At 31.5% G+C, this 56,206-nt stretch carries 44 protein-coding genes, 2 tRNA genes, 1 rRNA gene and 2 other annotated features; of the genes, 43 read left to right on the top strand and 4 right to left on the bottom strand.

Going from position 1 to position 56,206, the window contains the following annotated elements:
• Positions 1–157: 157 nt before the first annotated feature.
• From JNO63_RS05690 to JNO63_RS05610, 17 genes are all read left to right on the top strand, one after another.
• The gene (locus JNO63_RS05690) at positions 158–1,318 is read left to right on the top strand and encodes an ABC transporter substrate-binding protein (protein WP_203127531.1); all 1,161 of its coding nucleotides are present in this window, start codon (positions 158–160) and stop codon (positions 1,316–1,318) included.
• Positions 1,319–1,331: 13 nt separating this feature from the next.
• The gene (locus JNO63_RS05685) at positions 1,332–2,360 is read left to right on the top strand and encodes an ABC transporter permease (RefSeq protein ID WP_203127530.1); all 1,029 of its coding nucleotides are present in this window, start codon (positions 1,332–1,334) and stop codon (positions 2,358–2,360) included.
• Entirely contained in the window at positions 2,360–3,100 is a 741-nt protein-coding gene (locus JNO63_RS05680) for an ABC transporter ATP-binding protein (RefSeq protein ID WP_203127529.1), read from the top strand. The genes JNO63_RS05685 and JNO63_RS05680 overlap by 1 nt, the downstream gene beginning before the upstream one ends.
• A gap of 58 nt (positions 3,101–3,158) precedes the next feature.
• Positions 3,159–3,389 (top strand) — a binding site (T-box leader).
• Positions 3,390–3,463: 74 nt separating this feature from the next.
• Positions 3,464–4,705, top strand: a complete 1,242-nt coding sequence (locus JNO63_RS05675) for an argininosuccinate synthase (RefSeq protein ID WP_203127528.1) — start codon at positions 3,464–3,466, stop codon at positions 4,703–4,705.
• Positions 4,692–6,077, top strand: coding sequence for an argininosuccinate lyase (gene argH / locus JNO63_RS05670; RefSeq protein WP_308669842.1), 1,386 nt, complete (start codon positions 4,692–4,694; stop codon positions 6,075–6,077). The genes JNO63_RS05675 and argH overlap by 14 nt, the downstream gene beginning before the upstream one ends.
• 12 nt (positions 6,078–6,089) lie before the next feature.
• Positions 6,090–7,565 (top strand): ABC transporter substrate-binding protein/permease, encoded by a 1,476-nt coding sequence (locus JNO63_RS05665; protein ID WP_203127527.1) that lies wholly within the window; start codon positions 6,090–6,092, stop codon positions 7,563–7,565.
• Positions 7,558–8,283: an amino acid ABC transporter ATP-binding protein gene (locus JNO63_RS05660; protein ID WP_203127526.1), complete on the top strand. Its 726-nt coding sequence runs from the start codon at positions 7,558–7,560 to the stop codon at positions 8,281–8,283. Before JNO63_RS05665 ends, JNO63_RS05660 begins: the two co-directional genes overlap by 8 nt.
• 57 nt (positions 8,284–8,340) lie before the next feature.
• Positions 8,341–8,430 (top strand) — tRNA-Leu (locus tag JNO63_RS05655).
• A 93-nt stretch (positions 8,431–8,523) separates the two neighbouring features.
• Positions 8,524–9,354 carry a 4-(cytidine 5'-diphospho)-2-C-methyl-D-erythritol kinase gene (gene ispE, locus JNO63_RS05650; RefSeq protein WP_203127525.1) on the top strand — a complete coding sequence of 277 codons (831 nt, stop codon included), beginning with the start codon at positions 8,524–8,526 and terminating at the stop codon, positions 9,352–9,354.
• Positions 9,351–10,097, top strand: coding sequence for a glutamate racemase (murI, locus tag JNO63_RS05645; RefSeq protein WP_203127524.1), 747 nt, complete (start codon positions 9,351–9,353; stop codon positions 10,095–10,097). The genes ispE and murI overlap by 4 nt, the downstream gene beginning before the upstream one ends.
• A gap of 1 nt (position 10,098) precedes the next feature.
• Positions 10,099–11,007 (top strand): Ppx/GppA phosphatase family protein, encoded by a 909-nt coding sequence (locus JNO63_RS05640; protein ID WP_203127523.1) that lies wholly within the window; start codon positions 10,099–10,101, stop codon positions 11,005–11,007.
• Positions 11,008–11,014: 7 nt separating this feature from the next.
• Positions 11,015–13,207, top strand: a complete 2,193-nt coding sequence (locus JNO63_RS05635; RefSeq protein ID WP_203127522.1) for an RNA degradosome polyphosphate kinase — start codon at positions 11,015–11,017, stop codon at positions 13,205–13,207.
• Between the two features lie 236 nt (positions 13,208–13,443).
• Positions 13,444–14,451 (top strand): M15 family metallopeptidase, encoded by a 1,008-nt coding sequence (locus JNO63_RS05630; RefSeq protein ID WP_203127521.1) that lies wholly within the window; start codon positions 13,444–13,446, stop codon positions 14,449–14,451.
• A gap of 80 nt (positions 14,452–14,531) precedes the next feature.
• Complete coding sequence (locus JNO63_RS05625; RefSeq protein ID WP_238390484.1) at positions 14,532–14,903, top strand: RidA family protein; 372 nt, start codon at positions 14,532–14,534, stop codon at positions 14,901–14,903.
• A 189-nt stretch (positions 14,904–15,092) separates the two neighbouring features.
• On the top strand, positions 15,093–16,289 hold the full coding sequence (locus JNO63_RS05620; RefSeq protein WP_203127520.1) for an amidohydrolase: 1,197 nt from the start codon (positions 15,093–15,095) through the stop codon (positions 16,287–16,289).
• A 47-nt stretch (positions 16,290–16,336) separates the two neighbouring features.
• Entirely contained in the window at positions 16,337–16,789 is a 453-nt protein-coding gene (locus JNO63_RS05615; protein WP_203127519.1) for a redoxin domain-containing protein, read from the top strand.
• A 93-nt stretch (positions 16,790–16,882) separates the two neighbouring features.
• Entirely contained in the window at positions 16,883–18,250 is a 1,368-nt protein-coding gene (locus tag JNO63_RS05610; protein ID WP_238390483.1) for an aldehyde dehydrogenase family protein, read from the top strand.
• Positions 18,251–18,291: 41 nt separating this feature from the next.
• On the opposite strand, the gene JNO63_RS05605 is transcribed toward JNO63_RS05610, so the two are convergent.
• Complete coding sequence (locus JNO63_RS05605) at positions 18,292–19,512, bottom strand: FprA family A-type flavoprotein (protein ID WP_203127518.1); 1,221 nt, start codon at positions 19,510–19,512, stop codon at positions 18,292–18,294.
• 146 nt (positions 19,513–19,658) lie between these two features.
• Here JNO63_RS05605 and nadE point away from each other — a divergent pair, with 146 nt between their 5' ends.
• From nadE to JNO63_RS05580, 5 genes are all read left to right on the top strand, one after another.
• Positions 19,659–21,473, top strand: a complete 1,815-nt coding sequence (nadE, locus tag JNO63_RS05600; RefSeq protein WP_203127517.1) for an NAD(+) synthase — start codon at positions 19,659–19,661, stop codon at positions 21,471–21,473.
• Positions 21,460–22,260, top strand: a complete 801-nt coding sequence (locus JNO63_RS05595; RefSeq protein ID WP_203127516.1) for a metallophosphoesterase — start codon at positions 21,460–21,462, stop codon at positions 22,258–22,260. Before nadE ends, JNO63_RS05595 begins: the two co-directional genes overlap by 14 nt.
• Positions 22,246–22,319, top strand: a tRNA-Arg gene (locus tag JNO63_RS05590). The genes JNO63_RS05595 and JNO63_RS05590 overlap by 15 nt, the downstream gene beginning before the upstream one ends.
• A 375-nt stretch (positions 22,320–22,694) precedes the next feature.
• Positions 22,695–23,558 (top strand): SDR family oxidoreductase, encoded by an 864-nt coding sequence (locus JNO63_RS05585; RefSeq protein ID WP_203127515.1) that lies wholly within the window; start codon positions 22,695–22,697, stop codon positions 23,556–23,558.
• Positions 23,542–24,804: a dicarboxylate/amino acid:cation symporter gene (locus JNO63_RS05580; RefSeq protein ID WP_203127514.1), complete on the top strand. Its 1,263-nt coding sequence runs from the start codon at positions 23,542–23,544 to the stop codon at positions 24,802–24,804. Before JNO63_RS05585 ends, JNO63_RS05580 begins: the two co-directional genes overlap by 17 nt.
• 30 nt (positions 24,805–24,834) lie before the next feature.
• Here the strand turns inward: JNO63_RS05580 and JNO63_RS05575 are convergent, their stop codons facing one another.
• Positions 24,835–25,248, bottom strand: coding sequence for a Fur family transcriptional regulator (locus tag JNO63_RS05575; RefSeq protein ID WP_203127513.1), 414 nt, complete (start codon positions 25,246–25,248; stop codon positions 24,835–24,837).
• A gap of 98 nt (positions 25,249–25,346) precedes the next feature.
• Here JNO63_RS05575 and JNO63_RS05570 point away from each other — a divergent pair, with 98 nt between their 5' ends.
• From JNO63_RS05570 to JNO63_RS05530, 9 genes are all read left to right on the top strand, one after another.
• A complete protein-coding gene (locus JNO63_RS05570) occupies positions 25,347–26,498 on the top strand; it encodes a metal ABC transporter solute-binding protein, Zn/Mn family (RefSeq protein WP_203127512.1) in 1,152 nt (383 codons plus the stop codon).
• A 1-nt stretch (position 26,499) separates the two neighbouring features.
• The gene (locus JNO63_RS05565; RefSeq protein WP_203127511.1) at positions 26,500–27,165 is read left to right on the top strand and encodes a metal ABC transporter ATP-binding protein; all 666 of its coding nucleotides are present in this window, start codon (positions 26,500–26,502) and stop codon (positions 27,163–27,165) included.
• Positions 27,158–27,964: a metal ABC transporter permease gene (locus JNO63_RS05560; RefSeq protein ID WP_203127510.1), complete on the top strand. Its 807-nt coding sequence runs from the start codon at positions 27,158–27,160 to the stop codon at positions 27,962–27,964. The genes JNO63_RS05565 and JNO63_RS05560 overlap by 8 nt, the downstream gene beginning before the upstream one ends.
• Before the next feature lie 47 nt (positions 27,965–28,011).
• A complete protein-coding gene (yaaA, locus tag JNO63_RS05555; RefSeq protein ID WP_203127509.1) occupies positions 28,012–28,734 on the top strand; it encodes a peroxide stress protein YaaA in 723 nt (240 codons plus the stop codon).
• Complete coding sequence (locus tag JNO63_RS05550; protein ID WP_203127508.1) at positions 28,731–29,831, top strand: exonuclease SbcCD subunit D; 1,101 nt, start codon at positions 28,731–28,733, stop codon at positions 29,829–29,831. The genes yaaA and JNO63_RS05550 overlap by 4 nt, the downstream gene beginning before the upstream one ends.
• Positions 29,828–32,884: an SbcC/MukB-like Walker B domain-containing protein gene (locus tag JNO63_RS05545; protein WP_203127507.1), complete on the top strand. Its 3,057-nt coding sequence runs from the start codon at positions 29,828–29,830 to the stop codon at positions 32,882–32,884. The genes JNO63_RS05550 and JNO63_RS05545 overlap by 4 nt, the downstream gene beginning before the upstream one ends.
• Positions 32,881–36,249: a PD-(D/E)XK nuclease family protein gene (locus JNO63_RS05540; RefSeq protein WP_203127506.1), complete on the top strand. Its 3,369-nt coding sequence runs from the start codon at positions 32,881–32,883 to the stop codon at positions 36,247–36,249. Before JNO63_RS05545 ends, JNO63_RS05540 begins: the two co-directional genes overlap by 4 nt.
• Complete coding sequence (locus tag JNO63_RS05535; RefSeq protein ID WP_203127505.1) at positions 36,242–39,619, top strand: UvrD-helicase domain-containing protein; 3,378 nt, start codon at positions 36,242–36,244, stop codon at positions 39,617–39,619. The genes JNO63_RS05540 and JNO63_RS05535 overlap by 8 nt, the downstream gene beginning before the upstream one ends.
• A gap of 79 nt (positions 39,620–39,698) precedes the next feature.
• A complete protein-coding gene (locus tag JNO63_RS05530; protein ID WP_203127504.1) occupies positions 39,699–40,172 on the top strand; it encodes a GyrI-like domain-containing protein in 474 nt (157 codons plus the stop codon).
• 57 nt (positions 40,173–40,229) lie between these two features.
• Here JNO63_RS05530 and ymfI read toward each other — a convergent pair whose 3' ends face one another.
• Complete coding sequence (gene ymfI / locus JNO63_RS05525; RefSeq protein WP_203127503.1) at positions 40,230–40,958, bottom strand: elongation factor P 5-aminopentanone reductase; 729 nt, start codon at positions 40,956–40,958, stop codon at positions 40,230–40,232.
• Positions 40,959–41,009: 51 nt separating this feature from the next.
• Between ymfI and JNO63_RS05520 the strand changes: the two genes are divergently transcribed.
• Together JNO63_RS05520 and brnQ are read left to right on the top strand one after the other, a co-directional pair.
• On the top strand, positions 41,010–41,846 hold the full coding sequence (locus JNO63_RS05520) for an aldo/keto reductase (protein ID WP_203127502.1): 837 nt from the start codon (positions 41,010–41,012) through the stop codon (positions 41,844–41,846).
• A 140-nt stretch (positions 41,847–41,986) separates the two neighbouring features.
• Positions 41,987–42,215 (top strand) — a binding site (T-box leader).
• Between the two features lie 62 nt (positions 42,216–42,277).
• Positions 42,278–43,612, top strand: a complete 1,335-nt coding sequence (brnQ, locus tag JNO63_RS05515; protein WP_203127501.1) for a branched-chain amino acid transport system II carrier protein — start codon at positions 42,278–42,280, stop codon at positions 43,610–43,612.
• A 93-nt stretch (positions 43,613–43,705) separates the two neighbouring features.
• Here brnQ and JNO63_RS05510 read toward each other — a convergent pair whose 3' ends face one another.
• Positions 43,706–45,994 carry a metallophosphoesterase family protein gene (locus tag JNO63_RS05510; RefSeq protein WP_203127500.1) on the bottom strand — a complete coding sequence of 763 codons (2,289 nt, stop codon included), beginning with the start codon at positions 45,992–45,994 and terminating at the stop codon, positions 43,706–43,708.
• Positions 45,995–46,180: 186 nt separating this feature from the next.
• Between JNO63_RS05510 and JNO63_RS05505 the strand changes: the two genes are divergently transcribed.
• The 10 genes from JNO63_RS05505 to JNO63_RS05460 form a co-directional block, all read left to right on the top strand.
• Positions 46,181–47,950, top strand: coding sequence for an ABC transporter ATP-binding protein (locus tag JNO63_RS05505; RefSeq protein WP_203127499.1), 1,770 nt, complete (start codon positions 46,181–46,183; stop codon positions 47,948–47,950).
• Between the two features lie 82 nt (positions 47,951–48,032).
• On the top strand, positions 48,033–48,809 hold the full coding sequence (locus tag JNO63_RS05500) for a J domain-containing protein (protein WP_238390482.1): 777 nt from the start codon (positions 48,033–48,035) through the stop codon (positions 48,807–48,809).
• Positions 48,810–48,834: 25 nt separating this feature from the next.
• Complete coding sequence (locus JNO63_RS05495; RefSeq protein ID WP_203127498.1) at positions 48,835–49,614, top strand: threonine/serine ThrE exporter family protein; 780 nt, start codon at positions 48,835–48,837, stop codon at positions 49,612–49,614.
• Positions 49,615–50,085: a threonine/serine exporter family protein gene (locus tag JNO63_RS05490; protein ID WP_203127497.1), complete on the top strand. Its 471-nt coding sequence runs from the start codon at positions 49,615–49,617 to the stop codon at positions 50,083–50,085.
• Positions 50,082–50,567 carry a peptide-methionine (S)-S-oxide reductase MsrA gene (gene msrA, locus JNO63_RS05485; RefSeq protein ID WP_203127496.1) on the top strand — a complete coding sequence of 162 codons (486 nt, stop codon included), beginning with the start codon at positions 50,082–50,084 and terminating at the stop codon, positions 50,565–50,567. The genes JNO63_RS05490 and msrA overlap by 4 nt, the downstream gene beginning before the upstream one ends.
• 65 nt (positions 50,568–50,632) lie before the next feature.
• Positions 50,633–51,790 (top strand): ABC transporter substrate-binding protein, encoded by a 1,158-nt coding sequence (locus JNO63_RS05480; protein ID WP_203127495.1) that lies wholly within the window; start codon positions 50,633–50,635, stop codon positions 51,788–51,790.
• 45 nt (positions 51,791–51,835) lie between these two features.
• Positions 51,836–53,479 (top strand): ABC transporter permease, encoded by a 1,644-nt coding sequence (locus JNO63_RS05475; protein WP_203127494.1) that lies wholly within the window; start codon positions 51,836–51,838, stop codon positions 53,477–53,479.
• A complete protein-coding gene (locus JNO63_RS05470) occupies positions 53,463–54,392 on the top strand; it encodes an ABC transporter ATP-binding protein (protein ID WP_203127493.1) in 930 nt (309 codons plus the stop codon). Before JNO63_RS05475 ends, JNO63_RS05470 begins: the two co-directional genes overlap by 17 nt.
• The gene (locus JNO63_RS05465) at positions 54,389–55,594 is read left to right on the top strand and encodes a glycosyltransferase family 4 protein (RefSeq protein WP_203127492.1); all 1,206 of its coding nucleotides are present in this window, start codon (positions 54,389–54,391) and stop codon (positions 55,592–55,594) included. Before JNO63_RS05470 ends, JNO63_RS05465 begins: the two co-directional genes overlap by 4 nt.
• Before the next feature lie 340 nt (positions 55,595–55,934).
• Positions 55,935–56,206: ribosomal RNA gene (locus tag JNO63_RS05460) — 16S ribosomal RNA — on the top strand; the annotation flags it as partial.

Genomic DNA, 56,206 nt, shown 5'->3' with positions numbered 1-56,206 from the left:
GTTAGCTTTCTTAATAGGGAAAGTGCGCTCTTTTTTAACTAATCTATAAGTAAAACGCCTTAAAGATTAATTTAATTAAAAAGAGACACTCCTGTAAAGTTTTTTACAGGTTTTTTTGTGCAAAAAAACTGAAAATTTACATAATTAGGAGAAAAAAATGAATAATTTTAAAAAAGTAGCTCTAACATTAGCAATGGCTCTATCTTTTACAGCATGTGTGAATGATAATCAAGAATCAAAAAAAGAAGATACTAAGACAGAAATGCCAGCAGGCGATCCAAAAACTGATACATCTGGAGAAAATGTAAACGAAAAAGATTCAAATACTGTCAAAGAAGAAACAGGTAAAGAAGCAAATGACAGCAAAGATGAAACAAAAGAAACTGAATCAACAGGAAAAATGGAAGATGAACCTCACTACGGTAAACCAATCAAAGTAGCCTATAACGGTGGAGTGTGTACAGGTGCACCAGGAATTGCAAGTGTACGTGGTGAATTTGAAAAAAGAGGACTTGAAGTTGAGTTTATAAATGTAGAAAGTGATGTTGACTCAATTGGTACTCACACAGCAGATGCAACAATTGGTCATATTGCAAAATTCGTTCCTCCAACAGTAAATGGGGTTGATGCAGTTTTTGCATCAGGAGCACACACAGGATGTAAATCACTTTACGTACTTGATAATGGTGAGATTAATGATACTGAAGGTCTAAAAGATAAAACAGTAGGATTCCCAGGATCAATTGGAAGTGCCGATCATAATATTGCAATAAGATTTTTTAACAACGATGGTATCAAACCAGATGAAGTTAAGTACAAACAAGTAGAAAATTCTGCTATAGTTCAATCTATGGAAAATGGTGAGCTAGCAGGTGCTATCCTATCTGATGAATTTGCCAGCAAATTTGTTGAAGATGGTACTATCAAAAGAATTAGATCTTTATCATTTGACGATGATTTTAAAAATGAAGCATGCTGTATAAATGCCCTAAACGGTGATTTTGTAAGAGAAAACCCACTAATGGCAAAGGCATACAATGAAGCAGTACTTTCAACACAAAAATGGATTGAAGATAATGTAGAAGAAGCTGCACAAATCTTATTTGACAATAACTGGGCAACTGGAGACTTTGATACAGTAGTAGAAATGATGGATTCATATAACTGGGCAGTAACACTTGATGATACTGAAAGCACATTAGAAACAGTTATTGAAGATTACAAAAATCTTGGAATAATTGATTCAGATATGACCAAAGAAGACTTTATAAAAACTTACTGGAATAGTCTAGGTTTAAAAGATAGCGATATAAAATAAGAAATTTTAAGTCATGAAAGAAAATCAAAATATAAAGGATGATGCTCATCAAGATGTTCTTGGTGGGCAAAGCCCTATTTCTAAAAAGAATTATAAACTAAGTAATATTTTAAGACTACTGATGCCCATTATAATGGGACTAATTGCAATTTTTGAATATGTCTATATGCCAAATCACAGAGCAACAGCCAAACAAAGCAATTTGTATAATGGATTTTTGTGGATATTAGTTGGTATTTATCTTATATGTCTTTTAATATCAATAAAAAATAAAAAGCTTAGGGACCATTTGATATATAAGGCTCCATTTTATTGTCTGATATTGCTAATTTTAATAGCCCTTGATATATTGACCCTAAAAACAGAAAAGCTTAGACTGCCATATTTCCCATACGTTGATATGATTTTTAATGCAATACTAAAAGATAGTGATTACATAATGCAATCTACTTTTTCATCTCTCAAACTGCTTTTTATAGGATATTTAATAGGGGGTATTTTGGGACTTATAACAGGCATTTTGTGCGGCTATTCTAAAAAAGTTTCATATTGGGTAGAGCCTTTTATGAAAATATTAGGGCCAATTCCTACAACAACATGGCTGCCAGTTGTAATGGTGCTTGCAACAACTCTTTTTAAGGGAGCAGTATTTATAATAGCACTTGGGGTTTGGTTTTCAGTAACTCTTGCAACTATGACGGGTATCCGTAACGTAGATAAATCTTACTATGAAGCTGCAAAAACACTGGGAGCAAGTAACAATCAATTGATAAGAAAAATTGCAATTCCATCAGCATTACCAAATATTTTTCAAGGCCTTACAGCCGGCATGAGTTCAGCATGTACTTCCTTACTTATTGCAGAAATGATGGGAGTAGAGTCAGGTCTTGGTTGGTATATCAATTGGAAAAAATCATGGGCAGAATATGCTAGTATGTATGGGGCAATAATCATAATTTGTTTGACATTTTTATTTGTAAATTGGGTTTTGAGAAGACTTAGAGATCGCGCTCTAATCTGGCAAGAAGGAATGGTTAATTAATGAGTAAACTAGTTTTTGAAAATATTAATAAAGATTTTGTAAGCCCTGATTCTCAAATGATAACCCACGCTCTAAAGAATGTAAGTTTTACAATAAATGATGGAGAATTTGTTTCAATAGTAGGACCATCTGGATGTGGAAAATCTACCATTTTAAGATTAATTGCAGGTTTAATAGAGCCTACAAATGGATCTATAAAATTAAATGATCAAGAGGTTAAAGGCACAGATAGCAATAGGGGCATGGTTTTTCAAAAGCCTACACTTTTTCCTTGGCTAACAGTAAAGGATAATGTAGCTTTTTCTGGAAATTTAAAAAATAATGCAGATTATAAAAAGGTAGATGAGCTTTTGGAAAAAGTTGGTCTAATCGAGTTTAAAAATGCCTATCCTCATCACTTATCCGGAGGTATGGCCCAAAGAGTAGCTTTAATTAGAACAATGATTAATGAGCCAAAAGTTTTCTTATTAGATGAACCACTTGGTGCCCTAGATGCATTTACCAGAATGAATATGCAAGATGAACTTTTAAAACTTTGGGATGAAAATAATACCATGATGATAATGGTAACCCATGATATTGACGAAGCAATCTATATGTCAAATAAGGTTATAGTCATGAAACCACGTCCTGGAGAAATAAAAGAAATTGTAAATATAGACATGGATTATCCAAGAGATAGGACAGATAAGAAATTTACAGAATATAGAAATCATATACTTCATATATTAAATATTTAAAAAATTTGACAAAGTAAATATAATAAGATAAAATGACTTTAATTAGAATATTAGTCTTAAAAATGTGTTGAAGAGAAGAGTATTTATCTAAAAAGCTTAAAGCGAATCCTAGATGGTGAGAGGGGATAAGTGGTTAGGTAAAGAAAAGAACCTCTGAGCTAATAAGTCGATACAAGGAGATTTATTCGGGAACTCCCGTTACAGAGTTAGAGTATAATTTGTACTTGATGAGGTTTATTTTGTGAAAAATAAATAAATATGGGTGGTATCACGAGCTTTCGTCCCTTTTGGGATGGAAGCTTTTTTTATTGCCAAAAAGATACACAAATGACTATATTTTAAAAAATTTTAATGGAGGATATTATGATAAAAAATGAATACCAAGTTTTAAAAGAAGCAAAAAAAGTAATACTAGCTTATTCTGGTGGCCTAGATACATCTGTTATTGTAAACTGGCTAGGAGAACATAGTGTAAGAGAAGTCATTTGTGTATCAGTTGACCTAGGTCAAGTAGAAAATCCAAAAGCCTTAGAAGAAAAGGCTCTTTCATCTGGAGCAAGCAAATTTTATAATGTAAATGTAGAAGACGAATTTATTGAAGACTATGCCTATAAATCACTAAAAGCTAACGCAAAGTATGAAAATAACTATTTATTAGGAACTGCTATAGCTCGACCATTAATTGCAAAAGTTTTAGTAGATATTGCTAAAAAAGAAAATGCAGATGTAATAGTTCATGGTTGTACTGGCAAAGGTAATGATCAAATTCGTTTTGAATTATCAATTATGGCCCTTGCACCAGAAATAAAAGTCATTGCACCATGGAGATTTTGGGATATCAAAGGACGTAGTGAAGAAGAAGCTTACGCAAAAGAGCATGGAATCCCTTTAAAAGTAGAAAAAGATGAAGACTACTCTATGGATGAAAATATATGGCACCTATCTCACGAAGGATTAGACTTAGAAAATCCAGAAAATCCAGCTGATTTAGAAAAAATATTATACTGGGTAACGCCAGCAGAAAAGGCAATTGATAAGGCAGAAACTGTTGAAATAGAATTTGAAAAAGGAAATCCTATTGGACTAAATGGCGAAAAGCTAAAGGGATCTGACCTAGTAAAAAAACTAAATATCATTGCTGGGAAACATGGAATTGGTGTAGATGATATAGTTGAAAGTAGGCTAGTAGGCATGAAATCAAGAGGAGTATATGAAAATCCTGCAGCAAGTGTTTTATACTTCGCTCACGAAAAATTAGAATCAGTTACAATTCATCCTGATACCCTACAATATAAAGAAAAAATGGCACTAGACTATGCAAATTTAGTTTATGCCGGAAAATGGATGACACCCTTAAAAGAAGCCATGGATAGTTTTATCGAAAAAACTCAGGAAAATGTAAGTGGAAAAGTAAAAGTAAAACTTTATAAGGGATCTATGCAACCAGCAGGTATTTTTGCAACAAACTCCCTATATTCTGAAGAGTATGCAACATTTGAAGAAGATGATGTTTATAACCAATCAGATGCAACTGGGTTTATAAATTTATTTGGACTTAGCACAAAAATATACTCAAAAGTAGTAAAAGAAAGTGAAGAAAATTAAAATGAAACTTTGGAGCGGCATGTTATCAGGTGACCTAGATAAATTTGCAGAAGAATTTAATTCATCAATAAAAATTGACCAAAGATTGGTATTTGATGATATAAAAGGATCCATAGCCCATGTAAAGATGCTTAAAAAAACAGGAATCTTAAAAGCTGATGATTCAGATAATATAATAGATGGTTTAAAAACCATTAGTCAAAAACTTGTAGACGGCAAAATAGAAGTAGACTTATCAAGTGAAGATATACACACATTTGTTGAAGGAGCATTAATAGCTGAAATTGGAGAAGTAGGCAAAAAAATGCACACAGCTAGGTCCAGAAACGACCAAGTTACAACAGATTTAAGATTACATTTAAGAGATGAAGTTAAAAATATAAGCTCACTTTTGAAAGAATATTTAAAAGTTTTGTGTGATGTGGCAAGTAATAACACTCAAACAATAATGCCAGGCTACACTCACTTGCAAGCTGCTCAGCCAGTGACTTTCGCTCATCATTTGTTGGCATATGCTATGATGGGTCTTAGGGATCTAGAAAGATTAGAAGACTTAAAAAAAAGAATAAATTCTTCACCGCTGGGAGCCTGTGCTTTGGCTGGGACAACTTATCCAATTGATAGGGAATTTACTGCAAAGGAACTAGGATTTGATACTATTATGCAAAACTCCATGGATACAGTAAGTGATAGAGATTATATATTGGAATTACAATCGACTTTATCAATTATAGCTATACATTTGTCAAGACTTTCTGAAGAATTAATTATTTGGTCATCCCAACCATATCATTTTGTAAGCATAGATGATAAATTTTCTACTGGCTCATCAATTATGCCACAAAAGAAAAATCCTGATATAGCTGAGTTAATTAGAAGTAAGTCAGCAAGACTTATAGGAAATATGAATCAATCATTTACAATGATAAAGTGTTTGCCCCTAGCTTATTCAAAAGATATGCAAGAAGATAAGGAATCCATATTTGATAGTGTAGATACAATAAAAATTTCATTACAAGTTATGGCCGGGCAAATAAAAAGTTTAAAAGTAAATAAAGAAAAAATGCTAAAAGCTTGTAAAAATGGATTTTTAAATGCAACTGATCTTGCAGATTATTTGGTAAATAAGGGTCTAAGTTTTAGAGATGCCCACCATATTTCTGCACGACTTGTAAAATATGGAATAGAAAACAACAAAGCTTTGGATGAAATCGACTTAAACATCTATAAAGATGAATCAGATTTATTTGAAGAAGACATTTACCAAGAAATTGATATAATAAAATGTGTCAATGAGAGAAAATCCCTTGGTGGTCCCGCTGAGAAAGAAGTAGAAAGACAAATTGCCTTTGTCTTAGAAAAGTTAAGTTAGAATGGAGAATAGATGAAAAGTAAAAAGAAAAGCCTGCTAGCAATTATTTTTATTATGGTATTATGTTTACCATTTAAAACATTTGCAGAAGATGAACTTGTAGATGATGGGGTAATTGATTTTGGAACAAGTGCAGATTTCCCACCTTATGAATACTTTGAAAATGATGAAATAGTTGGAATTGATCCTGATATTGTAAGAGCAATTGGAGATTATTTAGGTTATGAAGTTAGACTCCATGATATGGATTTTAATACCATAATTGCAAGTATCCAGTCAGGCAAAATGGATGGTGGTGCAGCTGGATTTACTGTTACAGAAGAACGTAAAAAATCAGTAAATTTCACAGACTCCTTTACAAAAACCAGCCAAATTGTAATTGTTAGAAAAGATTCTGATATTAAAGAAGTTGAAGATTTAAATGATGGTGCAAAAATAGGAACCCAACTTGGAACTATCGGGGATACCATAGCAAAAGATGACTTTGGTGAGGCGAATGTAAATTCATTTAACAAAGTCCCAGATGCAATTCTTTCTTTACAAAATAAAAAAATTGATGCTGTAATCTTAGACAAACATTCTGCAGAAAATTTTGTAAATGCCAATAAAGATCTTACAATCATCGATACACCATATTTAGAAGAAGAATACGCCCTAGCAATCAGTAAGGATAATCCAGAACTGCTTGAAAAAATGAATGAAGCTATTGCAGCTTTAAAAGAATCTGGCGAAATTGATAAAATTATGGAAAAATACCAAAAATCAGAAGTTGGAGAAAGCAGCTCAGGGATTTTTGGCAGATTCAAATCAAATATAATTGATAATGGGGCCTACAAATATCTATTAGATGGGCTAAAAACTACAATAATTGTTACAATTTGTGCACTTATTATTTCATTTGCTCTAGGACTTTTAATAGCTTTACTAAGAGCAGCAAGCATAGATATGGCTGGAGAAAGTGTTGGACTTGGTGGATTTTTAATAAAATTGTTAGATAAAATTTTTACAGTTTTTGTATCTATTATCCGTGGGACACCTTCTACTATCCAGCTTTTGATAATGTTTAATGTAATTTTAGTAAATCTGGATAGCCTATTGTGGGTAGCAATTATTTCATTTGGTCTAAACTCATCTGCATATATGGCAGAGTTATTTAGGGGTGGAATAAATTCTGTTGCAAAAGGAGAAAAAGAAGCAGCACGAAGCCTTGGATTAAGCAACTTCCAAACTATGAAAAAAGTTGTAATGCCACAAGCCCTTAAAAATTCATTGCCAGCCTTAGGAAATGAAGTTATAACATTATTTAAAGAAACATCAATTGCTGGATTTATAGGACTTGCTGACCTAACTCGTGGAGCTTCAATAGTAATCAGCCAAACATTTGATGCAGCAACAGCTTATTTTTCAGCAGCTATAATATATTTATTAATAGTTTTACTAATAGAAAAAATATTTAAGAAGATAGAAAGGTTGTACCTATATGCTTAAAGTAAATAATTTGGAAAAATCATTTGGTCCTTTAAAAGTCTTGGATAAGGTAAGCCTTGAAGTTGAAAAAAATGATGTAATTTCAATCATTGGCCCATCAGGATCAGGCAAATCTACATTTTTAAGATGTCTAAACCTTTTAGAAAAACCAAATGCTGGAGAAATATTTTTTGAAGAGAATAAGATAAATGATACAAATGTTGACATAAATAAATTAAGAGAAGAAATGGGCATGGTTTTTCAAAACTTTAACCTATTTTCAAATATGCCTATCATAGAAAATCTAACCCTTGCTCCAGTTATGAGAGGGAAAATGACAAAAAAAGAAGCAAATGAAAAGGCAATGAGACTACTGGAAAGGATAGGACTAAGCCAAAAGAAAAATGTATATCCAGTAAGTCTTTCCGGTGGACAAAAACAAAGGGTAGCTATTGCAAGAGCTCTTATGATGAATCCAAAACTAATGCTTTTTGATGAGCCAACAAGTGCCCTTGATCCAGAAATGGTTGGTGGAGTTCTTGAAATGATGCAAGAGCTTGCAAATGATGGGATGACAATGGTGGTAGTTACTCACGAAATGGGATTTGCTCGTGAAGTATCAAACAGAGTAGTTTTTATGGATAGGGGTCATATAGTTGAAGAAAGTGATGATCCTTATGATTTTTTTGCAAATCCAAAAAACGAAAGAAGCAAGCAATTCTTATCACAAGTCATTTAAGAGGCAACTCTTATTTGACTTTTTTTATTTTTAGGTGTATCATAATTTAGTATTTACGCAGGATTGGCGGAATTGGCAGACGCGCAAGACTAAGGATCTTGTGACCGATTTTAGGTCGTGGAAGTTCAAGTCTTCTATCCTGCACCAAATAAATATTTTTGAGATTTAATATGTTTATAAACATATTATTTTTTTTGCTTAAAATTGATAATTTTTGTTATAATTGTAGCTGAGGTTAAAATGAATAGAAAATGTTTTGCAAAAATAAATTTAACTTTGGATAGCTTATACAAACGTGATGATGGATATCATGAGATTGATACTATTATGGCTCGCATAAGCTTATTTGACGAGCTCGAAATAATTCCAAATGATAAGGGAGTTTTTAACTACTCATCAAATCTTGAAACAATATGCCCGGTTGAGGACAATTTGATATATAAGGCTTGGGAAATTTTAAAAGAAAAAACTGAAAATCCAGGTGTGGATGTTTATCTAAAGAAAAATATTCCTATAGCAGCAGGTCTTGCTGGGGGATCAACTGATGCAGCTGAGATGATAAAAGGCTTAAATGAGCTTTGGAATCTAAATCTATCAAAAAATGAAATGATGGAAATAGGAAAAAAACTTGGAGCAGATATTCCGTTTTTCTTTGAAAATTTGCCGTCTAGAGCAAAAGGTATTGGAGAAATACTATTCCCATTTGAAAATAATCTTGATATGAAAATACTATTGGTAAATGATGGCACTAAAATATCATCAGCTGAAGTTTATAAAAAACTTGCAGATTTTGGTCATGTAGAAAATGACTCAATTGTTGAAAAGCTAAAAAATGGTGACCACTCAGCTATTTTTTATTTTGAAAATGTGATGGAAGATGTGGTTGCTGATATGTACCCTCATTTACTAGACCTTAAGTACGAATTTCTGGATTATGGGGCAGAAGTTACACTAATTAGTGGTAGTGGAGCATCTATTTTTGGCATATTTATGGATGATGAGTCCCTTGACATTGCTTATGAGAAAATGAACGAAAAGTACGAATTTGTAAAAAAGGTGGAATTGGTATGACAAATATTGGTGTATTTGATTCTGGTCTTGGTGGTCTAACAGTTTTAAAAGAATTAATTAAGGAAAAAAATGCGAACTACTATTACTTAGGTGATAGTAAAAGAGCTCCATATGGCAGCCGCTCCAAAGACGAAATTCTTAAATTTACCGATGAGATAGTCGAATTTTTAGAAAAGTATGACATAGACCAATACATCATAGCATGTAATACAATTTCAACTATAGCCACAGAATACTTGGAAGAAAAATATCAAAAAAAGTTTTATCCTATTACAAAAGCAGGTCTTGAAAATGCTAGTCAGTATGAGGGAGATTTTTTAGTGCTTGCAACTAAAGCTACTGTTGATAGCCATATATATAAAAATGGACTTGAAAATGAAGAAATTGAGGTCTATGAAGTTGCAGCACCAAATCTAGTAAAACTTATAGAAGATGGCAAAATTTGTGGTGATGAACTTGATGAAAATTTGCTCAATTATCTAGAAATTGCAAATAAAAATCAAATTCCTAATATAATTTTAGCTTGCACCCATTATCCAATTATAAAAAAAGCTATTGAAAAAAACTTGACTTATGAGGCAAATATTATAAATCCAGCTGAAAATATTGCTAGTAAGATTAATTTTAAGGAAAATAATAAGGGGTCTATAAATATTTTTATGACCCAAGTAAATGAAAAGAATAAGATGATTGTAGATCATATTCTAGATTGTGATTACAACTTAGAACTAAAGGAGATTTAAGATGATTTATGCAGTAATAGATATCGGTTCAAATACCGTTAGGCTTTCTGTTTACAAAGTATCTGGCGATAAGGTAACTAATTTATTTAATGAAAAAGAACAGGCATCTCTAAAAACTTTTGTATCTGATGGAGTATTATCAGAAAAAGGAATCCAAAGACTTATTGAAACATTAAAAGTGTTTAAGGGTGTAGTTGATAATTTTGGAGATATAGATGAGCTTCATCCATTTGCAACTGCTACAATCCGTGATGCAGCAAATAGAGCGGAAATCCTAGAGAGGGTAAAAGAAGAACTTGATTTAGATATTGAAATTATAAGCGGGGAAGAAGAAGCAAAACTTGCCTTTATCGGTGCAAGTTCTTCAGTAGAAGTCTCTCGTGGTGTGCTAACAGATATCGGTGGTGGATCATCTGAAGTTGTAATTATTGATCAAAATAAAGTTATAAAATCAACATCTCTTTCTATCGGTTCACTTTCTGCCTTTAATGATTATGTAAGTTCATTATTTGTAAGTAAAGATGAGAAAAAAGATATAGATACAGAAGTAAAAGCCTTACTTGAGTCAAACAAAATGTATAGAGAAGATCATGATTTGCTTTGTGCAGTTGGTGGTACAGCCCGTGCCACTTTAAAATACTATAATGATTACTATAACGAAGCTAATTATAACACTGTAATGGTAGCAAGTAAGCTTAACGATATGGTAAAAGAAGTTATAGGTAGACAACCAAGAGATATTCTAGATTCCATCCTAGCAGTAAAACCAGATAGAGTACATACTCTACTTCCGGGTATGATAATATTAAACCGTTTGGCAAAATATTTTTATTGTGAAAAAATTAGTATTAGTCAAACTGGGGTAAGAGAAGGGTATGTATATAATAAATTACTAGGAAGGAATAAATAATAATCATATGGCAGATATATCTTTTACGCAAAATAGAGAACTTTCATGGCTAAAATTTGACCAAAGAGTCTTAGAAGAAGCAAATGACAGAGATGTACCAGTTTTAGAAAGATTAAGGTTTTTCTCGATATTTGATACCAATCTTGAAGAGTTTTTCATGGTAAGGGTTGGAAGTCTTACTGATTTTAAAAATCTAAAGAAAAAACCGATTGATAGCAAGTCCGGTATGACCAGTGATGAACAACTTGATGCAATTTTGTCTGAATGTGTCGACTTATATAAGCAAAAAGACCAAGTTTATGCTCAAATAGTAGATGAGCTTAAAGTAAATGGTATAAATTTACTCAAAGTTTCTGAACTTAATGAAAAAGATAAAAAATCTGTAGAATATTACTTTAATACAAAAATTGAACCAATTTTAAATTTCCAGGTAGTAGATAGGGTTCATCCATTCCCAAGGCTACCTAACTTAGCTCTTTGTTTAGTTTTCTCACTTGTAGCTGATAATGATGATGAAAGCAAAAGTGTAGGTCTTATCCAAGTTCCAGACAAAATCAAAAGATACTTAAAAATCAATGATACCACCTTTGTTTTTATCGAAGATATAATTAAAGAATTTGGTTACCAAGTTTTTGAAGGATATGAAGTAGAAAACAAATCTACTATTTCTCTAACAAGAAATACTGACATTTCCTATGATGATGATGACTATGATATCGATCAAGACTTTAGAGACTATATGAAGGGCAAGCTTAAAAAAAGAAAAAGATTACACCCAGTAAGACTTGAAATTGATAATGAGCTCTCTGAACAGGCTCTAGATTTTTTAAAAAGTCAGTTTGACCTAGATAGGAAAAACATTTTTGTAACTAAGTCATTGATGCAAGCGGGATTTTTATTTGGTCTTGTAGAAGATTTACCAGAAAATCTTATTGCTAAACATACTTATGATCCATTTAGTCCACAAGCATCAGCTATGGTTGATCCAAACAGTCCAATGATGGAGCAGATTAATGAAAAAGATATATTTTTATCTTTTCCATATGAATCAATGGATCCAGTTATCAGACTTTTAGAAGAGGCAGCTGATGATGAGAGTGTAGTTTCAATAAAAATCACCCTTTATAGGATTGCCCATGACAGTAAGATTGCAAAGGCTTTAATAAAGGCTAGTGAAAATGGCAAAGATGTTATTGTTTTAATGGAACTTCGTGCGAGATTTGATGAAGATAATAATATCTTATGGTCATCAAAATTAGAAGATGCGGGTTGTAAAATCCTTTATGGTTTTGATAATTACAAGACCCACTCCAAAATTTGTCTGATAACAAAAGTAGATCAAAATGATAATATCCAATACATCACCCAAGTAGCAACAGGTAATTACAACGAAAAAACTGCAAAACTTTATACAGACTTTTCGCTAATGACATCAAGTGGAGCAATAGGACTTGATGCCAAAGACTTATTTGATAATGTAATGCTTGGAAACCTTGAAGGCGAATACAAAAATCTAATGGTAAGTCCAAAATCAATGCAAGATGGTCTTGATAAACTAATAGATGATCAAATTCAAATTCAAAAACAAGGTGGTCAAGGATATATTAGAGTAAAACTTAATTCTATTTCTGATAGGATACTTATTGACAAACTTTCCGAAGCTTCGAATGAAGGTGTAAAAATTGTAATGCTCGTTAGAGGTATTTGCTGTATCTTACCTGGTGTGAAAAATCGTACAGAAAATATTGAAATTTACTCAATTGTAGGAAGATTTTTAGAACACCACAGAGTTTATCAATTTGGCCAGGGCGAAAATGCAAAAGTATATATTTCATCTGCTGACTTTATGACAAGAAATATAAGACACAGGATGGAAGTTGCAGTACCAATATTTGATGATGATATCAAAAAACGCATCCTAGACTTTATGGACCTAATGCTATCTGACGATGTAAAAATAAGAAAACTATTATCAAATGGAGAATACACAAAAGTTCAAAAAGTTAATAATATAGATGCCCAAGCAGTCCTAGTAAATAATGCTAAAAAACGTAGCATTAATGCAGAAGAAAAAAGAGCGGTTGAAAAAGTAGCTCAAAAAAACAAAAGACAACATGAAAATCAAATTTCTGAGCAAAGAAAAAATCTTAAAAAAGAGAAAAGTTACTTCCGCAGAATCCTTGATATTTTCAGAAAGTAATAAATATTAATTAAATTTTACAAAAATCGGCTAAAATAGCCGATTTTTTTTATATTTTATGCAAATAAAGTACTTTTGCCCCTATTAATTTTCTAACAATCATGCTATAATGTTAATAAATAGTAATAAATCAATTTCGTATAAAATTGAGATATATTTTATAAAATTGATATCCCGCAGTCTACACTAAAAACAATCATAACTATAATATTGAAATAAATGAATAGGAATTAATTATGTCTAATAAAGGTATCAGAGAAAAAAAGAGAAATCAGGCAAAGAAAAGAAAAGCAAGAAACAAAAAGATTTTTACTAGCGGAATATTAGGACTAGCAGTCGTAGCTTCTATTTATCAATTTGGTTTTAATGGCAATAATGATAATGAATTTGAAATCGCAAGACCAAATGAAATCAGACAAGCAGCAGGAAATTTTAGTGAACTTGAAGAAGAAACAGAAAAAGAAACAAGTAACAAAATTCATGTAGCAACTGATGTTGGTTTCAAAGATGCAGATGTTGATGAAAGTCATGCCCTAAAAGATGATAAATATAGCGATACTCTACAAGAATATGTTCTTTGTGTGCAAACACAATATGCATACCAATTTCCAAATGATTATTCAAAAACTGAAAAGTTCATTAAAGAAGGATCATATGTGCCTTATTTTGGTACAGAAAATGGTTTTTCTAAGGTAAAAATCGACGATACCTATTATTATGTAAATAAATATGGCCTATCAAAGCTAGATAGCGATAAGCAAATCAAGGTTGTAAATGGACTTACTTTTGTAAATGAGGATCATCCCTTACCAGAAGACTTTGACCCAGGTGTTGACAAAACAGCAAGACGTGCTTTCGAGACCATGCGTCAAGATATGGCACGCGAAAATCTAGATGTAAAAATTGCATCTGATTATAGGGATTATGATTTAGAGAAAAAAATGTTTGAAGTTTCTGAGCCTGATAGCTCAGCTCCAGGCACAAATGAACACCAACTAGGATCTGCCTTTGACTTTTTTACAGAAGGAAGCAAATACAATGATAAGTTTGAAAAAACTGCAAGCTACGATTGGCTAGCAGAAAATGCTTACAAATATGGTTTTATCGAAAGATATCCAAAGGGGAAGGAAAACAAAACTAACCATAAGGCTGAACCTTGGCACTTTAGATTTGTAGGTGTTGAAAATGCTAAGAACATCTATGAAAATGATTTGACTCTTGAAGAGTATTTAAAAATAAATTAAAAAAAACCTTGAATTTTTAGCTAAATTGTTATATAAATGTAGTATGAAAACATTTTAAATATTAAATTTAAGGAGACATTATGAAATCATTTCACACAGACAAAGCACCAGCAGCAGTAGGACCATATGTACAAGCAATTGGTACAGAACAATTTGTATTTACATCAGGTCAAATTCCACTAAATCCAGAAACTGGAGAATTAGTAACAGAAATCTCAGCTGCAGCTAGACAAGTATTAAATAACATCCAAGCTATCTTAGAAGAATCAGGTTCATCAATTGATAAAGTTATCAAATGTACAGTTTTCTTGGCTGATATCAATGACTTTGCAGCAGTTAATGAAGTTTACAAAGAATTCTTTGATGAACACAAACCGGCAAGATCAGCTATCCAAGTAGCAGCTCTACCATTAGGAGCAGCAATAGAAATCGAAGCTATTGCTTCATTATAAGAAAAACAAACGACAATGAATTTGCATTGTCGTTTTTTAATTGGAAATTTTGACTCATACTTATCGATATTATTCCTAAAAAAAGGTAGAGTAAAAACATAAGAGCTTAATAAAAATTATTTAATAATAATAAATATAAAAATTAATTTTAGATAGGTCTTTTGCCTATCTTTTTATTTAGGAGAAAAAATGAGTATTTCAAATGAAGAAATTTTACAAAGTGTAGAAAGTTTAGAGGACTATCTAATATCTACACGCAGATACTTGCATGAAAATCCAGAACTATCTGGTATGGAAATAGAAACTAGTAAGTTTTTAAAAAAAGAAGCAAAAAAATTAAATCTAGCAATTACTGAGGTTAAGTGTACTGGTTTTTATGCAACCCTTGATACTGGAAAACCTGGCAAGACTGTGGGCCTTAGAACAGATATAGATGCATTGCCAATATTAGAAAAAGATTCAAATCAAAAATCAATGAGACTTTGTAAATCAAAAGTCGATGGCATCTTTCATGCTTGCGGTCATGACGGTCATATGGCAACTCTTCTGGGAGCGATGAAAGTTCTAGTAGAAAATAAAGACAAACTAAGGGGAAGAGTTATTTTTATTTTTGAAGAGGGCGAAGAAACTGGCTCTGGAATTTTTAATATGATAGATGCTTTAAAAAAAGAAAATATAGATGCAATTTATGGAGAGCACTTAGCAGCATTTTTAGAAACAGGGAAAATTGGAGTTGATGCAGGTCCTGTGATGGCGGGAAATGCAATTGTTGACTTTACAGTCCGCGGTAAAGGTGGCCATGGATCTCGCCCTGATTTATCAATTAGCCCTATATTTGCAGCTACAAATATTATAAATGGCCTAGCAAGTGCATGGATAAATCGAATTGATGTTTCTAAAACTGTTACATTAGGTCTAGGACTTATAAATGGTGGTGCAATTGCAAATGTAATTCCTGATGATGTCAGAGTTGCTGGGACTTTGCGTTATTTTGATACGGAAGAAGGAAAGAAGGCTTTAGAACTTGTGAAAAAAGTAGGAAATCTTACCGCCCAAGCCCACGAGTGTGAATTTATAATCAATGAAATGTATCACATGAATGATCCGGTTATAAACAATGAGCAATTAGCAAATCTCGCCCAAAAATCAATTGATGATATAATGCCAGGCAGTATATATAAAAATCTGACTTGGTTTGCATCAGAAACCTTTACTGAGTATAGAGCAGTAAGCGATATTGTCTTTGCTCTAGTAGGTACGAAAAATGAAGAATTAGGATCAGGAGCAGAACACCATAACGAATACTTTGATATAGATGAAAAATCTATCATAATAGGTACAACAGCTATGGTCAAATTTGTCAATGATTTTTTAAATCAAAATTAATTGGGTATATATTTAATATCGAGTTAAGAAGATAAAAGGAGTAAATTATGACTATTAAAGTTAATGAAAAAGCACCAGAATTTTCACTAAAAGATCAAAATAAAAATGACATAAATTTATCTGACCTTAAAGGTAAAAAAGTAATACTTTCTTGGCACCCACTTGCATTTACATCAGTATGTACTGATCAAATGAGAAGTCTAGAAAGAAATTACGATAGAATCCAAGAAAAAGGCGATACTGTAGTAATAGGTCTTTCAGTTGACCCATTCCCAGCTAAACAAAAATGGGCAGACATTCTTTGTATAGAAGATGTAAAAATAGCTTCAGACTTTTTCCCATACGCAGAAGTAACAAAGGCTTATGGACTATTCAATGAAGAAAATGGGGCTAGCCAAAGAGCAAATGTAATTATCGATCAAGAAGGTAATGTAAAATGGGTAAAAGTTTACGAACCATCAGAATTGCCAGATATCGAAGAAGTAATTGAAAATCTTTAATAAGAAAAGGGCTTCCAAATTTTGGAAGCTTTATTTTTTTTTGCTAAATAAGGGTAAAAATAAGACAAGTTAAGAGAAATTAAGGAGTAAATAATGAATTTAGGACAAATAGTAGATCTCCAAAGAGAATATTTTTACTCAGGAGAAACAAAGACCTTAGACTTTAGATTAAGAAATCTACAAAAGTTAAGAGATTTGCTAATCACATTTGAAGATAATATTTTAATGGCTCTTTCAAAAGACTTGGGTAAGTCAAACTTTGAAGCCTATGCTTCAGAACTTACTATGGCCTATGAGGAAATAAAGCTGGCCACAGAAAATCTTTCCGAATGGATGGAACCAATAGCAGAAAAAACTCCGCTAATGGCCATGCCTGCAAAATCATACACACTTTTTGAGCCAATGGGAGTAACACTTATTATTTCCCCTTGGAATTATCCATTTTTACTAGCAATCGACCCATTGATTGGTGCAATGGCTGCTGGAAATACAATAATTTTAAAAACTAGTAGAAAATCAAAGCACACATCAAGTCTAATCAAAGAAATTATAAATGCAAATTTTGATCCGAAATATATCCATGTAGTGGATAATGAGCAAGTAAGCCATGACGAATTATTATCATATAATTATGATCATATCTTCTACACAGGTGGGGCAGAAGTTGGCAAAAAAATTATGCAAGCTGCCAGCAAAAATTTATCAAAAGTTACCCTAGAGCTAGGAGGAAAATCTCCTGCAATTGTTGAAGGGGATGCAAATATAGGACTTGCTGCAAGATCTATTGCCTGGGGAAACACAGTAAATGCTGGTCAAACTTGTGTGTCACCAGACTATATTTTAGTCCATGTATCTATAAAAGATAGATTTGTGAGAGAACTTGAAAATGCGCTCTTAGAATTTTATGGACCAGATCCAATAAATTGTAGAGACTATGCCAATATAATTAATAAGGAACATTTGGAAAAACTTGTAGGACTTCTTAGAGGTCAAAATATAATATACGGTGGAGAGTTTGATAGCAATAATTTAAAACTTGCTCCAACAATTGTGGATGGAGTAGATTTTGAAAACAAATTAATGGATGAAGAAATATTTGGCCCAATTTTTCCAATAATTACTTATACAAATCTAAATGAAGTATTATATAAGGTAAAAACTTTACCAAAACCATTAGCCTTATATTTATTTACAGAAAGTGGGCGTACTAAAGAAAAAGTTATGTACAATATGGAATTTGGAAATGGAATGGTAAATGATACTTTAATGATGGTATCAAATCCCTATCTTCAATTTGGCGGGGTAGGATATAGTGGCCAAGGTGGATATCATGGATACTATGGTTTTAAGAATTTTTCAAATCAAAAATCAATTATGGAAGCAAATTCGAATTTTGAAATGAAAATGAAATACCCTCCATATGATGGTGGAGCTTTAAATATACTTAGAAAAATAAAATAGCAAATAAAAAAAGGAGCCATAATTGGCTCCTTAATTATATTTTAATATTCTTGGCCATCCAAGTCTTCTTTGATAGCTTTTGCTAGTTCTTTAATTTGGTCTACTTGTTCATCTTTAACTGCTGAGTTGATTAGCACATCTTCACCTACATATTTGTGTTTACCAGCTTCAAGAATTTCTTTTGAAGTTTTAAGGCTTGTACCACCCCATGACCAGTTGTTTAAGAAAGAAATGTGTCTATCTTTGTAGCCTGTTCCAGCAAGTTCTTGTAGGAAGGCCTCCATTTTATAATATAGACCTGAGTTGTAGTTGATTGGTGCAAAAACTGCGTTGCTGTATTTATGACAATCAGCAATTACATATGATGGATCCCAACCAGATATATCATATACTCTGATATCTTCTGTAACACCAAGTTCTGCAAGTTCTTTTGCAAGTATGTCTGCAGCTTGTTCTGTATCACCATACATAGTTGAATATACGATAACTACACCTTTTTCTTCTGGAGTAAATGATGACCATTTGTTGTATTTATTCATGATAAATCCAATAGATTCTTGGTCATCATAGACAGGTCCGTGTAGGGGAAGGATAGTTTTTATTTCAAGATCAGCTACTTTTTTAAATACAGCTTGAACTTGATTACCGAACTTACCAACTATGTTGATGTAATATCTACGTGCTTGATCTAACCAATCGCCTTTATGTATTACATTTTCTGCTCTTAGGTGTCCTTCTATAGCATTAAATGAACCAAAGGCATCAGCTGAGAATAAGATTTGGTTGTTTGTATCATATGACATCATTACTTCTGGCCAGTGAACCATAGGAGCAAATACGAATTTAAGGTTGTGACTGCCTAAATTTAGTTCATCGCCTTCTTTTACTTCATGATATCTATCTTTAAATTCGTCATTGTAGAATTGTTCATAGAATTGGAATGTTTTTGCATTACCAACTAGTTTTGCATTTGGCCATTTTCTCATACAAAAATCAATGTTTCTACAGTGATCAGGCTCCATGTGGTGGACAATTATATAGTCTAAATCTTCACCATCTAAGGCAGCTTCAATATTTTCTAGGTATTGTCTAGTAAATCCAGACTCAACACTATCTACTAAGGCATTTTTTTCATCTTTTATAACATAAGAAGAATATGAAACACCATTTTCTACTGGGAACATATTTTCAAATCTGTCAATTCGTCTGTCGTTTACACCGACATAATAAATTCCGTCAAGAATTTCTCTAATATTGTGCATTTTTCCTCCTAAATACATCTATTCCTGTAATAACATTATACACTTATAGATTTATAAATAAAATATTTTGTGAAAAAATAATTAAAATTTATTGTATAAAGATTTTTAGTAGTAATCTGTGGTAAAATATCTCTAAGAGGTGGATTATGAGAAAAAATTTAAAAATTAGATCTACAAACTTTGAGCTTGCCCTTGGAGATATAAATAAAAATAAAGAAACAATTAAAAATCTTGTAAAAAATGCTTATAATGACGGTGTGAGCATACTATCTTTACCTGAGTTATCTCTTACAGGAGCTAGTCTTTATGACGGATACAAAGATATGGCTTTATTAGCTGAAGATGCTATCCTTGAATTAAAAGAGTTTTCAAAAGGCTATAATATTTTATTTTCTGTTGGTTTTCCTTTAATATACAATAGAAAAATTTATAATGCCATAGCTTTACTAATGGATGGATATTTAGTAGATTTGTATACCAAAAAGAACCTGTCTATAACAGAAAAAAATGTATTTGCTAGTGATATACCAGACGGAGAAGTTATACCGTTTTTGGATGACTGGTGTGAGGTAAATCCATTATCAAAAAGTATTAGTCACTTAAATATAGCAGTAAGCATTGGCGAAGATGAAATGATGGATATACCAAGAAGTTTAACTTACAAGTCTGATATAGCTAACTGCCCACAAATTATTTTAAATCCAACGGCAGAGGTAAAAATGGCTTTAAATGAAGAAGAAATTTTAAATAGAGTAAGATTTTTATCAAAAGATGTAACTTATGTCTATACTTCTCAAGGCAGGGGTGAAAGCACGACAGACTTTGTATATGGCGGCTTAAATATAATTTCTGAAGATGGGAAAGTAGAAAAAATTATTTGCAATGATCAAATAGATTATGTAAACAGATATAGGATATATACTGATCAAGAATTACTACACTTTGATAAGTTTGAAGAAAATATAACTAGGGAAAAATTCCCATATTTACCTATATATGAACAGAGGGATGATTATGTAAGAGATGTCCTTGATATAGGAGCAAGTGCACTTTTAACCCGCATGCAGAAAATCGGTGTCAAAAATGTATTTCTAGGAGTATCTGGTGGCCTTGACTCAACTATGGCCCTTTTATTTTTAGTCCACGCTTACAATAAAGTAGGCTATGATTTATCAGGGATAAACTGCTATACAATGCCAGCCTTTGGTACAAGTGATAGGACAAAATCAAATGCTTATTTACTTTGTGAGGCTTTGGGCTTAGAATTAAAAGAAATAAATATTACAGAAGCTGTAAAAATCCACTTAAGAGACATCGGCCATGATGGACTTACCCCAGATACTGCATATGAAAATGCTCAAGCTCGTGAACGTACACAAATATTATTTGATCTGGCAAATATGCATAATGGGATTGTGATAGGTACAGGAGATTTATCTGAGTCCATGCAAGGATTTGCAACCTTTAATGGGGATCAGATGAGTAATTATTCACTAAATGCAAGTCTTACAAAAACAGAAATTCGTTATGTAGTAGGGGCTATAGCAGAGACTACTGAAAATTTAAAACTAAAAGCAGTTCTTAATGATATACTTGATACACCAATATCTCCAGAACTAATAAGTGAAGATAAAAAAGAAATTAGTCAAAAAACAGAAGATATAATAGGACCATACGAATTAATAGACTTTTTTATCTACGAACATTTGACCTATCATCTGCCAGCAGAGGAAATATTAGAAGATGCAATCTCTGCCTTTGATGATAAATATGACAAAGAAACCATCAAAAAATGGTTGATTTCATATTTCAAAAGATTTACAGCAAGCCAATTTAAACGCTCGACTGCTGTAGATGGTCCAAATATAACAGGAAGGGCATTTAGTCCACGAGCAGGGTTTAAAATCCCATCCGATTTGGGAAGTGAAGGATATTTAGAAAATTTATATGAAAAAAATTAGTAAAATTGCCCTAGGGCTTTCGGCAACAGCCATAGCCCTGGGTCTTTATATAAATAATCAATGTTTTGTAGCAAAAGAGGAAAAAGTTACACTTACAAATGAAAAACTTAAAAATCCTATAAAAATCACTCAAATAAGTGATTTTCATTCTAATGCTATTAAAAATTTAGATGAACTTTTGGCAAATATAAAAAAATTTGACCCAGATTTTATAATTCTTACGGGCGATATTATTGACTATGGCACTGAAAATAAAATCAAAAGATCAGTATATTTCCTAGAAAAATTATCACGCTTAAATAAAATCACATATTATATAACTGGAAACCACGAAGAGGGCGGTCCAAATTTAGATGTATTTTTAAATGAAATTGATAGACTAGGGATAAAATACTTAAGAAATGAGGGCGAAAATTTAAAAATAAATGGCAATGATCTCTACCTATACGGGACAAGTATGTTTGATTTTTCATATAAAAATTATAAGACAAGTGATAAAAATGTAAACATAATCCTAAGCCATTTTTCAAAAAAGGTGAGAGATAATTATAGGGGAGATGAGGATTTTGTATTTTCAGGCCATACCCATGGTGGTCAAGTAAAACTTCCAATAATAGGCGGTTTGATAGCCCCTGGAGAAGGAATATTGCCAGACTTTGATAAGGGCACATTTAAATTTGAAAACTCAATAATTTATGTAGACAGCGGCCTAGGCAACACTTTCCTACCACTAAGATTTCTAGACCAAATCCAGTATAGTAATATCACTCTTGTGCCAGTAGTTTAGTGGTAAAACAAAGGTGTCCGAAGCCTAAGATGGGAGTTCGATTCTCTCCTGGCATGCCAAAACAAGCCCCTACGAAAACTCGCTTTTACAAAGCTCTTCCGTGCTACCGCACTAAGTTTTCGGGGTAAATATGCCAAATCAAGGCATATTTACCTGGCTAATATAGGAGTCGTGCCTAAAAGGCGCGAAATTACCGCAGGCGATAAAATCGCCGAGGACCAAACTCATAAAAATAAAATCAGATGTCGCGACGTTTCAAATTGATTTATCAACTTTGTCAGCAAGCCGACTAAAAGCCCGTACGAAAAATCGCCGAGGACTACATTTTTCAAAAGAAATCCCCACCCACAAGTCAAAATTTAAAAACAACAATTTTTTTGATATAATTCATATATAATACAGATATATGGAACTTTTATTATTAAGGAGAAATTATGAGAGTAGCACGTGAAAAAATATGGATATCAGGATCATCAGGTAGGCTTGGTACCTCTATGCTAAGACTTCTAGATCCACTTGATGCAGAGATTATTGCCACAGATAAAAACGAGGTGGATATTACTAATCTTGATGAAGTTACTCAATTTGTAGGGCGCATCAGACCTCATACAATTATTAACTGTTCAGGATTATCAAACAGAGATAAATGCGAAGAAAATCCGGATGCAGCGTTTTTACTTAATGCAATTGGAGCAAGAAATATTGCTATAGCTTCAAACAAATATATGGCAAAGCTTGTTCAATTATCTACAGCAGATGTTTTTGATGGCAAAAGTTTTAAAACTTATACGGAATATGATAAGGCAAATCCCTTAAGTGTCTATGGAAAAAGTAAATATGAAGGTGAAAATTATGTGAGAGAATTTTCTAATCATCATTTTATAGTTAGAGTTAGTAGACTGTATTCTCGTGAAAATCAATTTGTTGAAAATATATTAAAAGAAGCAGAATCTGGTGAAGTAAGGGTATCAAAAGATTTATTTATATCACCGACTTCCGCTCATGAACTTGCTGATTTTTTAATAAAACTTATTGCCACAAACTATTATGGTACTTACCACGCATCAGCAGAAGGATACACATCTATGAAAGATTTCGCAAGTGAAATCCTAAGCTACACTGGAAAAGATGCAACAATTATTGAATCAAGTGATGATGAAAGTCTTAGCACAAAGCCGGGATTTTTTGCCCTTGAAGACTACATATTAAAAATTACTGGTGGGGATAAGATGCCAAATTGGAAAGACTGCCTTCACCAATATATCGATAGGGAGGGACTAAATGGAAAAACAAAATAAAAAATTATCCCAATCTAAGAAAATATTTATAGGCCTGATTTTGGGACTAATCGTTGGAATTATCCTCCACTCATTTGTGCCAGATTCACATTTTAAAAATGACATTTTAGTAGAAGGTATATTTTATACCCTAGGCCAACTCTTTATAAGACTTATGCAAATGCTAGTTGTGCCTTTAGTATTTTTTTCCATTGCAGATGGTTGTAGAAACCTAGGAGATACCGAAACTTTAGGAAAAGTAGGGATTAGAATTGTAATTTTTTATATGTTTACAACATCTCTTGCAATTTTAATTGCTCTAAGTTTTGCAAGTCTTGTGGGGCCTGGCAAGGGAATGAATATGGCTATAGGATCACAAAGTTTTGAAGTGGATAAAGCTGATATATCATTAAAAGATACCATTCTTGATTTTATACCTACAAATCCAGTTGGAGCTTTAGCAGAAGGAAATATGATTCAAATTATTATATTTGCAGTGCTTGTAGGGCTTTTGATAGCATCTATGGAAGAAAGGCTTATAACTCTTGGAAATATAGTGACAGAAATGAATGACCTTATGATGGGCATGACAATGTGGGTTATGAAACTTGCACCAATCGGAGTATTTTTCCTAATTGCAAGGACATTTTCAAGTCTTGGCTATGATGCAATTATATCAATGCTTTCATATATGGGATCTGTTCTAGGAAGCCTTGCAGTGCAATTATTAATTGTATATATGCTCTTAATAGTAATATTTGTAAGAGTAAATCCATTTAGCTTCATTAAGCAATTTGCACCCGTTATGACATTTGGATTTTCAACTGCATCATCATCTGCAACTGTTCCAATACATATCCAAACTCTTGAAGACATGGGAGTTGATAAAAAAATATCATCATTTACCATTCCACTTGGGGCAACAATAAATATGGATGGTACTGCAATCATGCAGGGAGTAGCAGTAATTTTTATATCCAATGCATATGGCATCGATCTTACTGCAACTGATTTTATGACAGTAATTCTTACAGCGACAATTGCATCAGTAGGTACTGCTGGTATCCCATCAGTGGGACTTATTACCCTATCCATGGTTTTAGAATCAGTAGGACTACCTGTAGAAGGGATCGCAATTATTATGGGAATTGACAGAATCCTAGATATGGCAAGAACAACAATAAACCTAGCTGGAGATGCAGCTGGAACTATGATAGTTGCAAATTCAGTAGGAGCCTTTAATAAAGAAAAATTTAATAGTAAATAAAAAAAAGACTGCTATTTATATAGCAGTTTTTTATTTTTCATTTTGGCAATCTGGGCAAATTCCTGTAAATTCAAAATTATGCCCGTTGATTATAAATCCCGTTTCTTTTTCTATTTTTTCTTCCAAATCATGGACTGGGCAGTTTTCTATTACAAATTTATTATGGCAATTGTTGCAGGTTATGAAATGTTTGTGGTGACTATTATTTATCTGGTAATAGTTTAGTCCATCTAAATTTGTTGTTTTTAGTAGGACCGATTTTTCTTCTAATATATTTAAGTTTCTATAAATGGTTGATAAATCCATATCATAATCCACATTTAGCTTATCAAATAGTTCTTCTGCTGATATTGGATTTTCTTCATTTTGTAAGGCTTCTAGAATTATTTTTCTATTTTTGGTTACTTTTAAATCTTTTTCTCTTAATAGGTCATTTATGGTCATTATTAACCTCCAATATTATTATACAATTATTTGACATATTAAAAAATTATTATATAATCTTAAATGCAAATGATTTGCATTAAGAAACGGAGGAGTTTATGAAATACAAAAAAATGGCATTAGTGCTTGCCCTAGGAGTGGGTTTAAGTGCTTGCAATAATCAAAAACCAGCAGAAAATAATGCTAATACAGAAGTTAGCCAAGAAGCTAATAATGATAAAGTTGATGAAAAGAAGGTAGAAAAGACCAATCAAAATATGGAAAGTACAAGTGTTTATACTTCTTTTTATCCAATCTATAATTTGACTAAACAAATAGCAGGAGATAAATTTGAAGTAAAATCTTTTACTAACCTAAAAACAGAAAGCCATGGTTGGGAGCCATCAGCAAAAGATATAGCTGATCTAACAGATAGCCAGCTTATGTTTATAAATGGTGCTGGCATGGAAGAGTGGGAAGAATCATTAGAAGGCTCTTCAGATATCGAGTTAGTAAATACTAGTGAGAATGTAGAATTAATCAAAGGTAGCCATGATCATGTCCATGAACATGAAGACCATGACCACGCTCATGAAGAAGAAAATCACGATCACGAAGACCATGACCACGCTCATGAAGAAGAAAGTCACGATCACGAAGACCATGACCACGCTCATGAAGAAGAAAATCATGATCATGAAGACCAAGACCATGCACATGAACACGAACATTCACACAGCCACGGAGAATTTGACCCACACACATGGTTAAGCCCAAAAAATGGTCTTGCCCAAGCAAAAGTCATAGCTGATAAACTTTCCGAAATAGATCCAGCTAATAAAGACTATTATATGGAAAATTACAAAAAAATTGAAGATGAGCTTAATGCTATGATTGATGAATATACAGAAAAATTTGAAAAACTAGAAAACAAAAACTTTTTAGTTAGCCACCAAGCCTTTGGCTACCTAGCACGTGATTTTGGACTAAATCAAATAGCCCTAACAAGTTTAACTTCAACAGAAGATGCAGATGCAAAAACTTTAAAAGAAGCTGTTGATGAAGCTAAAAACCTAGGCATAAATACAATTTTCTATGAAATGGGTGGATCAAGCAAATCAGCAGACACTATAGCAAACGAGCTAGGTGCAAACACAGTTCCACTAAATACTTTAGAATTTGCCACAGATGAAGAATTAAATAATGACACAACATACCAAGATTTGATAAAATATAACTTAGAAGAACTTTACAAATCTATGGCGAAATAAAATGAGTGTTATTGAAATAAAAAATCTAAACTTTGGATACAATGAAAAATTAATATTAAATGATATAAATCTTAGGGTAGAATCTGGAGACTTTTTGGCTATTTCTGGTCAAAATGGTAGTGGTAAGACTACCCTAATCAAAATCCTAACCGGTGAGTTAAAAAAGCAAAGTGGTCAGATAAATATCCTAGGTCAGCCAATCGAAAAAATTGATGATTTTAGAAGACTTGGATATGTACCACAACTTAGTGAATCAAAGGATATTACCTTTCCTCTGACTTGCTTTGAATATGTAATTTTAAATCTTTATAGGGAATTTAATATTTTTAAAAGGCCCACCAAAGAAGCTATTAGAAAAACAAATGATATTTTTAGAAGGTTAAATATCGAAAATATTAAAGACAGACCCTTTAACAAATTATCAGGTGGCCAGCAGCAAAGAGTCATGATTGCAAGGGCCATGGTAGCTAGTCCTGAGATTTTAATCCTAGATGAGCCAACAGTTGGCATTGATCAAAAAAGTAAGGAAGAATTTTTGGACATTTTAGGTCATCTAAATAAAAAACATGGCATAACTATACTTATCATTAGCCATGAGATGGATTTGATAGATGATTTTGTAAATAAAACCATGATCTTAAAGGAAGGTAGGCTAGTAAATGCTTGAATTTAGCTTTATGAGAAGGGCCTTTGCCATTGGAATCATGCTTGCAATTATAATCCCTATGATTGGGATAATAATGATAAACCGAAAGACCTCAATGATTGGTGATGCCCTAAGCCATAGTTCTTTGGCAGGTATTGGCCTGGGTCTTATTTTTGGCATAAACCCCATGTGGACATCAATTATAATTTGTATTATCGCAAGTTTTGCCATTGAAATTTTGAGGAAGAAATTTCCAAAATATGGAGATATGGCTACAGCGATTGTAATGAGTACAGGTATTGCCATAGCATCTATACTTTCAAATTTTACGCCTGGAGGCACTAGTTTTGAGTCGTTTATGTTTGGATCGATTACAACTGTTAGTAGTGAAGATTTAATTATAGTATCTTTGATATTTTTAATTGTAATTATAAGTTCAATTTATTTTTACTACGGACTTTTATATACATCTATAAACCCAGTTTTGGCTAGACTTGCAGGGGTAAATACTCGTCTGATTAATAATTTATTTACCTTTATAACAGCAATCACTGTTGCAATTTCAGCTAAAACTGTAGGTGCTTTAATGATTACATCCCTAATGACCATACCAGTAGCTTCCGCTATGGTTTTTACAAAATCATATCATTCAACCTTTAAAATCTCCATAGTTTTTTCTAGTATATTCATGATTTTGGGAATCATAGCTAGCTACTACCTGGGGGTCAAACCAGGTGGGGCCATTGTTTTGATAGCAGTAGGATTTTTTATTTTAACTTCTTTAATATCATATATAAAAAGAAAGCAAATAGCAGGTTAGAGCCTGCTATTTTTGTGTGTTATAATTTATATAATGGAGGAATTAGAATGAAAATAATTATTTCACCTGCAAAAACTTTTAAGAAAAACGAAGAAATCAAGACTGAAGACTTAATTTTTCCTGATAAAACTAAAATTTTAGTAAATAAGTTAAAAAAATATTCTATGAACGAGATGGGAAATCTCAATAGAACTAATGATAAATTAACGGAAAAAGCCTATTATGATTACCAAGAATTTGATTTTGATAAATTAAATAACCCTGCAATATTTGCCTATGATGGCCTTGTTTTTAAGCAATTTGATTGGGATGACTTTGATGATTTGGATTACTTAAATAATCATGTCTATATCATTTCTGCCCTATATGGTTTGCTAAAACCCTTAACAGGTATGGCTGATTATAGGCTTTATTTTGATAATTCTGATATGGATTTGTATAAGTTTTGGGGCAAAGACCTTTATGATGAATTATTTAAAAATGATGATTTAATAATAGATTTAGCAAGCAAGGAATATACAAAAACCATTAGGCCATTTTTAAAAAAGAATGATAAATTTATATCTTTAGCATTTAAAGATGATAAGGACGGGAAACTGCGCTCATATACAGCATGGATGAAGCAGGCTAGAGGTCAGATGCTAAAGACAATCATCCAAGAAAAAATCGAGAATCCAGAAGAGATAAAAAAACTAGTAGTAAATGATTATAAATATGATCCATTTAACTCCACTGAAAATGAATATGTATTCATTAGGAGTCATTCATGAGATTGTTGCATTTATCAGACCTACATCTGGGAAAATATATTGGAAATTATTCACTAATCGAAGACCAGAAATACGCCCTTGATCAGATTTTAAATATAATTGATGATTATAATGTTGAAGTTATAATGATTGCAGGAGATATTTTTGATACGACAATCGCAAGTGTAGATGCTTTAAAACTTTATTCTGATTTTATAGATGAGATAATATTTAAGAGAAACAAAACAGTTCTAGCAGTTAGTGGAAACCATGATTCTGCAAAAAGATTAGATGTAAATACAAGTTTTTTTACCGAACGCAATTATTATCTTTTTGGTGAGTATAAGGATGAAATAATTACTTTAGAAGATGAATATGGGAAAATAAACTTTCATCTAGTCCCATATATTTCCCTAAACCAAGGCAAAATTTTATTTGATGAAGACATAGAAAACTTTACCGACCTTTATAAGGCTGTGCTTAAGGAGAAAATCTATGAAGACCGCAATGTCCTTATTACTCATTGCTATGCAAATAATATTGGCATTGAAGAGGATGAAGCATACACCGAAGGACAAAAACCACTTATAATTGGTGGTTCAGATGCCATGGATGGACACTTATTTTTAGACTTTGACTATGTGGCTCTTGGTCACTTGCACGGCAAACATTATGTAATTGACCCTAAAATTAGGTATGCAGGTACCTTTATGAAATATTCTTTTGATGAGACAAAGGCTATAAAAAGTGTAACTATTGTTGATATAACTGATGAAGTGACTACCTTTGATCTTCCAATAAATCCTTTGCGAGATTTTAGGATTATCGAGGGTAAATTTGATGAGATAATTAAGATGAATCCAAGCGATGATTACTTAAAATTTATCCTTGAAGATGAGCATACTATTGATAATGCAATGAGTAAGCTTAAAGAAATCTTTCCACATGCAGTCCAAGTCTCCTACAAAAACAAAGGTATTTTTAATACCACAAGTGATTTAAATCTTGATTTGGAAAATAAAGATACTTTGGCTTTGTTTAAAGAATTTTATAAGTACAAAATGGATGAAGAATTAAGTGCTGAGGAGCTAGAAATCATAGGAAGGGTTATAGGATGAAGCCGATAAAACTTGAATTTAGAGGATTTATAACCTACAAGGAAAAAATAGAAATAGACTTTACCAAGCTTTATGATAAGAAAATATTTATAATATCAGGTGATACAGGCTCAGGGAAAACCACAATATTTGATGCAATAAGCTTCGCACTTTATGGACAAACTTCGAGAAATATCCCCATGGATAAGTTAAGATCAGATTTTTTAAGCTCAGAAGATCTTTATACCTATGTAAAACTAACTTTTGAGGCTGAGGGGAAAATCTATGAGATTGAAAGAATACCCAGCCAGAGAGCCAAAAAATCAAAAGTTGATCAAAATATTAGCCATGCAGCTAGCCTATATGACATTACAAATGAGAAAATCTTGCTTGCAGAAAAAATCGGTGATGTAGAAAGTGAAATCAGATCAATAATTGGCTTGGATAAATACCAATTTACAAAAGTGATGCTTTTAGCCCAAGGAGAATTTCAACAATTTTTACATGCCAGCTCCAAGGAACGCACAGAGCTTTTAGGAAAGATATTTAAAACTGACCAATACAAAAAAATACAAGAAGTCATCAAGGAGAAGTCTCAAGAAAGTAAAAAGGACCTAAACTTTATAGATGAAAATCTAAAAAATGAAATCGAAAAAGATGATGAGATAAATGTTGTAATTGACCCAAATGAACGTATTTCTCATGATTTTACAATGATAAAATCAAAAATTAATGAAATTATTAAGAATTATGAGGTAAAATTAGCGGATGAAAACAATAATTTAGAAAAAGAAAACAAAAAATACGCATCTTTAGTCGAACAAAGACAAAAAGATAAAGCCTTTAATGAAAATATTTTGAAATTTAAGAATATTAGTGCTAAACTTCATGAAAAGTCAAAGGATGAAGCTCATTTTAATGACCTTAAAGAAAAACTAAAAAAATCAGAATATGCAAAAAATATAAGTCTTATCGATGAAAATTTAGATAAAAATAAAGTAAATCTTTTAGAAAATAAAGTTAATCTAGAAAAAGCAAATAATTTATCCAAAGACTTGGAAGAAAAAATCGCCCAATCAAATGAAAATTACCTTAAGCTTGATGAAAAAAATCAACATCTGGATGAGCTTAAGATTTCTAAAATAAAAACTACTGATAGCCTAAATAGTTTAAAAGAATTTAAAGAAAAAGAGCTACTATATCAGCAAATTGAAAAAGATTTGGAAAAGATATCTTCTCTTTCTTTAGAAAATGAAGAATTAAAGGAAGTTTTAGAGCAAAAACGCAAGGACTTATACGATCTAAATTATGATTTAGATGAAAAAAGAAATAAATCACTAGCCCTAGAAAAAAATCTTGCGAACTTAATGGATTTTGAAAAAGAAATAAATAATGAATTAGAAATCTATAACAAAAACCAAGAACTCCTAGAAAAAATTGCAGAAAATAAAAATCTTTTACAAATAAAAGAAAGCAAGAAAGAAGTACTAGAAAAAGATATAGAAATTTTTGAGCAAAATAGAAAAATTATTCAAATTAACGATTTGATTGATCAGCTTAATAGTACAGGGATTTGCCCAGTTTGCGGGGAAAATCATGAAAAACATTTTGAAAAAATAGAGGTTAATGATATTGATATTGAGGCTGTAAATGCTAATTTATCAGAGATAAATCAAACAATTACAAAACTAAAAACTCAAAATCAAATTTTCAAAGAATCTATAAAAGAAAGTAAAGGAATTGATCAGATACAATTAGAAAAATCTAATATAAGTCAGCAAATAACAAATATCAATGAAGAAAAAGAAAGTCTTTCAAAATCGATTGGAAAAATAAGACAGAATGCAGACGAAAAAAAATCAGAACTTGTAAAAGTTACTGAAAAAACTCAAAAAATTTCTAATATCTTATCCGAGCTTAAAGAAAAAACAAAAGACTCAGAAAATCTAAAATCCTATTATCAGGCTAATAAGGAAAAAATGCAGTCACTAGATTTTGAAAGCTTGTCAACTAGATTAGAGGACCTAAACACTAATATAGAAAGATTGGATAGGGAGATTAAAGAAACTAATGAGATACACAATAATCTATTAAATAAGCAAACCAAAAATAAAGCTGATATTACAAACTTTAATCAAAATATAGATACTTTAGAAAAGAGTATAGACGAGCTTAAAAAGCAATTAGATGAAAAAATCAAGGCAAAATTTGATTCTTTTGTTGACTATAAATATTATCTAGATATTTATAAAAAAATTTCACAAAAAAGTCAAGAAATCGAGGAATATTTTACCTTACTTGCTGAACTAAAAATTAATTATAAAAACTTAAAAGAATTTGAGGATAAGAATTTAGTAGATCTTGATCGAATTGATAAAGAAATTGCTCAAACAAACACTTCTATTAAAGAATTAAGCAATACTATCTCAAATCTTAAATTTAAAAATTTATCTATTACTGGCATTTTTGAAAATATAGACAGTTTAGCAAAAAAATACGAGTCTATCTCAAAAGAAAGTGTGATTTTTGATAAGTTATCAGAAATAGCAAATGGTAATCATGGGAAGGTTGCTGGTAGGCAGAAAGTTGATTTTCAAACTTTTGTACTAACTTATTACTTTGACAGAGTCCTAAATTATGCCAATCAAAGACTTTTACAAATGTCAAATGGTCAGTTTACCATGATACGTACATCTTATGCTAAAAGTTTAAAAACCCAATCAGGTCTAGATATAGAAATTTTAGATGCAAATACCGGAAAAACTCGTCCAGCATCTACTTTATCTGGGGGAGAATCATTTTTAGCTTCACTATCATTAGCACTAGGACTTTCAGATGAGATAAGTGCAGAAAATGGTGGCATTACCATTGATACTTTATTTATAGATGAGGGTTTTGGTACCTTATCAGATGATTATCTAGCAAAAGTCATAGAACAAATCGAAAAACTTTCATATGACAACAAATTTGTAGGACTTATCAGCCACGTAAGTGAATTAAAAGATGCCATAGATGGCAAAATCCTTGTAACTTATCGAGAAGATAAAGGAAGTAGCTTAGAGGTAATAGCATGATAAATACAATTATTTCAAAGTCACCTCATGCCAATAGCATGTATATTTACAAAAAAATAGAAGAAAATCTAGACAATAAAGAAAAGGCATTTTTAATAGTTCCAGAGCAATATACATTACAGTCTGATATCAATCTTATGGATAATATTTCCTATAAAACAGTTATGGATGCCAAGGTATTATCCTTTTCATCCCTATCTAGATTTATAATCGATAGAACTGGAGGACTTGCTGATAATATTCTAAGTAAGTCTGGGAAAATTATTTTGCTTAGCAACATTCTAAGGGATATCAACGATGATCTTACTCTTTTTATGGGAAAATATAACAATATTGACTTTATAAATGACATAGAATCTATCATTACAAATATAAAGGACAATAACTTTGACCAAGCCTTTTATGAAAACATCAAGGAAAATTCTGATGATGAGATATTAAAATTAAAATTTAAAGAAATAAAGCTAATCTATGAGGCCTACCAAAAGGAAATAAAGGATAAGTTCCTAGATTCAGAGGATAGGCTAAACCAAGTTATCACAAGGCTTCCTAGCTGTGATTTTTTAAGGAATGCAAATTTTTATTTTGATAAGTTTGACTATGTTTCTGATATAAAAATGGATTTTATAGCAGAGCTTGTAAGACTTGGAGCAAAGGTAAATGTAGCCCTAACTCTAGATAAGACTTTTATAAATAATTCTATGGGCAAGGACATAGAAATATATGATATGGCCAACAAATTTTATTATAGGCTAAAGGATATTGCTACAATAAATGAAATAAATCTAGACACCCAAATAAATCCCCACGATGATATCAACCACCTATGTGTAAATTTTGAAAGATATAACCCTCTAATCTATAAGGCTAATCCTTCAAATATTCACTTACTAGAATCTATCTCTACAAAAACTGAAGTAGAAAACATAGCCTTAAATATAAATAAATTGATTCATGAAAAAAATCTACGTTATAAGGATATAGCAATCTATATTACCGATGCTGACCAATACGAAAATGAGGTTAAAAAAGTATTTAATAGATATGATTTGCCAGTTTTCCTTGATAAAACTAACAAATTATCCGATAACCATATTGTAAAAAGCTGGCTGGCAGCCCTTAGGCTTATAATCTATGATTTTAATGCTCATGATCTATCCTACTTTTTAAGATCCAATATTTTTGACTTTGGAAAAGCAGGGACTGATAAGATAATAATATTCCAAAACTATATCAATACCCGAAAAATAAAAGGATCTATGTTCTTAGAAGATAAATATTTTAACCTAGATATAGATTTTTATAAAAATCTTTACAAGGATGACCCTTTTAAAGATGAAAAATTACTTGCTAAAATAAATGAAGAAAAGATTGTAAAAGAGATCAGAAAACAAATATTAGACCTTCTAGATGGTTTATTAGCAATTAAAAATAAAGAGAATACTAGCACATCTGAAATTATAAATGCTATTTATACTATGATAAGCAATCCTGGTTTTATAAGGGGAATCAATAATTATCAAAATATCCTGCTAGAAGAAGGAGACTTAGATGATTATGACGAAAACGACCAGGTTTGGGATAAGTTTATTTCTATACTAGAAGAACTTATGAATCTAATGGCAGATAGAAAATCAACTTTAAAAGCAACTTACGATATTATTCTGGCGACTGCATCAGATATAGATATAGGCATCATCCCACCAACTAAAGATCACATAACAGTAACCAACTTTAAAAAACCAAGAGTTTCCCAAAGGCCAGTTAACTTTGCCCTAGGACTTAACGATACATTTTTCCCTTCAAAATCTAGTGGAGACTTTTTAATAGCAAAAGAAGATAAGGATAAGCTAGCAGACCTTGACCTAGATTTAAAAATCTATGAAGAAGATATGGAAGAACGAGAAAAGCTCAATTTTTACAAAATGATAAGTGTGTCAGATAAAATTTATTTATCCTTTGCTTTAAGCGATAAGGATGGGGGAGCCATTAATAAGTCCATAGTTTTAAATGATATTTTAAAACTATTCCCAGCAATGAAAACTACAGATTTAACTAGTCTACCTTTAAATGAAATAATTTTTTCTGAAGAATTGTCACAAAAATATGCCATGGATACCTTATGGAAGATTCGTAAAGGGGAGGCAGTGGATAAAAATGATTTATCATTTACTAAATCTTACTTATCCTACATAAAAGATCATGGAGATTTTGAGACTATGGTGGATGGTTTATATTACTCAAATATTAAAAATAATTTGGATGAAACTAACGCCAAAAATCTATACCCTAAAAATCATTTTAATGTTACAGAAATAGAAACCTATTCTAGGTGTCCTTACAGATATTTTGTAAATTTTGGTATCAAGCCTTACTATGAAGAAAATTATGATGTAGATGTCAGAGAGCTAGGATCTATAGTTCATAATTCCCTAGAAGATGTGTCAAGGTTAATTAAAGATAGTGATATAGAAAATATTACAAATGAAGAGCTTGACCAGCTAATTATAGAAAACTTTTCTACTAGCATAGATAATTACCTAGACAAAGCTCGTAGAAGCGACCCACGCAATGAATTTATCTTAAATAACCTTATTAAAAATACCAAAAATAACTCCAAAGAAGTCATCAACCAGCTTAAAAAAGGTGAGTTTAAGGTGGCAGATGTAGAGGTAGACTTTGGCTACGACAAAGAAAATGGCCTGCCAGGAGTATACGTGGATGAGGAAAATTACCTCAGAGGTAGGATTGATAGGATAGATAAGGCAGAAAATTATCTAAGGATTATAGACTATAAGACTGGTAAAAAAGTATTTAAAATAGTAAATATCCTAAATGGCCTAGACCTCCAGCTTTTAGTTTATATGATGAGTGCAAAAGCTCGAGGAAATGAGATTACTCCAATAGGGTCATTTTATATGCCATTATCAGATGAACTAGAAAAAATGGAAGGCACATACGAAAAGTCTAATATCGAAAAAATTTATGAAGATAAATTTAAGATGAATGGGCTAATAGTAAAAGTTAATGAGGAAGTCTTTAAGCTTATAGATAAGGAAAATTACGATAGCAAAAATATTGGGGTTATCGATACAAAAAATACTGATATTTTATCAACTGAAGAAGAACAAATAGTAAATGATTTTGCCAAAGACCTTATCAGTAAATATATCAAAGAAATTAAGATGGGTAATATAAGCCTTCATCCTATCAGATATTCTGATACACAAAATGAGTGCCAGTACTGTGATTTTAAAGGCATATGTAAGTTTGATGAGAGTATCGATAGTGATAAGTATAGGGAATTTGATAAAAAGAAAACTATAACTGACCTTTATAAAGGTAGGGAGGATCTAGATGAGTGATATAGTTTATACACCTGGCCAGGAGAAAGCGATAAAAGAGCGAGATAAAAATATAATAATTTCTGCTGCAGCTGGATCTGGTAAAACTAGGGTCTTAGTTGATAGAGTAATAAGCCTTATGCTAGATGAAAAAGTTCCTATAGATAAGATGATTATAGTTACCTTTACCAACAAGGCTTCCATTGAGATGAAAGATAGAATTAGAGAAGCCTTAGAAAATCAAATAGAAAATAATATTTCTAATAAATTTTTAAAAGACCAACTAAGATTATTAAAACACGCCCACATCCAAACCCTCCACTCCTTTGCATCAGATATGCTTAGAGAATATTTTTACTATTTTGATGACCTTAGTCCAAACTTTAGCATCATTAGTGAAAATTCCAATGTGATTTTAAAAGAAGAGGCTATAGATGAAGTTTTTGATGAAGAATATGCTAAAAAAAGTGCTGACTTTCATAACTTCATCCACAATTTTGCCACCAGCCGCAATGATAGGGCAGCAAAATCAATTATTTTAAAAACTTACGATAAGCTAACATCTCAAATAGACCCTATAGCTTGGTTAGATAGTAAAACCGCAAGTCCTTTTGATTTTAATATTTTTAAAGAAATAGTAAGGGAAAAGATAGACCTAATCCTAGAAGATATTAGCAAAAATAAATCCATAGCTGGGGAAAATAATTTGCGTGTCGAATATGAAGATATGCTTAGTGATGACTATAACCTAGTAAATATCCTAAACCAGCTTATATTTACAGATTGGGACCTATTTATAGAAAAGATCAACAAGGCAAAATTTTCTACCATGGTAAGGGCTCGTAAAGATGAAAAAGATATCCAAGCTATTATAAAAAATAATAGAGACCTTTATAAAAAAGAATTAAAAAATATTAGCTCCCTAGTTTTAAATACAAATTCCCACATCATAAGTGAATTTGGCAAAAAAGAAGTAGAAGTCCTAAAAGAAATCAATTATCTGACTAAAAGATTTATAAAAAAATACAAGGCCAAAAAGAAAGATAAGTCCTACCTAGATTTTAACGATATCGAGGCAGAATTTATAAAATTAATAGATAATGAAGAGGCTAATCAAGTTTTAAGAGAAAGGTTTGTCTATATATTCTTTGATGAGTACCAGGATAGTAACGAAATCCAAAACTATATCATAGAAAAATTAAAAAGGTCTAACAATTTATTTTTTGTAGGAGATGTCAAACAATCTATCTACGGATTTAGACGTGCAGAGCCACAACTTTTCCTAGACAAACTCGAATCATACAATAGTGATGAAAATAAAGATTCTATTAGGATAAACCTTAATGAAAACTTTAGGACAGATAGGGATATCATAGATTTTGTAAACTATATTTTTGATAGGTTAATGACTAAGGAAGCTTCTGGCATAGATTATAAAAATGGTGGCCACAGGCTAAATCCTACCAAAGAATTTGATAAAAAAAATCCAAAATCAGAAGTTCGCGTCCTAGAAGATAAATTATCTGAAGAAAATCATTTGGTAAAGCTAATAGAAAATCTAATAGAAGAAGGCTACGAGTATAAGGATATAGCAATACTTTTAAGAAGTGGTGCGAAATCTTACCTGTACGAAAATGCCTTTAAAAAAGCAGGTATTCCATTTTTTAATGATATAAGTAAGGTTTCTTTTGGAGCAGTAGAAGTTACTTTTTTTATAAATATGTTAAAGCTCATTGCAAATCCAAAAGATGATATCACACTCTTATCAGTTATCCGCAGTGATATATATAAGTTTAGCGAAGATGACATAGCAGCTATTAGATTAAATTCAAAATATAATAAATTTTATGAGGCCTTTGAAAACTATGATAAAGATGATAATATTTTAGTAAAAATAAATGACTTTAAAACTGCATTTAACGACTTTTCCTACCAATTATCCCTTATGGACTTATATGAATTTGGAAACTATATTTTTGAAAATTCTAAGTTTTATGAATTTTTAATGGCTCGTGATAGGGCAAGCGATAGGATAGCCAATGTCGAAGCTTTTATAGATCTTATGAGCGATTTTGAAGCTAATAATGATAATGGCTTGTATGGATTTTTAGACTATGTAGAAAATTTATCCTTATACCAAACAGATAATATGAATCCAGCTCGTGAATTATCAGAAAATGAAAATCTAGTTAGGATTATGACCATCCATAAATCTAAAGGATTAGAGTTTCCAGTAGTTATTCTAGCTGATGCCAACAAGAGATTTAATAACAAACACCTAAGAGAAAGTGTAGTCTTTGATGATGATCTTGGAATAGGTATAAATGTGGCTGACTATGAAAATAAAATAAGACTAACATCTCTTAAAAAAGATTTGATTACGGAAAAAATGACCTTGGAAAATAAAAGAGAAGAGATGAGAATTCTCTATGTTGCCCTAACCCGTGCTATAAATAAACTTATAGTAGTGGGCAATAGAAATCTAAATACAGTAAATAAATTAAATGGTAGAGATGATTATCTAAATATGTCCACATATTTAGATTGGATTATAGCTAGCCTTTCAAATGATATAATAAGTCGAGATTTACTAGAAAATGAATACATTACAGATGACTTATCAAATATAGCTGAAATTTTAACCTTTACAGAAGAAAGTAATTATGAAGTAAGTAAGGGTGAGGATATATCAGATATTTTAGCAGCTAATGTTAAGGATAAACTTTATTATAAATTTGTAGATTTATTTACAAAAAGATATGAATATGAGGCTGATACCAAAGATTCTATCAAAAAATCTGTAACAGAGATTAGTAAAAACTTTAATCCAGAAGAAGATGGCTATGAACTACCATCCTACAGTAAATTTGAAGAAACAGGAGAGTTTAGAAAACCAAACTTTATTTCTGAAGTAAAAGAGTACAAGCCAACTGATAGGGGAACTATCATCCACAAAATTTTCCAAGGGTTATCTTATCAAAGATATGATAATAGGAGCTTAGATCGAGCGCTTAAAAGATTAGTTTTAGAAAATAAAATAAAACAAGATGAACTAAAGGTCATAGAAGAAGAAAAAATTATAGAGTATTTTAAAAACCCTATAATAAAAAATCTCTATCAAAGTGCAGCAAATATCAGAAAAGAAGAAACTTTCTTGATGAAATATGAGGACTATTATGTAAATGGGCAGATAGATATCATGTTTGAATTTGAAGATGAGATAATCTTACTAGACTTTAAAACTGATAAAATCAAAAGAGAAGGCCTTTATGATGACCAGCTAAAAATATACAAATTAGCCATTGAAGAAAGTTTAAAAAAACCAGTGAAAAAATCATATATTTATTGGTACAATTTTTCTGAGCTAGAAGAAGTGAATACTAATTTTTAAAATTCATTTGAAATCCATTTTAAATCGATATACAATTTCTTTAGACATCGATGTACTAACAAATATTGGAGAATATAAATTGAATTTTTATTTAAAATGTAAATTAGAAAATATCCCTGACTCAGAATTTATATATATGAGAAGAGTAGGTGAATATGGACCAGAAAATAAAATATTAATGGAAAGATTTAAAAGTTGGTTAAGGAATAATATTGGATTTGATAAAGACACAACTATACTTTCTATAGCTTTAGATAACCCAGAACTAGTTAGTCCAAGTGAGTGCAGATATGATGTAGGAGTGATTTTTAAAGATGATTTTATAGAAAACGACATAAAAGAAGAAATTTGTTCTAGAAAAATTAGAGGTGGCAAGTATCTAGTATTTTTAATTTCACATACCCAAGAGAGTATACAAAGTATCTGGATAAATTATCATAAAGTATTGATACAGAAAGGATACTCTCAGGATTATAAAAGGCCTATTATAGAAAGGTATAAGAAAGGTTTGGTTGATAATCACTTATGCGAGCTTTGTGTACCAATAATATAATTTAATATTGATTTAAGTCTCATAAGCTATTGTTTTAGCTTATGAGACTTTTATTTTTCAATAAAAACCGCCGTTTATATGGATAATATCACCTGTAATATAGGATGCTTCATCCGATATTAAATATCTTACAAGACCAGCAATTTCTTCAGGTTTTGCAAATCTATTTACAGCAACTTCTTTTTTTAGTTCTTCAAGTTCTGATTTAGAAAAATCATTTCTCATCAAATCCGTATCAACAATACCCGGGGCTATTGCATTTACTCTGATGCCAGAAGGGGCAAGTTCTTTTGCCATAGCCTTTGTAAAAGTATTTATCCCACCCTTGCTGGTAGAATAAAGGGCCTCCATGCTAGCTCCAAAATCTCCCCAAATTGAGCTCATATTTATTATGACTCCATACTGATTTGAAATCATATTTGGAATGGCACGCTTACTATTTAAAAAAACTGAATTAAGATTTGTATTTATAACATTTTTCCAAGTATCAAAGTCAATGTCTTGGATAAGGGAAAAATGAGAGATACCAGCGTTATTTATCAATATATCAACATGTCCAAAATTTTTTTCAGCAATAGCAAACATATTTTCAACTTCATTTTCATCAGAAACATCAGCCTTGATGGCGATAACATTTGGATTTGTCTCTCTTAGCTTATCCAAAAGCTCCATGGCTTTATCTTTACTTTTGTGGTAATTAATTATTACTTTGTATTCATTATTTAGTCTTCTAGCAATGGCAGCGCCTATGCCCCTAGAAGAACCGGTTATTAAAACTGTTTTCATAATAAAATTATAACATAATCGGGTATATAATTATCAAAAGGAGTGAATATTATGGATTATTTTACATTAAATGACGGCACAAAAGTACCTGCAATAGGATTTGGTACTTATAAAATTATTGAAGAAAAAGATATGGACCTTGCTATAGAAACTGCTCTAAAGGCTGGTTACACATATTTTGATACAGCAAAATTTTATGAAAATGAACATATTTTAGGAAAATATTTAAAATCCTATGGTAAAAATCGCGAAGATTATCAAATAGCTACAAAGGTATGGCCAAATGCCTATTCAGCTGATAAAACAAAAGAATCTATCGAAGGATCTTTAAAGGATTTAGGTGTAGATTACTTAGATGTAGCACTTTTACACTGGTATGGAGATAATTTCAAAGAAGCTTGGAAAGTTTTTAACGATTATAAGGACCAAGGAATTATAAAAAGTATTGGTGTTTGCAACTTTTCTATTAATCAAATGTCAGAACTGTTAAAAGAAGGAACATTACCAGTTATTGACCAATTAGAAAGTCACTTGCACTTACAAGATAAAGACACACATGAGTTTTTAAAAGAAAACAAAATCCTCCATCAAGCTTGGGGACCACTTGCTCAAGGAAAATCAAATCTTCTTAAAGAAGGTGTCCTAGAAGATATAGGAAAAAAATATGGTAAGACTCCTGCGCAAATCGCCTTAAAATGGAATATCGAAAGAGGAGTTATGATCCTAGTTAAGTCTTCCCATGAAAAAAGAATTTATGAAAATATCGATTTATTTGATTTTAATCTTACAAAAGATGATATGAATTCTCTAGCAAGCCTAGATAAAAAGGAAAGATACTCAGCTAATCCAGAAGATAAGGAATGGTTAGAAAAAGCTTCTAATATGTAAATTTATTATCTACAATTAGAAATCATTAATATTTAAAGTACTAATTAAATAAACTTTCAAAAAAATACATTTTTATAATAAAATATTTAACAAGTAAATTTAATTAACCTATAATTATCTTAACAATAATTATTTATTTAATAAAAATTACGAAAAAAAGAGTAGGCTTATCTATAAGCACAGAGAGTTGGAGTTTGGTAAGATCCATCCTTAGAAATGAGTTCGAAAATCATTTTTCTTTTGCATATCTGAAGACAGTAAGATATGTCGCCATGGTTGGCGTTATCAAAACCCGGCATTGCTAGATGCTTGAGTTGCTTATTTTTCAATAAGAATAAAGGTGGTAACGCGGAAATTTTCGTCCTTTGTCTATTTTAGACAAGGGACTTTTTTAATGGATAAATATTGTGAAAAATTTTTGGGAGGAAATAATGAAAAAATTATCAAGAAGTCAGTTTTTACAAGTTAGCATAATGCTATTTGGTTTATTTTTTGGAGCTGGAAACTTAATTTTCCCACCGCTACTAGGTAACCAAGCAGGTTCTGCTACATATATTTCACTACTAGCTTTTAGCGTTACCGCAGTTTTATTTCCAGTCTTAGGATCCATAGTAGTAGGAAAAACAAATGGTTTAACAAATCTTGCAAATAGGGTTGGACCAGTATTTTCAGTTGTATTTACAACTGCAATATACTTATCCATAGGTCCAGGACTTGGGATACCAAGAGCTGGATCAGTTCCTTTTGAAATGGCAATAGCTCCTTATATACCTCAAACATTTAATCTATCTTTAGCTAGATTTATATATACTTTAGTATTTTTTATAGTAGCACTTTTTATATGTTTAAAGCCAAATAAACTTGTAAAAAGAGTAGGAAAATACCTTACACCAACTCTATTAGTACTTATAGCAATAATGTTTATAAGAGTTGTAACTATGGATAGGAGTGTTGGTTTTCCTACTGGAGACTATGCAACAGGTCCAGTGACAAAAGGATTTTTGGCAGGTTATGATACAATGGATGCAGTTGCTGCTCTAAATTTTGGATTTGTAATAGCCCAAGCTATTAGAAGATTTGGTGTTACAGATGAAAAGGAAGTTACAAAATATGGGGTTAAGGCAGGATTACTTGATGGATCAGTTCTGTTTGTAGTATATGCAATGCTTGCAACTATAGGTAGGATAGGATCTAATAGATTTGCAGGTCTAGAAAATGGGGCGCAAGTGCTTACTGAATCAGTTAAATTTGTCTTAGGAGACTTTGGACTAGTACTACTTGCATCTATTTTTACCCTAGCATGTCTTACGACTTGTGTTGGGCTTATAACAAGTGGTGGAGAATACTTTGAGAGCTTATTTAACCACAAATTGTCATATAAAAGTTGGGTATTTATATGGACACTATTCTCATTTATAATGGCAAACTTTGGTCTAAATAAGTTATTAGAATTTTCAGTACCTCTTTTGCAAATAATATATCCAGTAGCTTTAGTGCTTATAGTTATGGGGATAAGCCATGATCTTATCAATTATTCAAAACTTGCTTATGTGTCAGCTGCTGTTGTTTCAGTAGTCCTACCATTTGTAGAGGTATTAAGTAAAACATTTAATATTAATCTTGGAGTTCTTACAAGTACTTTTGAGTCTTTACCATTGTATGAAGAAGGGTTATCTTGGTTACTGCCAACTCTTGTAGTATTAGTAGTTACTAGCCTAGTTTCAAAATTGTTTGAGCATTCTGGAGAAACTCAACTAGCAAGATAAGTAAAAGAATAAATTAAAAAAGAATAAGTAAATACTAGAAATAAAAAAATACGAGTAATAATTACTCGTATTTTTTATTTATATTTTGAAATATTATTTTCTTTTTGTAACAAATAGGCCAGCTGCTGCAACTGACAATGTTGCATAAACGCCAGTTAGAGTAGCTACACCTGTTTTTGGATTGTCAGATTTTTTAGCTTCTTTTTTGTCAGCTTTATTTTCTTTTTTAGCTAGCTTAGCTGCTTTTGGAGCTTTTTCACCTTTTACTTGTTTAGCAGGTTTTTTATCATCTGTTTTTTTATCATCTGTTTTTTTATCATCTGTTTTTTTATCATCTTTATTTTCAGCAAGGAATTCTACATTTGAAAGTCTTGTGTTAAGTACTTCTACAGCAGCATCTACTTCTTCTTCAGATGTGAAAGTTGCGTTTAATACTTCTTCAGCTCTTTCGATTGCTAAATTATAAAGTTCTACATTTTCTTCTTTATTTACTGGTTTATTATTTTTAGCTTCTTTTACTAATGCTTCTAGTTTTGATTTTGAAAGATCTTTATTCACACCTGGGTTATTAATAAAGTCATCTGTTTTGTTAATTGTATAGAAGTCTACGATTTCGCCATATGGGTTCATAGTTTTAATATTAAATATATTTTTGGAGAATGTTAGAGATGAGAATAATTGGCTTCTATCATCTAAACTTCTATTTACAAACCATTGGTCTTCTCCAATTGGGTTGTAGAATTTTGATCCTGCTGATGTAGACATTGTTAAGAAAAGTGTTCCACGTGGGTTTGTTACTTCTTTTTGGTTATAATCTAGTTTTATACCATCAACTACAACTTTATTGTCTTTATAAACTCTATTGTTGTAAGTTTTTGTGAATCCATCTTTGATGCCAGCATTTTCATTTTTTGGATCTGTACCATAAGCATCTTCAAAGCTTAAGACTTGTTCACCTGCTATCATTTGGCCAGTTCTTGTATAAATGTGGTCATGGCCGTTTAATACAAGGTCGATACCATTTTCATTAAATATTCTTACTAATTCATGTCTTCTTTCAAGAATATCTGTATCAGATGTGTGAGTTGCAGTTGAGTATGGAGCGTGGTGGAATGATACTACTTTCCATGAGAAATTTTTACCACGTTCTTTAGTAGCTTTTGCTATTGCATCTTTGATAAATGCTTCATGTTCTTTAGAGTCATTTACATTTGAGTTGATGTTTAAGAAAAGTGTATCACCATAAGAATAGTAGTAATCTCCTGGGATGTAGTAAGCTGTACCATCTTCATTAATTTTTGAGATAGAGCCTAATTTTGATTCGTTAGGTAGGTAAAAATGATCAGAGAAAACTGTATTTCTTTGGCTACCGTTTGAAGCGTCTACGTAAGTTTCGTGGTTACCAACTACAGTTGAAAATACGCTGTCTTTGAATAAATCATTATCTAAGAAGTAATCATATTCACCTTCGTAGTTTACAATTTCTACGTTATCTCCCATTGAAAGATAGAAGTGTGGGTCAAGTTCACGAGCTTTTTTTAATGATTTTGCAAAGTCTACTTTATCTTGATCAACTTTTGCTTGTGTATTTTTGTATAGACCTTTAGAATCCCAAACGCTGTCTCCAGATCCCATTTGTGGGTCTCCAAAGTATCCAACTTTAAATTCGTTATTTTCACCTAGTGCTTTTGTTTTTACAGTGTAGTTATCAGATTTATATGATCCTGATTTTACATAGTAGGTGTAAGATTTTCCTGGAGTAATGTTTACGATAGCTGTGTATGTGCTGTAATCATTTACATCGCCAGTTTTTCTAGCTCTAACAGGTTCATATTCTTTTCCATCAAAAACTAGTCTTGAATCTGTAACATCACCCTTAGCAAACCAAGTAATTGCTAATTCATTTTCGTTTTTACCATTGTTTACTACGATATTTTTGATTGGAGTAGTTATTGCTTTTAGATTGTGGTTAGCATATTCTCCATCTTTTTTACCGTATTCGCCATTAGTTTCTTCTAACTTTTTAGCAACATTCTCATCAATATTTGTTACATTTTTGTCTTCACCAAAAGTTTCTCTTTCAGTTTCAGTAGCTCTGTTAAATTTGTTTGTTCCGTCAGATTTTCTTACATTTGCTTCGTTTTTTGGAAATGTAACTTCATCATCTGTAAAGTTGAAATGACTATCTGATGAATATGTAGTAGACTCTAAATCTGCTTCTTCTGTTAGAAGGTCATTTAGACTTTCATCACTTTGTTCAGTAGTGCTTTCGTATTCTACTACTGCTGTATCTTCTGCTGCATATGTATTTTGTACAGGGAAGATTGCGCTACTTGCACTGGCAATAGCTAGGGCTAAGACTAATTTGTTATATTTTTTCATATGAACCTCCATAAAATTTTTCAAGGCTATTATATATAATGATTGTTAGATTATTTACATAATATTGTAAATTTTATGTAAAATTTTTGTATTATAATTTTAATTAATATAAATTATCATTATCAATTAAACTCTGGTAAAATAGAGTACAGTAATAATATTATGTAAAATTTATAAGGAGGACTTATGCAGAAAAAAACTTATAGTAATAAGCATTTAATCAAGAAATTCTTACCTTACTATAATCCATATAAAAAAATACTTTTTGCTGACCTGTTTGCATCAGCACTAACCACTGTTTCTCAATTGGTATTACCAATACTTCTATCAAATCTTACAGATTGGGCGCAATTAGGTTTACTGGATGCAAGCCGCGTTGTAAAAGTAGGAATTGTATACACAGTTACAAAATTAATTGAAGTAGCTGCTAGATATTTTATGCAATCTCTTGGTCATATCATGGGTGCAAAAATTGAACGTGACATGAGGGCAGATGTATTTAATCACTTATTAACTATGGACACGGAATTTTTTAACGATGCTCGTATCGGAGCTTTAATGAGTAGGATTACGACAGATTTATTTGATATTACAGAGTTTTCCCACCATGTTCCTGAAGAATTCTTAGTAGGAGCAATAAAATTAATCTTATCATTTGTAGTTTTACTTACTATAAATTGGAAACTATCTTTAATAATATATATTATCATTCCAATCATGTTTGTAGTTTCTAGCAAAAAAAGAAAGCAATTTAGACAAGCCACTATGGAAGTAAAAAGACAAATTGGGGATATTAACTCTGGAGTTGAAGATACACTCCTAGGTATTTCTGTTGTAAAATCTTTTGCAAATGAAGATATAGAAAAGTCTAAATTCCAAACAAATAATGACAAGTTCGTAGATATCAAAAAAGATAGATATTTTGGTATGGCAGGTTTTTTCATGATAAATGAGGCCTTTGCTGGACTTATGTATGCAATTTTGATTTTTGTAGGTGGATTTTTCGTAATTAACGGACAAATTAGTCCTGGTGATTTGATTGCATTTACCATGTATTTAAATATGCTTGTTACAACCATTGAAAGACTTATTAACTTTACTGATGTTTTCCAAGCAGGTACTACTGGTATAGAAAGATTTACAGAAGTAATGGAGATGGATAATTTCATATTTGATGATGAAAGCGCAAGGGAACTTACTAATGTAAAAGGCGAAATCAACTTTGATCACGTATATTTCAAATATCCAGAAACAAGTGAAGATGAGCCTTATGTTCTGGATGATATTAACTTTAATGTAGATGTTGGAGAAAATATTGCTCTCGTTGGACCATCAGGTGCTGGTAAAACTACAATATCAAAACTAATTCCTAGATTTTATGATATTTCAAAAGGATCTATTAAAATTGATGGGCTTGATATAAGAGATCTTACTTTGGATTCACTGCGTGATAATATAGGTATTGTCCAACAAGATGTTTATTTATTTAGTGGAACAGTAAAAGAAAATATCCGCTATGGTAAGGATGATGCTACAGATGAAGATATTGAAAGAGCAGCCGTCCTAGCTGGAGCAACTGAATTTATAAAAGACTTGCCAATGGGAATGGATACTCATATCGGTGAACGTGGTGTAAAATTATCAGGTGGACAAAAACAAAGAATTTCCATAGCCAGAGTATTTTTAAAAAACCCACCAATTCTTATCTTGGATGAGGCAACAAGTGCACTAGATAACAAGAGTGAGGCAATTGTCCAAAAATCTCTTGAAACTTTATCAAAGGGAAGAACAACAATTACTATTGCTCACAGACTATCTACTATAATAAATGCAGATGAGATTTTAGTTTTAACCTATGATGGTATAGTTGAACGTGGAAATCACAAAGAACTTTTAGATAAAAAAGGAATTTACTACAATCTATATAATAGTAACAACGAAGAATTATTTGGATAAAAAGAGTGGTTTATTAACCATTCTTTTTTTATTTTAAAGAAAATGAAAACTCTGATATAATCGTAGGGAATGGAGAAAAATTATGAAGTTTTTAGGTAAAATTTTACATGGCCTTGCGACAGGCTTAGGGACATTTTTTAATGTGCTGATAAATATCATGAACGTTATAGTGGTCACATTTGAGGGGATCAGGCAATTATTATTTATGATATTTATCTTTGGATGTTCAACTATATTTATCTTTCCAATAATTCCTTTAATGTTACCAAAAGAAGTAATGTATTTTATTTTTGCGGTGATTTTTATACCGATTTTGGGACCGAAATTTATTTCTTTTTTAAGATACATAAATTACACCCTTACCGAATGGATGTATGATAGGGCTGATTCTATGATAACTGGTCAAAAAGTTGGCTACGAGAGTATTTCGGATTATTCAAATAAATATATCTATGAACAAGAGCAAATGCGCCGCCGACAAAGGGAGCAAGAAGCCCGCCGTCAGCAAGAAGAAATGAATCGTCGCTTTGAAGAATTTGCTAGAAATTTTGGTGGCTATCAAAATTCAAGAACTTATGGTAATTATAATCAAGGATACAATCAAGGCGGATATTCTGGACAGTCAGGTGTAAATAATATTGGTTTTAAGGAAAAATATGAGGAAGCTTGCAAGATACTTGGACTTGGTGTAGATACAGATATTTATCAAGTTAAGCTAAATTATAGAAAGCTTGCCAAAAAATACCACCCAGATATCAATAAAGATCCTGGTGCAACAGAAATGTTTACAAAAGTAAATGAAGCCTACGAGTTTTTAACAGAGGAAAATATTAAAAAATACAAGCAAAATTATTTATAATATATGTGATAAAAAAGGATAGAAAATGACTAAGGAAAAAATTACTTCCCTACAAGAAGCCGTAATACTATCTGAGGTTGCTGCTTCTGCAGGGGCCTTAATGCTTGCAAATGGTGCAGAAATTTATAGGGTAGAGGACACAGTTGAAAGAATAATAAGATCGAAAGAATCCATAAAAGATGTGGATGTATTTTCTTCATACAATACAATAATAATTTCATTTTCCTACAAGGGGGAGATCCACACAAATATGCGTAGGGTCAGAAATAGAGGCAACAACTTGTACTATGTAGATAGGGTAAATACTTTTTCTAGAAATTTTACTGCTGGTAAATTTACTTTATACGAAGCCTTAGAAGAAATTGCTAAAATTAAAAAGGAAGAAAGCACACCGGTTTATAGAAAAGTATTTGGAGCAACGATAGCAGCTGGATCTTACTCAATCCTTCTTGGTGGAAATATGATAGAGATTATATCATCATTTGCGATTGGATATCTAGCTTTTAGATTTTCCCTATATTTAGAAAGACAAAAAATAAACTTTTTTGTGGTAAATTTTCTATATGGCTTATTTCTTTCCCTATCATCACTGATTGTAAATGAATTTACACCAGTAAGTATCAATATCCTTATCATTAGTGGTATGATGGCATTTGTTCCAGGTGTTATGCTTACAAATGCAGTAAGGGATTTAATGAGTGGGGATGCTCTAAGTGGGATAACGGGAACGGCTATGGCGATATTAATATCAATTGCCCTTGCAGTAGGGGTAGCTGTACCTATTTCTTTATGGAGGTTATTCTAAATGTCATATTTAATACAATTTATAGCAGCGATTATGTCGACAGTAGGCTTTGCCCTAGTATTTTCTGTTCCATTAAAAACTCTTTTAGTATCAGCAGTCAATGGGGGCATGGGATGGATAGTTTTTAAATATGTTATGGATACGACAGGTAGCAAATACATAGCAGTATTTTTATCAGCTCTAAGCATCACTTTTGTTTCAGAAATGCTAGCTAAAAAACTCAGATATCCAGCATCAGTTTTTATTATCCCAGGTATTATCAACCTAGTTCCAGGTGAAGGGATATACAAAACCATGAACTATTTTGTAAATAACCAGTCAGATTTAGCCATAGCTAGTTTTTATAGCACAATTGTAGTAGCAGGATCCATATCTTTTGGTGTCCTATTAGCTAGTTCGTTTTCAACATCACTTAAGAGTTTTAGAACTAGAAGTGTTAACCGTACCAATTATTTAAGGTGGAAAAAATGATTAAAAAAATATATTTAGCAGGCGGATGTTTTTGGGGAGTAGAGGCATATTTTAAAGAAATTGATGGAGTAGTAGATACAGAGGTAGGCTATGCAAATGGTAAAACTGAGCAAACTACTTACCAAGAAGTGAAAAACACTGACCATGCAGAAACAGTAGAAATAAAATATGATGATGAAAAAATAAGTCTTGAAAAACTTTTAGAATATTTATATTACATTATCGATCCATTTAGCATTGACAAGCAAGGCAATGATAGAGGTCGTCAATACAGAACAGGAATTTATTCCAAAAACGAAGAAGACTTAGAAAAAGCAAAAGCATTCATAAGTAAAAAACAAGAAACAGAGGATGATGAAATTAAGCTTGAAGTTGAAAAATTAAATAATTTTGTGATAGCAGAAGATTACCACCAAGATTACCTAGAAAAAAATCCAACTGGTTACTGTCACATAAACTTAAATGATAAGCCTAGTTTATAAACTAGGCTTTATTTTAAATTAAATATAATATATAATAAACTTACTAATATTATTAAGGAGGAAGTATGAAGAGTAATTTTATTAGTAAGTTTTCTCTTACACTTGCTGCACTTTTTGCACTTACATCTTGTGGGTCAAATGAGGCGCCAGCAGAAGAAACAAAAACAAATGAAAGTGCGGTTGAGCAAAATGTAGAAGAAGAGAATAAAACAGAAGAAGCTAAAGAAAAAACTGAAGATGTAAAAGAAGAGGCATCCAAAGAAGAAACTGAAGCTCCAAATTTTGAAGGAAAAACTTTAAATGTAGTTGCTACAAGTGACTCATATGTACCACTATTTGAAGAATTTACAAATGAAACTGGTGCAGATGTAGAATTTTTATCAATGTCAAGCGGAGAAGTTATTTCTAGAACAAAAGCTGAGGGAAAAGCTATGGCTGACCTATGGTTCGGTGGTGGTCTTGATGCCTTTATGGCAGCAAAAGATGACGATCTACTAGAAAAATATCAATCAGAAATTACTGACAAACTTCCAGCTGAATACAAAGATAAAGACGGATATTACTTCTCAAAAGGACTTACAGTTGTAGGATTTGTTGTAAATGATGGTATTCTTGAAGAAAAGGGACTAGAAGCTCCAAAAACTTGGAAAGATTTAGCAGATCCAAAATACAAGAGCGAAATTATCATGTCAAACCCAGCTATATCTGGTACAAACTACGCAGCCCTTAAAGGACTTTTAGACCTATACGGCAAAGAAGAAGGTTGGGAATTATTTGAAAAAATAAATGAAAATATCGAATTTTACTCCAAAAGAGGAAAAGATCCTCAAGAAAAAACAGCTCAAGGTGAATTTGGAATTGGTATTATCCCAGTTGATCAAAAAGCATTTGATGCAGCTAATGACTATGGTCTAACAGTAATCTATCCAGAAGATGGAATTCCTTGGGTTCCAGAGGGTGTTGCAATATTTAAAGACAGCGAAAATGCTGACATTGCAAAAGCGTTCATTGACTTTATGCTAAGCGAAAAAGCTCAAAATATGATTGCAGAAATCGATGGAAAAGATACAAATCAATTAATTGTTCCAGATATCAAAGGTCTTGACTTAGGATTACCAAAAGATAAGTTGATTGATGAAGACCTATCTACATTTGGGTCAGAAAGAGAAGAAATCTTAAACAAATTTAAAGAAATTGCTGGAGACAAAGCTAGCGAAGAATAAGATAATACCAAGGCCTAGCCTTGGTTTATTTTATATGTACATATTATGAAAAGAAGAAAGACAATAAATTTTTTTGACATTTTAATACAAGTAATTTTGGCCTTAGCGGTAATATTTTTTATATTACTCCCATTTGTGAGTGTATTTAAGGAAAGTTTTATCATAGATGGCAGACTTGATTTTAGATATTATAAGGACATTTTAGAAAATAAAAAGCTTTTAACAAATTCTCTTAAAATGGGGATGCTAACTTCGATTTTTTCGGTGGTTTTATCTACAATGTTAGCAGTCTATACATACCTAACTAATAAAAGAAATAGAAAAATTATTAATTTTATCCTCCTACTAACGCTAATCAGTCCACCATTTGTTACAAGCCTAAGCTATATTACACTTTTTGGGCGAAGAGGTTTTATCACCCACAATTTATTACATTTATCTTTAAACCCCTACAATATGTGGGGAGTAATTTTTATGCAAACTCTATCATTTATTTCCTTAAATTGCTTGATTTTGCTGGGATATTTGAAAAATATGGATAAGGATGTGATCAATTCTGCAAGATCTCTTGGGGGAGATACCAATTCTATAATAATGGATATTATAATTCCTCAGCTAAAAAATGGAATTTTTACAGTTTTTATGCTAAATTTTTTTAAATCCATGTCTGACTTTGCAACTCCTTCTATAATTGGAGGTAAATTTAATGTATTAGCCCTAGAATCATACTTTGAAGTTATAGCAAATGGAAATTTAGCAAAAGCTAGTGTTCTAAATGTACTGCTTTTATTACCAATTATTTTGATATTTTTAATAGGAAATTTATTAAACAAGGAAAAAAGCTCAACTGCAAATCCTAATACCCTAGCAGAAATCAATGTCCCAAACAAGGGATTTATATATCAATTATTTAAATTTATGGGAATTTTTATATTAATCTTATTAGTAAGCCTTTATTTTTCAATAATTTTAAGTGCCTTTACTACTATGAAAAAAGGAGCTTTGGTATTTTCTTTGGATAATTTATCCCGTGCCGAAAATTATATAAATGATGCAATGCTAAGATCTATAGGATATTCATTAATTTCGGCTATTTTTGGTAGCCTTATTGGAATGCTAATCGGTTACTATTTAATTATAAAAAATAGTAAATTTATGAAGATAATAGATTTGATTTCAAATATGCCATATATTATTCCGGGTACATTTTTTGGTTTAGGCTACTTGCTTTATTTCAAATCCCCACCGATTATGATTATCGGGACAAGTATAATTGTTGTTTTAAATGTGCTTTTTAAACAATTACCATTTTCAAGCAGGGTGGGTAATACTGCTATGAAAGCAATTAATATAGATATAATAAATTCTTTAAGAGACCTAGGTGCAAATACTTTTTACGAAATTAAGGATGGCATTATACCTAATATTAAGCCTTCCCTACGTATTTCCATGATAAATTCTTTTACAACCACTATGACAACAGTTGGGTCAATTATTTTTTTAGTCTATCCAGGCAAGAAACTTCTAACCCTTGTTATGTTTGATGTTATAAATAGTGGTAGATACGGCGAAGGATCGGTGATAGCCCTTTTAATTATGGTTATTTGTCTGATTTTTAATCTTTTAGTTAATTGGATTTTTGGTCAAGATAGTTTTAAAGAAAGGTTTGCGCATGTATTTAGAAATTAAAAATCTATCCAAGACCTATGGGGCAAATAAGGTTTTGGATAATATTAACATAAATTTAGAAAAAGGAAAATTTTTGTGCTTACTTGGTCCTTCTGGTTCTGGCAAAAGTACTATTCTTCATTCGATTGGTGGCTTTATCGACCATGAGGGAGAAATTATATTAGATAATGAAAATATTACATATCTAGAAGCCAGTCAGAGAAAAGTATCCACAGTTTTTCAATCCCTTGGCCTTTTTTCTCATATGACAGTTTTGGATAATGTGATGTATGGTCTTAAATTTAATCAAAAATCATTAAATACAAATCAGAAAAAAGACTTAGCCTACCAAACTATTGAAATGGTTGGACTAAAAGGATATGAAAAAAGAAAACCTACAGGGCTTTCTGGAGGAGAAAGGCAAAGGGTGGCACTAGCCCGAAGCTTAGTTGTAAAACCAAAACTACTTTTAATGGATGAACCCTTTTCTGCCTTAGATCAAAAACTAAGGGAAAAAATGCAATTAGAAATAAGAAGAATTCATAAAGACTTTGATCTAACAACCATTTTTGTAACCCATGATCAGAGCGAAGCCTTTAAGATGGCTGATGAGGTCATAGTATTAAACCAAGGTAGAATCATAGACAAGGGACCAGCACAAAGAGTGTATAACAATCCTGCCAACAAAAAGACCTTAAACTTTATAGGTCAAAAAAATATAATTGGGAATTCTTATATAAGACCTGAAAAAGTAAAAATCTCAGATAAGGGAGAAGAATTTACAATTAAAGACATTATCTTTATGGGAAGCACTATTGAACTTTTTGTAGAAAATAATTATAAACAACTAAAAGTTTTATTGCTTAACGATAATTTTGATAAAAAAATTGGTGATAGGATAAAACTTAGATACGATATGGAGTATATAGAATGAAAATATTACACGTACTAACTCAACTTCCATCAAAAACCGGCAGTGGAGTATATTTTACAAACCTTATAGATAGCTTAAATAGTTTAGGAATAGAAAATGCAGCCGTATTTGGTACGGAAGAAATTTATGATAACAAAGTTAATGCAAAAATTTTAAAACCTGTTTATTACAATACCAAATCTTTACCATTTAGAATTTGTGGGATGAGCGATCTTATGCCATATGATTCAACTGTCTATAGCCAAATGACTGAAGAGCAGATCGATATCCTTTTAGAAAATTTCAGAAAAAAGTTATTAGAAATAAAAGCAGAATTTAAAGCTGATATAGTCATATCCCACCACTTGTTTTTTATAACTGATTTAGTTAGAGAAATATTTAAAGACACAAAAGTGGTAGGCATATCTCATGGGACAGACATCAGACAAGTTAAGCAACATAATAAATTTTTAAAAAGATTAAGCCATATAAAAGACATAGATTATGTCTTAACCGTAACTGACAAAGAAGACGACGCAATAATCAATTTATTAGGTGTAGATGAAGCAAAAATCCATAATGTAGGTGGCGGGTACAACGAAAAAGTATTTTACCCTCCAAAAGAAAAGATAGAAAAAAATACTATTGATATTGTCTATGCTGGAAAAATCAGTCAGTCAAAAGGAGTTTTTGAACTAGTACAAACTCTACCATTACTAGAAGAGAAGTATCCAGAAATTAGGCTACATATGGTAGGCAATTCTGATTTAGAATCTTGCCACAAAATGAAAGAGTTAGCCAACCATTCACCAAGACTAGTAATTTGTCATGCCTTAGACCAGGTGAAACTAGCAAATCTTTTAAGAGATGCAGATATCTTTGTCTTACCATCATACTTTGAAGCCCTAGGACTAATCGCAATAGAAGCCCTGGCCTGTCATAAATTAGTAGTAACAAGTGAGATAGAGGGACTTTATAATCTAGTGGGAGAAAAGATTAAAGAAAAGCACTTAATAGAATTTACAAGCTTACCGAGGATTTATGATGTAGATAAGCCGGTAAAAGAAGACATACCCGCTTATGTACAAAGACTAAGCACTAATATAGAAAAACAAATAAAAAGGTTAGATCAAAATTTATTTATAGACGAAGTAAACGCTGAAATAGAGGCATTAGCTTGGGCTAACATAGGTAAAAAAATATTAAATGTAATAAATATTTAAAAAAAGTGTTGACAAGAATAAAATGCCATGGTATTATATATCTTGTCGTTAACAAGCGACAAAGAACCTGATGATTTATCTAGAAAATGGGTAGTCATCCATCAAGTTTATATTTGATGAAACAATAAAATAGTAATTAAACTTTAGCAATTAATTTGAGTAACCAAAAAAGACTTTTTCATTTTATTGAAAGAGTCACAATGATTCTTATCTATATAATATAGAAAAAGGATAAATTTAAATCACGCATTGATTAAAAGATCAGTGTAAATGAAAAGAGCTTGAATCAAAAAGCTTTTATGAATTAGATTAAAAAACTACAAAAAATGTAGATAAAATTTTTCATGAGAGTTTGATCCTGGCTCAGGATTAACGCTGGCGGCGTGCATAACACATGCAAGTCGAACGATGAAACTCATTAGATTTCTTCGGAATGAAAATGAATGGATTAGTGGCGAACGGGTGAGTAACGCGTGAGTAACCTGCCTTACACAAGGGGATAGCCTCTGGAAACGGAGAATAATACCCTATGAAACTAATAGCTTGCATAAGCTTTTAGTCAAAGTGCTTAGCGGTGTAAGATGGACTTGCGTCTGATTAGCTAGTTGGTGA

The sequence above is a fragment of the Anaerococcus sp. mt242 genome (assembly GCF_016798225.1).
GTDB lineage: Bacteria > Bacillota > Clostridia > Tissierellales > Peptoniphilaceae > Anaerococcus.
The sequence above is the reverse complement of the archived record's forward strand: the minus strand, read 5'-3'. Positions and strand labels throughout refer to the sequence as shown.

Bases quoted from the DNA above. Each gene is read 5' to 3' on its own strand.
- JNO63_RS05690 (WP_203127531.1), top strand. From the start codon at position 158: ATGAATAATTTTAAAAAAGTAGCTCTAACATTAGCAATGGCTCTATCT.
- JNO63_RS05685 (WP_203127530.1), top strand. From the start codon at position 1,332: ATGAAAGAAAATCAAAATATAAAGGATGATGCTCATCAAGATGTTCTT.
- JNO63_RS05680 (WP_203127529.1), top strand. From the start codon at position 2,360: ATGAGTAAACTAGTTTTTGAAAATATTAATAAAGATTTTGTAAGCCCT.
- JNO63_RS05675 (WP_203127528.1), top strand. From the start codon at position 3,464: ATGATAAAAAATGAATACCAAGTTTTAAAAGAAGCAAAAAAAGTAATA.
- JNO63_RS05665 (WP_203127527.1), top strand. From the start codon at position 6,090: ATGAAAAGTAAAAAGAAAAGCCTGCTAGCAATTATTTTTATTATGGTA.
- JNO63_RS05660 (WP_203127526.1), top strand. From the start codon at position 7,558: ATGCTTAAAGTAAATAATTTGGAAAAATCATTTGGTCCTTTAAAAGTC.
- ispE (WP_203127525.1), top strand. From the start codon at position 8,524: ATGAATAGAAAATGTTTTGCAAAAATAAATTTAACTTTGGATAGCTTA.
- murI (WP_203127524.1), top strand. From the start codon at position 9,351: ATGACAAATATTGGTGTATTTGATTCTGGTCTTGGTGGTCTAACAGTT.
- JNO63_RS05640 (WP_203127523.1), top strand. From the start codon at position 10,099: ATGATTTATGCAGTAATAGATATCGGTTCAAATACCGTTAGGCTTTCT.
- JNO63_RS05635 (WP_203127522.1), top strand. From the start codon at position 11,015: ATGGCAGATATATCTTTTACGCAAAATAGAGAACTTTCATGGCTAAAA.
- JNO63_RS05630 (WP_203127521.1), top strand. From the start codon at position 13,444: ATGTCTAATAAAGGTATCAGAGAAAAAAAGAGAAATCAGGCAAAGAAA.
- JNO63_RS05625 (WP_238390484.1), top strand. From the start codon at position 14,532: ATGAAATCATTTCACACAGACAAAGCACCAGCAGCAGTAGGACCATAT.
- JNO63_RS05620 (WP_203127520.1), top strand. From the start codon at position 15,093: ATGAGTATTTCAAATGAAGAAATTTTACAAAGTGTAGAAAGTTTAGAG.
- JNO63_RS05615 (WP_203127519.1), top strand. From the start codon at position 16,337: ATGACTATTAAAGTTAATGAAAAAGCACCAGAATTTTCACTAAAAGAT.
- JNO63_RS05610 (WP_238390483.1), top strand. From the start codon at position 16,883: ATGAATTTAGGACAAATAGTAGATCTCCAAAGAGAATATTTTTACTCA.
- JNO63_RS05605 (WP_203127518.1), bottom strand. From the start codon at position 19,512: ATGCACAATATTAGAGAAATTCTTGACGGAATTTATTATGTCGGTGTA.
- nadE (WP_203127517.1), top strand. From the start codon at position 19,659: ATGAGAAAAAATTTAAAAATTAGATCTACAAACTTTGAGCTTGCCCTT.
- JNO63_RS05595 (WP_203127516.1), top strand. From the start codon at position 21,460: ATGAAAAAAATTAGTAAAATTGCCCTAGGGCTTTCGGCAACAGCCATA.
- JNO63_RS05585 (WP_203127515.1), top strand. From the start codon at position 22,695: ATGAGAGTAGCACGTGAAAAAATATGGATATCAGGATCATCAGGTAGG.
- JNO63_RS05580 (WP_203127514.1), top strand. From the start codon at position 23,542: ATGGAAAAACAAAATAAAAAATTATCCCAATCTAAGAAAATATTTATA.
- JNO63_RS05575 (WP_203127513.1), bottom strand. From the start codon at position 25,248: ATGACCATAAATGACCTATTAAGAGAAAAAGATTTAAAAGTAACCAAA.
- JNO63_RS05570 (WP_203127512.1), top strand. From the start codon at position 25,347: ATGAAATACAAAAAAATGGCATTAGTGCTTGCCCTAGGAGTGGGTTTA.
- JNO63_RS05565 (WP_203127511.1), top strand. From the start codon at position 26,500: ATGAGTGTTATTGAAATAAAAAATCTAAACTTTGGATACAATGAAAAA.
- JNO63_RS05560 (WP_203127510.1), top strand. From the start codon at position 27,158: ATGCTTGAATTTAGCTTTATGAGAAGGGCCTTTGCCATTGGAATCATG.
- yaaA (WP_203127509.1), top strand. From the start codon at position 28,012: ATGAAAATAATTATTTCACCTGCAAAAACTTTTAAGAAAAACGAAGAA.
- JNO63_RS05550 (WP_203127508.1), top strand. From the start codon at position 28,731: ATGAGATTGTTGCATTTATCAGACCTACATCTGGGAAAATATATTGGA.
- JNO63_RS05545 (WP_203127507.1), top strand. From the start codon at position 29,828: ATGAAGCCGATAAAACTTGAATTTAGAGGATTTATAACCTACAAGGAA.
- JNO63_RS05540 (WP_203127506.1), top strand. From the start codon at position 32,881: ATGATAAATACAATTATTTCAAAGTCACCTCATGCCAATAGCATGTAT.
- JNO63_RS05535 (WP_203127505.1), top strand. From the start codon at position 36,242: ATGAGTGATATAGTTTATACACCTGGCCAGGAGAAAGCGATAAAAGAG.
- ymfI (WP_203127503.1), bottom strand. From the start codon at position 40,958: ATGAAAACAGTTTTAATAACCGGTTCTTCTAGGGGCATAGGCGCTGCC.
- JNO63_RS05520 (WP_203127502.1), top strand. From the start codon at position 41,010: ATGGATTATTTTACATTAAATGACGGCACAAAAGTACCTGCAATAGGA.
- brnQ (WP_203127501.1), top strand. From the start codon at position 42,278: ATGAAAAAATTATCAAGAAGTCAGTTTTTACAAGTTAGCATAATGCTA.
- JNO63_RS05510 (WP_203127500.1), bottom strand. From the start codon at position 45,994: ATGAAAAAATATAACAAATTAGTCTTAGCCCTAGCTATTGCCAGTGCA.
- JNO63_RS05505 (WP_203127499.1), top strand. From the start codon at position 46,181: ATGCAGAAAAAAACTTATAGTAATAAGCATTTAATCAAGAAATTCTTA.
- JNO63_RS05500 (WP_238390482.1), top strand. From the start codon at position 48,033: ATGAAGTTTTTAGGTAAAATTTTACATGGCCTTGCGACAGGCTTAGGG.
- JNO63_RS05495 (WP_203127498.1), top strand. From the start codon at position 48,835: ATGACTAAGGAAAAAATTACTTCCCTACAAGAAGCCGTAATACTATCT.
- JNO63_RS05490 (WP_203127497.1), top strand. From the start codon at position 49,615: ATGTCATATTTAATACAATTTATAGCAGCGATTATGTCGACAGTAGGC.
- msrA (WP_203127496.1), top strand. From the start codon at position 50,082: ATGATTAAAAAAATATATTTAGCAGGCGGATGTTTTTGGGGAGTAGAG.
- JNO63_RS05480 (WP_203127495.1), top strand. From the start codon at position 50,633: ATGAAGAGTAATTTTATTAGTAAGTTTTCTCTTACACTTGCTGCACTT.
- JNO63_RS05475 (WP_203127494.1), top strand. From the start codon at position 51,836: ATGAAAAGAAGAAAGACAATAAATTTTTTTGACATTTTAATACAAGTA.
- JNO63_RS05470 (WP_203127493.1), top strand. From the start codon at position 53,463: ATGTATTTAGAAATTAAAAATCTATCCAAGACCTATGGGGCAAATAAG.
- JNO63_RS05465 (WP_203127492.1), top strand. From the start codon at position 54,389: ATGAAAATATTACACGTACTAACTCAACTTCCATCAAAAACCGGCAGT.